Source organism: Serratia silvae, from assembly GCF_023282985.1.
Lineage (GTDB): Bacteria > Pseudomonadota > Gammaproteobacteria > Enterobacterales > Enterobacteriaceae > Chania > Chania silvae.
Map to the genome: position 1 here is coordinate 115,343 of NZ_JAGQDC010000012.1, position 49,696 is coordinate 165,038.

46 protein-coding genes, 1 tRNA gene and 1 riboswitch (1 of these 48 only partly in view) are annotated in these 49,696 nt (G+C 54.1%); of the genes, 24 read left to right on the plus strand and 23 right to left on the minus strand.

Annotation, left to right across the window (positions count from 1 at the left end; translation table 11 throughout):
- From KAJ71_RS15360 to KAJ71_RS15410, 11 genes are all read left to right on the plus strand, one after another.
- Nucleotides 1–184 carry the final stretch of a tagatose bisphosphate family class II aldolase gene (locus KAJ71_RS15360; RefSeq protein WP_248946543.1) on the plus strand. 671 nt of this gene lie to the left of the window's left edge, so the window shows 184 of its 855 coding nt (coding positions 672–855); its start codon lies off the left edge, out of view; the stop codon is at nt 182–184.
- 317 nt (nt 185–501) lie between these two features.
- Nucleotides 502–1,803 (plus strand): tagatose-bisphosphate aldolase subunit GatZ, encoded by a 1,302-nt coding sequence (gatZ, locus tag KAJ71_RS15365; protein WP_248946544.1) that lies wholly within the window; start codon nt 502–504, stop codon nt 1,801–1,803.
- A complete protein-coding gene (gatA, locus tag KAJ71_RS15370) occupies nt 1,796–2,278 on the plus strand; it encodes a PTS galactitol transporter subunit IIA (RefSeq protein ID WP_248946545.1) in 483 nt (160 codons plus the stop codon). Before gatZ ends, gatA begins: the two co-directional genes overlap by 8 nt.
- A 12-nt stretch (nt 2,279–2,290) precedes the next feature.
- On the plus strand, nt 2,291–2,575 hold the full coding sequence (gatB, locus tag KAJ71_RS15375) for a PTS galactitol transporter subunit IIB (RefSeq protein WP_021181786.1): 285 nt from the start codon (nt 2,291–2,293) through the stop codon (nt 2,573–2,575).
- Nucleotides 2,576–2,578: 3 nt separating this feature from the next.
- Nucleotides 2,579–3,952 (plus strand): galactitol-specific PTS transporter subunit IIC, encoded by a 1,374-nt coding sequence (locus KAJ71_RS15380; protein WP_248946546.1) that lies wholly within the window; start codon nt 2,579–2,581, stop codon nt 3,950–3,952.
- A 51-nt stretch (nt 3,953–4,003) separates the two neighbouring features.
- Nucleotides 4,004–5,053 carry a galactitol-1-phosphate 5-dehydrogenase gene (gene gatD / locus KAJ71_RS15385; RefSeq protein ID WP_248946547.1) on the plus strand — a complete coding sequence of 350 codons (1,050 nt, stop codon included), beginning with the start codon at nt 4,004–4,006 and terminating at the stop codon, nt 5,051–5,053.
- A gap of 128 nt (nt 5,054–5,181) precedes the next feature.
- Complete coding sequence (locus tag KAJ71_RS15390; protein ID WP_059199417.1) at nt 5,182–5,970, plus strand: DeoR/GlpR family DNA-binding transcription regulator; 789 nt, start codon at nt 5,182–5,184, stop codon at nt 5,968–5,970.
- 123 nt (nt 5,971–6,093) lie between these two features.
- On the plus strand, nt 6,094–7,446 hold the full coding sequence (gene gorA / locus KAJ71_RS15395) for a glutathione-disulfide reductase (RefSeq protein ID WP_248946548.1): 1,353 nt from the start codon (nt 6,094–6,096) through the stop codon (nt 7,444–7,446).
- A 239-nt stretch (nt 7,447–7,685) separates the two neighbouring features.
- A riboswitch (M-box (ykoK) riboswitch) is annotated at nt 7,686–7,872 on the plus strand.
- Between the two features lie 277 nt (nt 7,873–8,149).
- Nucleotides 8,150–8,230 (plus strand): protein MgtS, encoded by an 81-nt coding sequence (gene mgtS / locus KAJ71_RS15400; protein ID WP_223501571.1) that lies wholly within the window; start codon nt 8,150–8,152, stop codon nt 8,228–8,230.
- Nucleotides 8,230–8,397 (plus strand): hypothetical protein, encoded by a 168-nt coding sequence (locus KAJ71_RS15405; RefSeq protein WP_248946549.1) that lies wholly within the window; start codon nt 8,230–8,232, stop codon nt 8,395–8,397. The genes mgtS and KAJ71_RS15405 overlap by 1 nt, the downstream gene beginning before the upstream one ends.
- A 149-nt stretch (nt 8,398–8,546) precedes the next feature.
- Nucleotides 8,547–9,911 (plus strand): cation-efflux pump, encoded by a 1,365-nt coding sequence (locus KAJ71_RS15410; RefSeq protein ID WP_248946550.1) that lies wholly within the window; start codon nt 8,547–8,549, stop codon nt 9,909–9,911.
- A 131-nt stretch (nt 9,912–10,042) separates the two neighbouring features.
- On the opposite strand, the gene KAJ71_RS15415 is transcribed toward KAJ71_RS15410, so the two are convergent.
- Entirely contained in the window at nt 10,043–10,585 is a 543-nt protein-coding gene (locus KAJ71_RS15415; RefSeq protein WP_248946551.1) for a hypothetical protein, read from the minus strand.
- A gap of 237 nt (nt 10,586–10,822) precedes the next feature.
- Here KAJ71_RS15415 and KAJ71_RS15420 point away from each other — a divergent pair, with 237 nt between their 5' ends.
- From KAJ71_RS15420 to KAJ71_RS15430, 3 genes are read left to right on the plus strand one after another with little or no spacing between them, the layout of a single operon-like run.
- Nucleotides 10,823–11,857, plus strand: a complete 1,035-nt coding sequence (locus tag KAJ71_RS15420) for a glycosyltransferase family 9 protein (protein ID WP_248946552.1) — start codon at nt 10,823–10,825, stop codon at nt 11,855–11,857.
- 22 nt (nt 11,858–11,879) lie between these two features.
- Nucleotides 11,880–12,374 carry a putative pterin-binding protein gene (locus KAJ71_RS15425; RefSeq protein ID WP_248946553.1) on the plus strand — a complete coding sequence of 165 codons (495 nt, stop codon included), beginning with the start codon at nt 11,880–11,882 and terminating at the stop codon, nt 12,372–12,374.
- Nucleotides 12,371–14,158 carry an ATP-binding response regulator gene (locus KAJ71_RS15430; protein WP_248946554.1) on the plus strand — a complete coding sequence of 596 codons (1,788 nt, stop codon included), beginning with the start codon at nt 12,371–12,373 and terminating at the stop codon, nt 14,156–14,158. The genes KAJ71_RS15425 and KAJ71_RS15430 overlap by 4 nt, the downstream gene beginning before the upstream one ends.
- Here KAJ71_RS15430 and KAJ71_RS15435 read toward each other — a convergent pair.
- Both KAJ71_RS15435 and KAJ71_RS15440 read right to left on the minus strand, forming a co-directional pair.
- Complete coding sequence (locus tag KAJ71_RS15435; RefSeq protein WP_248946555.1) at nt 14,148–14,999, minus strand: helix-turn-helix domain-containing protein; 852 nt, start codon at nt 14,997–14,999, stop codon at nt 14,148–14,150. The genes KAJ71_RS15430 and KAJ71_RS15435 overlap by 11 nt on opposite strands.
- Nucleotides 15,000–15,389: 390 nt before the next feature.
- On the minus strand, nt 15,390–15,926 hold the full coding sequence (locus tag KAJ71_RS15440) for a TetR/AcrR family transcriptional regulator (protein ID WP_248946581.1): 537 nt from the start codon (nt 15,924–15,926) through the stop codon (nt 15,390–15,392).
- A 385-nt stretch (nt 15,927–16,311) separates the two neighbouring features.
- Between KAJ71_RS15440 and KAJ71_RS15445 the strand changes: the two genes are divergently transcribed.
- Nucleotides 16,312–17,532 carry a Tm-1-like ATP-binding domain-containing protein gene (locus KAJ71_RS15445; protein WP_248946582.1) on the plus strand — a complete coding sequence of 407 codons (1,221 nt, stop codon included), beginning with the start codon at nt 16,312–16,314 and terminating at the stop codon, nt 17,530–17,532.
- Between the two features lie 80 nt (nt 17,533–17,612).
- Here KAJ71_RS15445 and spy read toward each other — a convergent pair whose 3' ends face one another.
- The gene (gene spy, locus KAJ71_RS15450; protein WP_248946556.1) at nt 17,613–18,110 is read right to left on the minus strand and encodes an ATP-independent periplasmic protein-refolding chaperone Spy; all 498 of its coding nucleotides are present in this window, start codon (nt 18,108–18,110) and stop codon (nt 17,613–17,615) included.
- Nucleotides 18,111–18,522: 412 nt separating this feature from the next.
- On the opposite strand from spy, the gene pdeR reads away from it, so the two are divergent.
- Nucleotides 18,523–20,514, plus strand: a complete 1,992-nt coding sequence (gene pdeR, locus KAJ71_RS15455) for a cyclic di-GMP phosphodiesterase (protein ID WP_248946557.1) — start codon at nt 18,523–18,525, stop codon at nt 20,512–20,514.
- A 19-nt stretch (nt 20,515–20,533) separates the two neighbouring features.
- Here pdeR and KAJ71_RS15460 read toward each other — a convergent pair whose 3' ends face one another.
- On the minus strand, nt 20,534–21,400 hold the full coding sequence (locus KAJ71_RS15460) for a crotonase/enoyl-CoA hydratase family protein (protein WP_248946558.1): 867 nt from the start codon (nt 21,398–21,400) through the stop codon (nt 20,534–20,536).
- A 309-nt stretch (nt 21,401–21,709) separates the two neighbouring features.
- Here KAJ71_RS15460 and yhjD point away from each other — a divergent pair, with 309 nt between their 5' ends.
- The 3 genes from yhjD to KAJ71_RS15475 all read left to right on the plus strand — a co-directional run bounded on the left by yhjD (nt 21,710) and on the right by KAJ71_RS15475 (nt 25,210).
- Nucleotides 21,710–22,705, plus strand: coding sequence for an inner membrane protein YhjD (yhjD, locus tag KAJ71_RS15465; protein ID WP_248946559.1), 996 nt, complete (start codon nt 21,710–21,712; stop codon nt 22,703–22,705).
- A gap of 341 nt (nt 22,706–23,046) precedes the next feature.
- Nucleotides 23,047–24,369, plus strand: a complete 1,323-nt coding sequence (locus KAJ71_RS15470; RefSeq protein WP_248946560.1) for an MFS transporter — start codon at nt 23,047–23,049, stop codon at nt 24,367–24,369.
- Between the two features lie 91 nt (nt 24,370–24,460).
- Complete coding sequence (locus KAJ71_RS15475; RefSeq protein ID WP_248946561.1) at nt 24,461–25,210, plus strand: CDP-diacylglycerol diphosphatase; 750 nt, start codon at nt 24,461–24,463, stop codon at nt 25,208–25,210.
- A gap of 177 nt (nt 25,211–25,387) precedes the next feature.
- On the opposite strand, the gene pdeH is transcribed toward KAJ71_RS15475, so the two are convergent.
- Nucleotides 25,388–26,188, minus strand: a complete 801-nt coding sequence (gene pdeH / locus KAJ71_RS15480) for a cyclic-guanylate-specific phosphodiesterase (protein WP_248946562.1) — start codon at nt 26,186–26,188, stop codon at nt 25,388–25,390.
- A gap of 270 nt (nt 26,189–26,458) precedes the next feature.
- Between pdeH and KAJ71_RS15485 the strand changes: the two genes are divergently transcribed.
- Complete coding sequence (locus KAJ71_RS15485; RefSeq protein WP_021181815.1) at nt 26,459–26,662, plus strand: 2-hydroxymuconate tautomerase family protein; 204 nt, start codon at nt 26,459–26,461, stop codon at nt 26,660–26,662.
- 153 nt (nt 26,663–26,815) lie between these two features.
- Nucleotides 26,816–27,748 (plus strand): 2-dehydro-3-deoxygluconokinase, encoded by a 933-nt coding sequence (gene kdgK / locus KAJ71_RS15490; RefSeq protein ID WP_248946563.1) that lies wholly within the window; start codon nt 26,816–26,818, stop codon nt 27,746–27,748.
- 145 nt (nt 27,749–27,893) lie between these two features.
- On the opposite strand, the gene KAJ71_RS15495 is transcribed toward kdgK, so the two are convergent.
- From KAJ71_RS15495 to ilvC, 3 genes are all read right to left on the minus strand, one after another.
- Nucleotides 27,894–28,457, minus strand: a complete 564-nt coding sequence (locus KAJ71_RS15495) for a hypothetical protein (protein WP_248946564.1) — start codon at nt 28,455–28,457, stop codon at nt 27,894–27,896.
- A gap of 88 nt (nt 28,458–28,545) precedes the next feature.
- The gene (locus tag KAJ71_RS15500) at nt 28,546–29,490 is read right to left on the minus strand and encodes a colicin-like pore-forming protein (RefSeq protein ID WP_248946565.1); all 945 of its coding nucleotides are present in this window, start codon (nt 29,488–29,490) and stop codon (nt 28,546–28,548) included.
- A 454-nt stretch (nt 29,491–29,944) separates the two neighbouring features.
- A complete protein-coding gene (ilvC, locus tag KAJ71_RS15505; protein WP_021181818.1) occupies nt 29,945–31,420 on the minus strand; it encodes a ketol-acid reductoisomerase in 1,476 nt (491 codons plus the stop codon).
- 167 nt (nt 31,421–31,587) lie between these two features.
- On the opposite strand from ilvC, the gene ilvY reads away from it, so the two are divergent.
- Complete coding sequence (ilvY, locus tag KAJ71_RS15510) at nt 31,588–32,469, plus strand: HTH-type transcriptional activator IlvY (RefSeq protein ID WP_248946566.1); 882 nt, start codon at nt 31,588–31,590, stop codon at nt 32,467–32,469.
- A gap of 258 nt (nt 32,470–32,727) precedes the next feature.
- Here ilvY and KAJ71_RS15515 read toward each other — a convergent pair whose 3' ends face one another.
- From KAJ71_RS15515 to KAJ71_RS15550, 8 genes are all read right to left on the minus strand, one after another.
- Nucleotides 32,728–33,429, minus strand: a complete 702-nt coding sequence (locus tag KAJ71_RS15515; RefSeq protein ID WP_248946567.1) for a DUF2461 domain-containing protein — start codon at nt 33,427–33,429, stop codon at nt 32,728–32,730.
- A gap of 21 nt (nt 33,430–33,450) precedes the next feature.
- Nucleotides 33,451–34,995: a threonine ammonia-lyase, biosynthetic gene (gene ilvA / locus KAJ71_RS15520; protein WP_248946568.1), complete on the minus strand. Its 1,545-nt coding sequence runs from the start codon at nt 34,993–34,995 to the stop codon at nt 33,451–33,453.
- A 5-nt stretch (nt 34,996–35,000) separates the two neighbouring features.
- The gene (gene ilvD, locus KAJ71_RS15525; protein WP_248946569.1) at nt 35,001–36,851 is read right to left on the minus strand and encodes a dihydroxy-acid dehydratase; all 1,851 of its coding nucleotides are present in this window, start codon (nt 36,849–36,851) and stop codon (nt 35,001–35,003) included.
- A 203-nt stretch (nt 36,852–37,054) separates the two neighbouring features.
- A complete protein-coding gene (gene ilvE, locus KAJ71_RS15530) occupies nt 37,055–37,981 on the minus strand; it encodes a branched-chain-amino-acid transaminase (RefSeq protein WP_021181823.1) in 927 nt (308 codons plus the stop codon).
- A 21-nt stretch (nt 37,982–38,002) separates the two neighbouring features.
- Entirely contained in the window at nt 38,003–38,260 is a 258-nt protein-coding gene (ilvM, locus tag KAJ71_RS15535) for an acetolactate synthase 2 small subunit (protein WP_248946570.1), read from the minus strand.
- Nucleotides 38,257–39,903, minus strand: coding sequence for an acetolactate synthase 2 catalytic subunit (ilvG, locus tag KAJ71_RS15540; RefSeq protein ID WP_248946583.1), 1,647 nt, complete (start codon nt 39,901–39,903; stop codon nt 38,257–38,259). Before ilvG ends, ilvM begins: the two co-directional genes overlap by 4 nt.
- Nucleotides 39,904–40,044: 141 nt before the next feature.
- The gene (ilvL, locus tag KAJ71_RS15545; RefSeq protein ID WP_071681478.1) at nt 40,045–40,143 is read right to left on the minus strand and encodes an ilv operon leader peptide; all 99 of its coding nucleotides are present in this window, start codon (nt 40,141–40,143) and stop codon (nt 40,045–40,047) included.
- A 132-nt stretch (nt 40,144–40,275) separates the two neighbouring features.
- Entirely contained in the window at nt 40,276–41,508 is a 1,233-nt protein-coding gene (locus KAJ71_RS15550) for an MFS transporter (protein WP_248946571.1), read from the minus strand.
- A 343-nt stretch (nt 41,509–41,851) separates the two neighbouring features.
- On the opposite strand from KAJ71_RS15550, the gene KAJ71_RS15555 reads away from it, so the two are divergent.
- Nucleotides 41,852–43,375 carry a YifB family Mg chelatase-like AAA ATPase gene (locus tag KAJ71_RS15555; protein ID WP_248946572.1) on the plus strand — a complete coding sequence of 508 codons (1,524 nt, stop codon included), beginning with the start codon at nt 41,852–41,854 and terminating at the stop codon, nt 43,373–43,375.
- Between the two features lie 28 nt (nt 43,376–43,403).
- Here the strand turns inward: KAJ71_RS15555 and KAJ71_RS15560 are convergent, their stop codons facing one another.
- Nucleotides 43,404–43,742, minus strand: a complete 339-nt coding sequence (locus KAJ71_RS15560; protein ID WP_021181829.1) for a MaoP family protein — start codon at nt 43,740–43,742, stop codon at nt 43,404–43,406.
- A gap of 119 nt (nt 43,743–43,861) precedes the next feature.
- Between KAJ71_RS15560 and hdfR the strand changes: the two genes are divergently transcribed.
- Nucleotides 43,862–44,692 carry an HTH-type transcriptional regulator HdfR gene (gene hdfR / locus KAJ71_RS15565; RefSeq protein WP_248946573.1) on the plus strand — a complete coding sequence of 277 codons (831 nt, stop codon included), beginning with the start codon at nt 43,862–43,864 and terminating at the stop codon, nt 44,690–44,692.
- A gap of 4 nt (nt 44,693–44,696) precedes the next feature.
- Here the strand turns inward: hdfR and yjfF are convergent, their stop codons facing one another.
- The 5 genes from yjfF to KAJ71_RS15590 form a co-directional block, all read right to left on the minus strand.
- The gene (gene yjfF / locus KAJ71_RS15570; RefSeq protein ID WP_248946574.1) at nt 44,697–45,689 is read right to left on the minus strand and encodes a galactofuranose ABC transporter, permease protein YjfF; all 993 of its coding nucleotides are present in this window, start codon (nt 45,687–45,689) and stop codon (nt 44,697–44,699) included.
- Nucleotides 45,686–46,708, minus strand: a complete 1,023-nt coding sequence (gene ytfT, locus KAJ71_RS15575) for a galactofuranose ABC transporter, ATP-binding protein YtfT (protein ID WP_311295014.1) — start codon at nt 46,706–46,708, stop codon at nt 45,686–45,688. The genes yjfF and ytfT overlap by 4 nt, the downstream gene beginning before the upstream one ends.
- The gene (gene ytfR, locus KAJ71_RS15580; protein ID WP_248946576.1) at nt 46,705–48,219 is read right to left on the minus strand and encodes a galactofuranose ABC transporter, ATP-binding protein YtfR; all 1,515 of its coding nucleotides are present in this window, start codon (nt 48,217–48,219) and stop codon (nt 46,705–46,707) included. The genes ytfT and ytfR overlap by 4 nt, the downstream gene beginning before the upstream one ends.
- Before the next feature lie 22 nt (nt 48,220–48,241).
- Nucleotides 48,242–49,198 (minus strand): galactofuranose ABC transporter, galactofuranose-binding protein YtfQ, encoded by a 957-nt coding sequence (gene ytfQ, locus KAJ71_RS15585; RefSeq protein WP_021807362.1) that lies wholly within the window; start codon nt 49,196–49,198, stop codon nt 48,242–48,244.
- A gap of 296 nt (nt 49,199–49,494) precedes the next feature.
- Nucleotides 49,495–49,570: transfer RNA gene (locus KAJ71_RS15590), tRNA-Trp, on the minus strand.
- Between the last annotated feature and the right edge of the window lie 126 nt (nt 49,571–49,696).

Below are 49,696 nucleotides of genomic sequence, written 5' to 3' on the forward strand. Positions count from 1 at the left end.
GGGGGTCTGCAAGGTGAACGTGGCAACGGAGCTTAAAATCGCTTTTTCAGACGCGCTGAAGCAGCACTTGGCGGAACATCCGCAGGCCAACGATCCGCGCCATTATATGCAGCCCGCCAAGCTGGCGATGCAGCAGGTAGTGCAAAAGGTGATTCAGGTTTGCGGCTGCGAAGGCAGGCAGTGACGTACGCCAACACGGTGATTGCCCCTCACCCTAGCCCTGCGGGAGAGGGTTGGGGTGAGGGGCCAACCTATCTCCCGCGGCAAAATAACCGCTTTCACTTTATTGCGTATGTCGATTCCTCTTTTTACCAAACATCCATAATCAACTGATTTTAAATAACTAAACTCCAGTCATTTGTTAACTTGCCCCGTCACACTGAAAGCACCGGCACGGAAAAATAGCGGTAAAGTTTTCGATCTTGATCACGAATAATAGAAAAGTGCATTGCTAACCTTTCGAAACATTACGATTATATTCGTAAGAAAACGGAGGGTAGAATGAAAAATATAATCGCACGACATAAAGCAGGGGAGCCGATCGGGATCTGCTCTGTCTGTTCGGCACACCCATTAGTGATTGAAGCCGCATTACGCCTGGATCTGCACAGCGATAGTCAGGTGCTGATCGAGGCCACATCCAACCAGGTTAATCAGTTTGGCGGTTACACCGGCATGAAACCGGCGGATTTCCGGCAGTTTGTCTGCGATATTGCGGCAACCGTCGGCTTTCCGCTCTCCCGGCTGCTGTTAGGGGGTGACCATCTAGGCCCTAACTGCTGGCAAAATGAACCCGCCGCCAGCGCGATGGCGAAAGCGGAAGTGTTGATCGCCGACTACGTCACCGCCGGATTCAGTAAGATCCATCTGGATACGTCCATGTCCTGCGCCGACGATCCGATCCCGTTAGATCCCCACGTGGTGGCAGAACGTGCCGCTCGCCTGTGCCAGATCGCCGAACGGGCCGCCACCCCAGAGCAAAAACAACAGCTGACCTATGTGATTGGAACCGAGGTGCCGGTGCCTGGTGGGGAATCCTCCGCCATCGGTAGCGTGCATATTACTCATGCAGTGGATGCCGCCGCCACACTGGAAACTCACGATCAGGCGTTCCGCAAGGCAGGATTGGCAGAGGCGATCCCCAGGATCATCGCTGTGGTGGTGCAGCCAGGGGTGGAGTTCGACCACTCACAGGTGATCGCTTACCAACCACAGCTGGCCCGCGAGCTCTCCCAGTTTATTACCACCACGCCGCTGGTCTATGAGGCGCACTCTACCGATTATCAAACGCGTGAAGCCTATCAGCAGCTGGTGCGCGATCACTTCGCCATTCTCAAGGTTGGCCCGGCCCTGACGTTCGCCCTACGCGAAGCGGTGTTTGCCCTAGCCAATATCGAACAAGCCCTGATTGCCCCGGAAAAACGCAGCCAGATCCTGGCGGTGATTGACGCGGTGATGCTCGACGAACCGGATTACTGGAAAAAATATTACCACCCGACGTTCAGCCGCTCGCTGATCGACCTGCATTTCAGCCTGTCGGACCGTATCCGTTACTACTGGCCTCACCCACGTATCGTCCAGAGTATGACTACGCTGCTCAATAACCTCGACCAGCAAGAGATCCCCGCAGGCCTGCTGAGCCAATACTTCCCGCTGCAATATCAGCGCGTGATGGAACGCAAGCTGGCGAAACAGCCCCACGCACTGATGATCGACAAAATCCAGGATGTGCTGCGCGCTTATCGCTTCGGCTGTGCCCCCGCAGATCAAGCCAAAAACGCCGAGGAGATGGCCCATGCATAACAGCCAACTGTTCGTTCGCACTGGCATCAGCTTTGCCGACGCGCAGCAGGCGCTGGAGCACATTGGCGTCACCATGCTCAACGCCGGGATCGTTCACAGCAGCTACCCGCAGGCGTTGCTGGCGCGTGAGAGTGCTTATCCCACTGGCATCGCCCTTGAGCAGCACGCGGTCGCCATCCCCCATTGTGAAGCGGAGCATGCACGTGCCCCGGCTATTTATCTTATCCGTCCTGACCAGGCCGTGCCCTTCGCTCAGGCGGATGAGGACGGCACGATCGACGTTGCGCTGATTATCGCGCTGATCGTCACCGACCCGGCCGCGCAGTTAGTTTTACTGCGCACGCTGTTTGGCCAGTTGCAGCACCCCGAGTTTATCACTGCGCTACTGACCGCCCCCGAGGACCAATTGGGCGAAATTTTTGCCCAGCGGGTTTTCACTTCGCCCTCCCGACCACAACAAAAAAACAGAATATGAAGGAGCCACATTGTGAAACGTAAAATTATCGTTGCCTGCGGCGGTGCCGTTGCCACCTCGACCATGGCCGCAGAGGAGATCAAAGAGCTGTGCGCGGAGCACAATATCGAGCTGGATTTGGTGCAGTGCCGCGTGACCGAGATTGAAACCTATATGGACGATGCCGACCTGATCTGCACCACCGCCCGCGTCGACCGGCAGTTTGGCGATATCCCGTTGGTTCACGGCATGCCGTTTATTTCCGGCGTCGGCATCGATGCACTGAAACAAAAAATACTGACCATTCTGACGGAGTAGCCCATGTTTACCGACATCATGCGTTACATCCTCGATCTCGGCCCTACGGTGATGCTGCCCATCGTGATCATCATCTTCTCGCTGATTTTAGGGATGAAATTAGGGGATTCATTTAAATCCGGCATTCATATCGGCATCGGCTTCGTTGGGATCGGTCTGGTTATCGGCCTGATGCTGGACTCGATCGGCCCGGCGGCGAAATCGATGGCCGAACAGTTCCAGATCAACCTGCACGTGGTGGATATCGGCTGGCCAGGCTCGTCACCGATGACCTGGGCCTCACAGATTGCCCTGATCGCCATTCCGGTAGCGATTGCGGTCAACATCGTGATGCTGCTGACGCGTATGACCCGCGTGGTTAACGTGGATATCTGGAACATCTGGCACATGACTTTTACCGGCGCCATGGTGCACCTGGCCACCGGTTCATACTGGCTGGGTATGCTGGGCGTGGTGGTACATGCCGCCTTCGTCTACAAACTGGGGGATTGGTTCGCCAAAGACACCCGCGACTTCTTCGGGCTGGAAGGGATTGCCATTCCGCACGGCACCTCCGCCTATATGGGGCCAATCGCCGTACTGGTGGACACCATTATCGAGAAGATCCCCGGCCTGAACCGCATTCACTTCAGCGCAGACGACGTACAGAAACGCTTTGGCCCGTTCGGCGAACCGGTGACCGTCGGCTTTGTGATGGGGCTGATTATCGGTGCGCTGGCCGGTTATGATCTGAAGGGCATTCTGCAACTGGCGGTGAAAACCGCTGCGGTAATGCTGTTGATGCCACGGGTGATCAAACCGATCATGGATGGCCTGACACCCATCGCCAAACACGCCCGTAAGCGCCTGCAAGCACGCTTTGGTGGCCAGGAGTTCCTTATCGGCCTCGACCCGGCGCTACTGCTGGGCCATACCGCCGTGGTCTCCGCCAGCCTGATCTTTATCCCACTGACCATTCTGATCGCCGTGATTGTCCCTGGTAACCAGGTGCTGCCGTTTGGCGATCTGGCAACCATCGGCTTCTTTGTGGCCCTCGCCGTCGCGGTACATCAGGGCAACCTGTTCCGCACGCTGATCTCGGGTTTTATCATCATGAGCATCACGTTGTGGATCGCCACCCAAACCATCGGGCTGCATACCCAACTGGCTGCCAATGCCGGGGCGCTGAAAGCCGGCGGCGTGGTGGCCTCGATGGACCAAGGTGGCTCACCGATCACCTACCTGTTGATCCAACTGCTCACCTGGCAAAACGTGGTAGGTCTGGTGGTTATCGGCGTCATTTACGCCATCGGGGTGTTCCTCACCTGGCGCCGTGCCCGTCAATTTGCCCAGGCTGAAGCCTCCGCCAAACTACAAAACCTCAACGCCATGTCCTAATCCTTCGGGGGAGCCCGCCTCCCCCAATCTATCTTCTACGGAGTTCAAGTTATGCAATCAGTCGTGATCCACACGGAGGGAGAAGTGCGCGTTGAAGAACGCCCCGCTCCTGCCATTGAGGCCGCCGATGAGGTGTTGGTTCGGGTGGCGTATTCCGGGCTATGCGGTTCAGATATCCCCCGCATCTTCGCCAAAGGCGCGCATTTCTACCCGATTACCCTGGGGCATGAGTTCAGTGGCCGGGTCGTGGCCTGCGGCGATCGGGTTACCGATCTGCAACAGCATGACGCCGTGGCCTGTGTCCCTTTGCTGCCGTGCTTTAACTGCCCGGAATGCCAGCGCCATTACTATTCGCTGTGCAAGCATTACCAGTTCGTCGGTTCACGCTGCCACGGTGGCAACGCCGAGTTTATCGTGGTCAAACGCGCCAATCTGGTGAAATTGCCTGCCAACGTCAGCTTGTTGCAGGGGGCGTTTATTGAGCCCATCACCGTCGGCCTACATGCCATTCAGTTGGCTGGGGGCTGCCAAGGCAAAGAGGTGATCATCATTGGTGCCGGCACCATCGGCCAACTGGCGATCCAATGTGCCCGCGCGATGGGCGCACGCAGCGTCACGGCGATCGATCTCAATGACGACCGGCTCAAGCTGGCACGGCAGATCGGTGCAGAAAACGCGTTTAACAGCGCGGAGCTTAGCCCCTCCGAGATAGCCGAACGCTTGCAGGAAAAGCGCTTTGATCAGTTGATTCTGGAAACCGCTGGCACGCCACAAACGGTCGGGCTGGCGCTGGATATCGCTGGGCCACGGGCGCAAATCGCGCTGGTGGGGACGCTTCATAAGGACCTGCATCTGTCTTACAGCACCTTTAGCCAGATCCTGCGTAAGGAGCTGACGCTGCTGGGCAGTTGGATGAACTATTCAGCCCCGTGGCCAGGAGAAGAATGGCAGCAGGCCATGAAGCTGTTCCAATCGGCAGATCTGGCTCTGGAGCCGTTGATTGCCAGCATCGATCGCCCGCAGCAATACGCTGCCAGCGTTGCGGCCCTGGCCGGTAAGCCGATGCAGGGAAAAATCATGCTCAAGCTCGGCGAAGAGTGATATTTAGCCAATGGCTGCACGGGTGCAGCCATTATTTTGCCTCAAATCCCATCTCCTTGATCTTTATGCTCCCCTTTCATATCCCTTTCGCATAAAATAAAAGCAAAACATTTCGATAGGTCAGGATGATGAACTCTTTTGAAAGACGAAACAAAATTGTCGACTTGGTTCAGCAGAACGGCAGCATCTTGGTCAGCGATCTTTCGAATTCCTTCGGAATTTCTGAAGTTACCATCCGCGCTGACCTGCGCCTGCTGGAAGAAAAAGGCCTGCTGATCCGCTTCCACGGCGGTGCTGCCAGGCCGGGCAGCCAGTTGGAGCAGGAGGCCGAGGCACCAAAAACTACTGGTGAAGTCATCCTGGAGGAACGCTACCAGCTGGCTAAAGACCCGAAAAAGCGCATTGCCTTAAAAGCAGCAGCGATGGTCAACCCCGGCGATACGGTGATCCTGGACAGCGGCAGCACCACCATGCTGATCGCCGAAGAGCTGGTGAAGATGGGCAATATCACGGTGATCACCAATAACCTGCCCGCCGCCTTTGCGCTTTCCGACAATAAAGACATCACGCTGGTGCTGTGTGGTGGCACATTGCGCCATAAGACGCGTTCCATGCACGGCTCCATCGCAGAACTCTCCCTACAGGGCATTGCCGGTGACGTGATGTTCGTCGGGGCCGACGGGTTGGACGCCACCAATGGCATCACCACCTTTAATGAAGGCTACTCGATCAGCGGCGTGATGGCTCAGGCAGCCAAGCGCGTGGTCGCGGTGGTCGATTCCACCAAGTTCGGCCGCCGGGGGTTCAACCTGGTGCTGTCGATGAGCCAGATCGACATGATCATTACCGATACCGGCATCAGCAGTGCCGATCGCCAAGCGCTCGATCGGGCAAAACCCGAACTGGTTATCGTGTAAACTCAACCGGGCAGAGGATCAAGCCTCTGCCTATTACAGCCATCGACGCAATCTTTGCGACAACCCCCTATCAGGCGTTAAACTCTTACCCTTCTCGAATCACACAACTCATGGAAACCCCAGATGACGAAACATTACGATTATCTAGCAATTGGCGGCGGCAGCGGCGGTATCGCATCGATCAACCGGGCAGCCATGTATGGCCAGAAATGCGCACTGATTGAAGCCAAAGAACTTGGCGGCACCTGCGTTAACGTGGGTTGTGTCCCGAAAAAAGTCATGTGGCATGCGGCGCAGATCGCCGAGGCCATTCACCAGTACGGCCCGGATTACGGCTTCGATACCACCGTCAACGCCTTTGACTGGAAACGCCTGATCGCCAACCGCACCGCCTACATCGATCGTATTCATACTTCCTACGACAACGTGCTGGGCAAAAACAAGGTCGACGTGATCAAAGGTTTTGCCCGTTTTATTGACGCGCATACCGTGGAAGTCAACGGCGAGAAAATCACCGCCGACCATATTCTGATCGCCACCGGCGGCCGCCCAAGCCATCCGTCGATTCCTGGCGCCGAATACGGCATCGATTCCGACGGCTTCTTTGAGCTGGATGCCATGCCAAAACGCGTGGCAGTAGTGGGCGCTGGCTACATCGCGGTAGAGATTGCCGGTGTGATGAACGCGCTGGGAGCGGAAACGCACCTGTTCGTGCGTAAACACGCCCCGCTGCGTACCTTCGATCCGATGATTGTAGAAACCCTGGTTGAGGTGATGAACACCGAAGGGCCAACCCTGCACACCGAATCCATTCCAAAATCCATCGTCAAAAACGCCGACAGCAGCCTGACGCTGGCGTTGGAAAACGGCAAAGAGTTCACCGTGGACAGCCTGGTCTGGGCCATCGGCCGCGAACCAGCGACCGACAATCTGAACCTGGCAGTCACCGGCGTGAAAACCAATGCCAAAGGTTACATCGAGGTCGACAAATTCCAGAACACCAACGTGAAAGGCATCTACGCTGTAGGTGACAACACCGGTGCGGTGGAGCTGACCCCGGTTGCCGTCGCCGCTGGCCGTCGCCTGTCCGAGCGCCTGTTCAACAATAAGCCGGACGAGCATCTGGATTACAGCAATATCGCCACCGTGGTGTTCAGCCACCCGCCAATCGGCACCATTGGCCTGACCGAACCACAGGCGAAAGAGCAGTTTGGCGAGGATAAGGTGAAGGTTTATAAATCCTCCTTCACCGCTATGTACAGCGCCGTGACTCAGCATCGCCAGCCGTGCCGCATGAAGCTGGTGTGTGTGGGTGAAGAAGAGAAGATTGTTGGCCTGCACGGGATTGGTTTTGGCATGGATGAAATCCTGCAGGGCTTCGCCGTGGCAATCAAGATGGGCGCGACCAAGAAAGACTTCGACAATACCGTGGCGATCCACCCAACCGCAGCGGAAGAGTTTGTGACCATGCGGTAATGGTGCATTCCTAACTGGAAAACCGACTGTAAAAGGTCGGTTTTCTTCTTTTATTCAGCTTATCAATGCTGATTAAGACAATTGAATATCCCCACCATAGTATTTATATCACTGCAAAATTAACGTTCATTAAGATAAATCGTTCGTTTAAATATAACTTCTTAAATATCACCTCAACGAGTTGCCGATTTTCGAGCATTATCGCTCCCAGCACGCCTATAATCACCGCGTAGTTATATGCAGTATCTCGTTTGGCGAGGCTCCTATACAAACACAGGTTACTGATCTGACGACATCGAGAGATGCCCAAGGTTAAGACAGGCTTTATCGGATTAAGGTTCAGCCCAAGGTAACTTCTGAACTGTTCTTCAGATACATTGTTCAGATACGTTGTATAGTGCTAAAACCTGGACGCGGAGATAGGCTTTCTGCACTCCCCCTCTTTGGTTTACTCCCCTATACGAAGCACTGTTGAAGTTTAAACAGCAATAGGGTCAATCACTTCCAGACTCCTCAGCGATGACCGCTACCGCGCCAGCAACACAGGTGGGTCAGCCATTGCTAACTCTTTGAACGCTGACTTTTTCACCGCCGCAGGTACCATGACGGTGAATGAAGCCAGAGACTACGTTGCACACTTACTTTTAACCACAGAGGTCGTTATCGATTACAGTTAACCGAGGATAAAATTATGGGAAATATGATGTTTTTTATGGGATTTTTGTTTTTCGTCAGCTCATTGGGGCTGATCGCAGCCTATCTGAGCACCAAATGGGATGACTAATGAACGAAAAAGATCCGCCTAGCATCATCCTCCCCGTAGCCTCATCAATCATTGCGGGGAGGATGAATAACCGCAATAAACGGACGGTATTTACCGCGCGTGATAATGATGATGATTTTTATTCTTGGATTGCTGTACGCTATTTTTATGATCTCGGTAGGTATTAATGAGATTTATTTGTATTCCACCGGTCAAACTGCATTTCTCTCCTGTTTATTGCTGACAGTTACCGCAAGCTTGCTGCTCGTCGCTTTTGTCTGGCAATGTTCCGTAAAAACCAAACGCTGATTTTTATAATTCAACTATGAGCTGTGCTATGCAAAATAAAAAACAGGTCGTCGCCAGAAACTCGATGATTATCAGCGGATTGTTGGCGTTAGGTAAATTTATCGCAGGTATATTTACCGGCAGTATTGGCCTGATATCCGAAGGTATCCATTCATTTACCGATTTTATTGCCACCAGCATCACCTGGTGGGCGGTGAGCGTCAGCGATAAGCCTGCTGATGATGACCACCACTTCGGTCATGGCAAGGTTGAGAATCTGGCCGCATTGTTTGAAGTACTCCTCCTGTTGGCAGCCGGGGGTTGGATCGTCTTTGAAGCAGTAAGCAGCCTTTTAGGTGAGGCAAACCAGATTGTGGCTGCACCGGTAGTGATTGCGGTACTGCTGGTGTCCATTGTGGTTGACTTCTTCCGTGTCCGGGCCTTAAACCGCGTGGCCAAAGCCACCAACAGCGCGGCTCTGGAAGCCGATGCTCTGCATTTCTTCTCCGATATGTTGTCTTCCGGTGTGGTGCTGTTGGGTATGGTTTTTGTGCTATTTGGTTTTGCCCGTGCGGATGCGCTGGCAGCATTGATCGTTGCCTGCTTTATCCTGACTGCCGCCTTGAAGCTAGGGAAACGCTCCTTTGATTCCCTGATTGATACCGCACCGGCTGGCACGCGGGAAGATATCGCAACCATACTTAATGATTTCCCCGCGGTGCTGTCTACAGAAAATATTCGCCTACGCAGTGGCGGAGCCACGCTGTTTATCGAGGTGAGCATTGGGGTATGCCGGACGCTACCGCTTGAGCGGATCAAGGCATTGAAGCAGGCCATTACCGCCAAACTTGCGCAGCAATACGCCAACTCGGAAGTGCGGGTGATTGCTCTCCCTCAAGCCAGAAGTGATGAAGATCTGGCAACCCGTATTCGCATGCTGGCCGCCAACCATGGGGCCGTGGTGCAAAGCCTTTCACTACAACAATTGGCAGATCGTGTGGCGATCGGTATGGATCTGCTGGTTCCGGCCAATGCCAGCGTAGAGCAGGCGCATGATATTGCCAGCGAGGTGGAGGAATCTCTACGTCAGACGTTGGGCGAAAATACGGAGATCGAAACCCACCTGGAGCCCCAGATGCTGGATTGGCTAACTAGCCAGGATGTGGAACACGGCGAGCTGGCGAAGATTGAACAAGCATTGACGGTTTCGGCGCAAGACAGCGGATTGGTGCAAGACATCCATGATATCCGGGCACGAGAAACGCCGCAGGGCGTGATTGTGAATTTTCACTGCCGAGCCCTTCCGGCCTTGTCGATTTCTGCGGTGCACGATGCGGTGGACCATATTGAACGGCAATTGAGAATGCAATTCCCGATGGTATCGCGGGTGGTGGGGCATGTTGAGCCGCTGTGATCTCTCCCAGCGGACGACAGAAACGACAAATCGCCGCCCCGGTCGTTTTCAGACGGGCGGTAATAGGTCAGGCGGTTACCAGGCCAGGCCGCGATCCAGACTCAATCGATCACGGCCACCAGACGGTTAGCTTACTGATTTGCGACTGCGGGGACCGGGATATCCAATCCGTAAAGGCGCAGCATGGCAGGCGTGTCTTCAACGTCTGCAAACACATACCGCACCCGGACTGCCGCATTTTCCGGAATGGTAATATCCGCATCCCCAGGTACCAATGCGGTTTTCAGTGGAGAAACAAAACCCTCCTTATCTAACAGCATCAATGATTTACTTTCATTCAGATTGCTCAGACGGACGATTTTGTCGGTTTTATTACGTAGGGAAAGGGTTACTTTATATTCTTGGGCCGCAACTTTCTCAATGGCGGAAACTGATGCGGTGACATTTTTAGCCAGATTGTCTTTGTCAGTTACAATGATGGCCCCATCAATGCTACTCCCTGACTGACGGCCATCATCCACACCATCTTTCAGACCGCTGAGTGCATCTTTACCTGAGGCAATGACGCCAGAGACCACGCTTTTCACGCTGTCTTTCACCACAGCAGTCTCTTCAGCCTGAACGGCAGGGGCAGCAATCATCACCAAAACCAAGGCCAGTACACTATTTTTCATATTATTATCCTACTTATCGTTATCCATTGACGACAAAATCACCTCAATCTAGCGGAAAATAACGCGGATGACATCTTATCTCTTGGAGCGGCCTTGCTACTGCTATTCGGGTAAGGCTTAAACTTCAGTCTTTTTAATGCTCTTTCGCTTATTCTCGCCTGCAAAGCGCGGCATTTTCTGCCATTCTTTTGCCTATTATTCTAAACCTTGGCCGTGCCTTCATAGACAGGACAAATCATGGAAGTGTTAACAAAGGATGAAGTGTTATATCACCGGGGAAGTTTGCTGGCATCAGACGGCGTCATGGTCGCCTCATGGGATCTTGAGCAGCAGGAGAGTTTTTCCGGTGATTATTTTAGCCTGGCTGGCTACCGCGGTATCCGCAACGCCGACGCCGCCCCTTTCAGCGTGGATTATCGCAATGAACCTGTCGTGCACATCATTAATGGCATGGGCGTAACGCTGGGAGATTCCATTATTGGCCTGACCGCGCTTGAGGCACTGCGCGAATTTAATCCCAACCTGCGCACTATTATCTACCGGCCAGCCCGCGCGCCCCACTATGTCGATCAGCTTTATCATCTGGCGGCAGGCGTGGTAGCGGATCTACGTTGGTTGCCATGGAAGGCGGAGCATATTCCTGAGCAAGAACTGTGTATTGATGCCGGTAATCAGCTGTTCTGGCCAGCCTTCACCACGTTACCAATGATTGATTTCTTCCTGCAGGCGCTGGGCGTTGAACCTGCCGCTATTCCTGCTACGGCGAAAGCCAACCGCTGGTTGCAAAAACTGTGTCTGCCGCCATTACCTGAACGTTGGCAGGATAAGCCCTACGTGCTGTTTTGCCCCACGGCCAGTACGCCGTTACGCAGCATCCCGATCAGTGCCCATGTGCCATTGGTGGATGCCTTGTGGGAGAAATTTGGCTGCCCGGTACTGGGGGTCGGCGCGGTGGATCATCCACATTATGTGAACATTCAACCGCACTCCACCGCTACCGCTGATTTCCTCGCCTGGGTGAAGCACGCCCGCTATGTTGTGACATCGGATACCGCAGCAGTGCACATTGCCGCAGGCTACGATGTACCGACTACCGCGTTCTTTACCTCAATCGCTCCCGAGTTGCGGGTACGGGACTATCCTTTCTGTCAGCCTGTGTATTTTGCCATCCCTGAGCTGAACAACGTGCAGGCCAGCGCCAGAAAACATGACCTTGAACAGGTCGAACTAGCCTTTACTACCCTGATGCTGAACGAATTGCCGTGGGCGTGATCCACGGTCTGGAGAACTACCGATGCTGTTGACCGCAATGAGAAATACCGCTTTTGCCCTGCTAGCTTTGGTCATTACCCAAACCAGCGTACTCAGCTTTACCCTGGAGGTCGGCGGCAAGATTAAAAACACCACCGACGCCGAGAACAAAAGCTATATCTTTACCGATAAAGAGCTGTTTGCCATGCCGGTTCACAGTATCACGACCACCACCTCATGGACGCCCAGAGTGAAATTCGATGGCGTATTGCTGGCAGATATTTTGGCTAAAGTGGGTGCCGAGGGCACCATGATGACGCTCTACGCGCTGAACGATTATTATATTGATGTGCCCATCTCGGACGTGGCTAAATACAATATGATCCTGGCCTATAAAATGGGCGGGGAAATGTTAAAGGTGCGCGATTTCGGGCCGCTGTTTCTGATCTATCCCCGCGATGCCGGGGGTGCGGAGCTCAACTCTCCGCTGTATAACTCGCGCTTTATCTGGCAGATCAACAGGATCGTCATTAAATGAAGTTAGTCCGGTTCAAAGACAGTGGCAGATTGGCTATTCCGGCCATTTTTGCCGCCTTGTTCCTGCTCGCCTCGACGGTGACGCTGTATTACTACAGCGCCACCTTGTCCAAAAAGGGGCTGTATGCTGTTGCCGGTACGCAGGAGAATTACTCTTGGTCGATCGCCAAATTCGCCATCAAGCTGGCGGAATTTGAAACCCTGGTGGAACAGCAAAAAAGCGCCCACCAGGTGGATATCGATAACCTGCGGCTGAGGTTCGATATCCTCTATTCTCGCTATTCGGTGCTCGCCCGCCCGTCAGAATCGACCCTGCCGCTGTACCACGAACCTGGATATCCCGAACTCGTTGAACGGATGCGCCTTGAAATTACGCAGTTGGATCAGTTGGTCAACAGCCCTCAGGTAGATCTGGGGCTGATTTCGCACGCCATGCAACAGATCAAACCCTCCGCGATTATGATGGCCAACTTGGCGGACCACGCTGAAGTGAAACAGCGCACCGGGGCTTACGAGGATTTTATCGAGAAAAGGCACATCATCTTTTATGGCCTGGTGATCATTATGTTCTCGGTGATCGCGCTGATTGCCATCACGCTGATCGTCATCCGCCAGCAGCGCCAAACCATCAGCCAACAATCGAAGGCTATCCGCGCGGAGCAAAAGGCTATCCGCACTAAAAACGCCTTCCTCGGAGCCATCGGGCATGAACTGCGCACCTCGCTGCAAAGCATTATGTCCGCCATCGATGTACTGACCAATACCCGCGTATCCCATGAACACAAAGATACCTTCCACCGGCTGGAAACCGCTGCCGAACAGATAGAAAGTCAGATGAAGGATCTCACCGATTATGCACGCCTGGATAGCGGCATGATGGAATTGCGCATTGTTCCCTTTAATGCCCAGCAGGTGATCGACGAAACGACGGATGAAATCGCCATGCTGACCCATAAACCTGGGGTCAAACTAGTGCGAGAAATGGAGTTCCCCCATGCGCAGGTCTATTCCGACCCGCAGCGTCTACGGCAAATCGTGGTTAATCTGCTGACCAACGCTTTTAAATATACCGAAAGAGGCACCATCACGCTGCACAGTTGCCTGCGTAGCCAGCCGGCAGGTAGTTCGTTGATCATTGAAGTCACAGATACCGGCATCGGTATCGACACTGCCCTGCTGCCGCAGATTTTTGAGCCATTTACCCAGATCGATCAGTCAAATACTCGTCAATACAGCGGGGTTGGCATGGGGTTGGCGATCGTCCACGGCCTGGTCGACTTGCTCGACGGCACCATCACGGTGTACAGCGAAGTGGGAGAGGGCAGCACCTTTATCGTCAGCATTCCTGTTGAGATCAGTGAAGAACAGTTGCCAGAGCAAGATCCACGACCAGCAGCGACGCTGTTGAAAAAAGAGCAGCAAATCCTGGTGGTAGACGACAATCCCGCAGCAGGCATGGCCTTTATCGCCCTGCTCGACAAGTTGGGCTATCAACATGAGCTGTGTGACTCGTCGGAACGTGCGTTGCAAAAGCTGTTACGGCGGCCTTACGATGCCCTGCTGCTCGATCTGCAAATGCCCGGTATCGATGGTGTGGTAGTGGCGCAACAGTTGCGCGACCAGCGCGGCCCGAACCGTAACATCCCGATTATCGGCATCAGCGCCTTCACGCCGGAGCTACTGCCCTGTGAGCAACGCGCCATGTTTGACGATTATCTGATGAAACCGGTACGCATGGAGGCGCTATCCACCTCACTCACGTCGCTGTTTGTCGCTACAGATTAAAACACCGTTGCAGTGCGGCTTCGATCACATGGAGCCGCACCGGCTTTTCATATGGGCCAAGTACGTCATAGGCACGCATCGCTCTGGCAATCTCTGACTCACGCAAATCGGTGCCCAACTGGCCAGTCAACACCAGGATCGGCGCATCCGCGTGATCGGAATTGCGAATGGTTTCTATGCATTTCTGGGCCGTCTCATGGCCAATTAACCAATCTACCACGTAGCCATCAAACGGGCTTTTGGCCAGCGCCTGGCAGAAACTGCTGACATCATAGAAGGCCACGGCGTTGAACCCCTGGCTATTGAGATACTTGGTCAGCTCATCGGCCGCCTGGTGTGCATCGTCCAATACCGCAATACTCAGGCGATCGTCTTCGATATGGCCAGGGCGGATCTCGATCAGTTCGACAGTAAAACGCTTGCCCAGCGGGGCTTCGGTGGCCCGATAAACGATCCACTGGCCGTCCTGTTGTAAACCAACAAACTCGGCCAGCTTGCCGCCCACCAGTTCGCTGCCAATGTGTGCCACACAAGGTAACGCCACCCCGGCCAGCGAAAAGATGGCATCCTGTGCCACCGTGGCCCCAACAGACTCACTTTCGGGGAGAATATCGACGATAGACGCCGGCGTTCCTCCCAAGGCAAGTGCCACGCTGTTGAGTTGTTCCAACGTCCATGGGCTCTGGCCTTTCAGCTTGCGGTGAGCATGGGAAAAACTCAGCTCCAGAATGCGGCTGAGTTCCTTGGCATGTTGTCGCTTGCCGATCCCATGTTGCAAAAAGAGTTCCCTGACCTTGCCTGCAATCGACTGCGAATCGAATTTTTGATGATTGTTATACATTTTATCCTTCGATATTTTTCGCTGATTTTTCAGTCGCTTTGACACCTACCCGCACAAAAACGTTATCGAAATATCGCATACTATACAATCTTAGCCCAATAGCTTGCTTGACATACCATATTTTATGGTCAAACATGGTACCAGAAGTGATATATTATAAAAACGATAGTAGAACGATAAGTTGGCAATAACCATACCAACATCAGGGAAATTATAAGCCAGCCACAACACCTGTGTAAAATATCGACAAGGAGTTGCAAGCTGAGCAAATTTAACCGCAGAGTTAATTGCTTCACCCCTCGTTAAGCCGGGCCCGCAAGGGTTCCGGTTTTTTATTTGGCGGTCACCCAATGAAAAGGCCCCAGGTCACTCCCCGGCTTGTCGGCTGGATTACCCTCCAGCGCTGGCATCTTCTTCGGCCTGCCGAATGATGGCTTTAGCCATCCACTGGGTCACATCCTGAATATTATCGAGCTCTAAACCCCAGATGTCCTTCAGCACCAGGAACACTTCGGAACCATAAATCAGCGAAAAGGCGTGGATCACGCGTTGCAAGGCTTCAGCGGGAAGTTTGTTCTGCAAGGGTTCCACCGCCAGTTTCAACAGCCGCTTGCGATTGCCACGCACAAACTTTTCGCCCGGCGTCGCATTGGCCCATTGCTGGAGCGACAGCTGTAATGCCGCACGCAGCGCCCCCTCATGCCGTTCCATCTGCGGATAGGCAAACGCCAACAGCTGATGAATTCGCTTGAGCGCATCGTTATCCTGCGGTCGCCATTCAAGGATCGGCCCCAGACTTTTCGCCACAACGGCGGAGATCAGGGCACTTTGGGTGGGAAAATAACGATAGGCAGTAGCACGGGAGACCTGCGCGTGCGCCGCTAGCTCAGTAATCGAAGGGAAGACACCGCCATCGTAAAGCTCCATCGCACAGGACAGCAGCAAGCGGCGGGTTTTGGCCCGGGCATGTGTCAAAGATTCATCCCGCGGAGCGGGAAATGCGGATATTGGCACGTTTTCCTCGAACTTCCTCGTATCTTCCAACCCTGGAATCAATACGATAACCAACTTCACCGACAGATCCTGATCCATCTGTAGCATACAAAATCACAGCTAAGATAGCCAAAAACGCGACACAAGTCTCACTTTAAGCAAATTAATGCTTGCAAAAATGATACGGCAGTCTCATTATGGCCAAGAAATAAACGACAGTATCTTATTGTCCGACACCAGGGTTCCAAACCTACAATAATAAATAGCTTTAAAATCAATTTGTTCAGACATTTGTCTGAACCTTTTTCAGGAACAGATGATGAGCAGTACTCCAAGTTTTGTCTATATTGCTACCACAGCAGATACTAAAGGACAAGAACTGGAATATGTCCGTCATCTGATCGCCACTCTCGATTTACCCGTCATCACTCTCGATCTCTCCACTTCCGGTAAGCCTTCTCTGTATCACGCCAACGTTTCGGCACAGGAGATCGCGGGTTACCATCCGGAAGGTGCACAAACCGTTTTTTGTGCTAATCGCGGACAGGCGATTGCAGCCATGGCTATCGCTTTTGAGCGCTTCATGCTCTCACGTCATGATGTTGCTGCACTGCTAGGTTTGGGCGGGTCTAGTGGCACCGCGATCATCACACCCGCCATGCAACAGTTGCCTATCGGCCTGCCAAAACTGATGGTATCGAGTATGGCTGCAGGTGATGTCGCAGGCTATGTCGGTTCCAGCGATATTGCCATGCTGTATTCCGTCACCGATATCGCCGGGCTTAACCGCATTTCACGCAAGGTTTTGAGCAATGCGGCCAACCAGATAGCCGGGGCCATCCGCTTTCATATCGATGATAATGCCGACAGTAAACCCGCCACCGGCCTGACCATGTTTGGTGTCACTACGCCTTGTATCAAGGCCGTGACCAGTGCCATTGAGCACAACTGGGACTGCCTGGTCTTTCACGCTACCGGCAGCGGTGGCCAGGCAATGGAAAAGCTGATCGACAGCAGCTTGCTCAACGCCGTATTGGATCTGACCACCACCGAGGTGTGCGACTATCTGTTTGATGGCGTGTTGGCCTGCAACGAAGATCGCTTTGGGGCCATTGCCCGCACTGAGATCCCCGGTGTGATGTCATGCGGAGGGCTGGATATGATCAACTTCGGTCATCCAAAAACCATTCCGGCCCGCTATGCCAATCGTCAATTTTATTGCCACAATAGCCAGGTAACGCTAATGCGCACCACGGTGCAGGAGAATACCCAGTTGGGGCGCTGGATTGGCGGCAAGCTAAACGCCTGTGCCGGGGAGGTATGCTTTGTGGTACCGTTGGGCGGCTTTTCGACCTTGGATGCGCCAGGTCAGCCCTTCTGGGATCCGCAAGCGTTGGACGCTTTTGTTCACTCGCTGGAACGGACGTTGATACAGACCGCAAAACGCCGGTTGCTCAAAATACCGTACCATATCAACGATCCCCTGTTCGCCGCAGCCATTATCGAACAATTCAATACTATTGCTGCTACGGTTAAATAAGCCACCTCAAGTATTTTAAGAATATACAATAAAAATGCCGGGAAAATAACCCGGCACTTTTATTATGATAGCAATGTTAATTATTCAGCCGCTGGGACATGATCACGCATTTTCTTCATATGTTCCATCATCTTCTGCTCGCGTTTCTGATAATTCTCATTGTATTGTTTTTTCTGCTCTGGCGTTAGCAGGTTATACATTTTGTTTTCAGCTTTGGCACGTTCCAGCATGTGTTCGGATTGCGCTTTGCTGATCGCATCAATCTGGGCTTTTGCCTTGGCTTCATCGAAGCTTTCCGAAGCGATCATGCTGTGCAGTGCCTGGCGCTCGTCTTTAGCACCCGGGCCGCGTTTTTGATGCGACTCTTTCATGATATCACGCATCTGCTGGCGTTGCTCTTTGGTCAGGTTCAAACCAGCAAAGGGACTTTCTCTTTTTGCGTCTTTATAGGGCATCATTTTCACTGACCCGGCGGTAGTGGCCGTTGCCGGGGCGGTAGTTGCATCGGCAGCAAAGGCAGCAGAAGCAGAACCCAGGGCTAACGTTGAAGCGACAAATAAAGCAGTCAGTTTACGCATAATTATTTCCTTAAAAGTTATTCTTCATCAGGAGCGCTGTACGTTAACAGGCTCACTATCTCGTCGTCGGAAATAATAGTATGCGTATGAATATATAGTAATGCTAGGGAGTGTAAATTTTTTAAAATCAAAGATGGCAATATTCATCAATTATGAATAAATTATGGAGAAGGTGTCTGTTATTTGGAAGATTACATTACCCAAGCGTAATTATTAGTGTGACTTCTTCCCTCTTCTGGCTTTTGGTTAATTTAGCCCCGCTAGCCACAACCCTGGCTCAACAAAACCAAAAACTGATTTTCGCACAGTACGCGGTTCTCTTTTACACTCTATAGCAGACGTCGTTCACACGATCCCCATCGTCTTTTAGGCTACAGCGTAGGGTCCGGCTGTCTCTTTTTGAGGAATGATCATGTTCGCAGAGCAAGGCCCAATGCTTCTTAACTCCCACTTTGGCACCAGCAGCCCTTACTGGCATCTGGCGTTTGACAGCAACGCCCTGGAGTTGACGGCAATCAAAGGTAAAACGCACCTTGCCGTAGCCCTCGATGAAATGCAGGCAGCGAAAATCCGCCGTCTGAGCGGGGTCACCGCCAGCCTGGAGCTGACCATCCAGCTCAGCGGCCAACCCATCCATCTGCATCTGGTCGGCCGCAGGGTCAATAAATTTGAGTGGGCAGGCACCGCTTCTGCCTATACCGATACCGAGGCCGTGGCACGTGATTTAGTGCACGGCCTGTCGTTTGCCGAACAGGTGGTTTCGGAGGCCAACTCCGTCATTGTCATCGTTGACCAACACGGTCGCGTCCAGCGCTTTAACCGCCTGAGCGAAGAGTACACCGGCCTGCAGGAACAGGACGTGATCGGCAAAAACGTCTTCAAGCTGTTTATGAGCCCCGAAGAGGCTGCGGCATCACGGCGCAATATTGCCAGCTTCTTTCGCAACGGGGCTTCCTATGAAGTGGAACGCTGGATCAAAACGGTCAAAGGCGAGCGGTTATTCCTGTTCCGCAACAAGTTCGTACACAGCGGCAGCGGCAAAAAAGAGGTGTTCCTGATCTGTTCCGGTACAGATATTACCGAAGAACGCCGCGCCCAGGAACGCCTGCGGCTACTGGCCAATACCGATACCATCACCGGCCTGCCAAACCGCAACGCCATTCAAGATGATATTAACCGGGCGATTAACGAACGCGGTGACAGCCAGGTTGGGCTGGTCTATCTCGATCTGGATAATTTCAAAAAAGTGAACGACGCCTATGGCCATATGTTGGGTGATCGCTTGCTGATTGAGGTGTCTCACGCCATTCTCAGTTGCCTGGATCATGGGGAAAAGCTTGCCCGTCTGGGGGGCGATGAATTTCTGGTGCTGGTCACCCAGGCCGACCGGATCATGCTACAAGAGCTGGCCCAGCGCATTATCGAGCGCTTGCAAACGCCCTTCCGCATCGGCCTGATCGAGGTCTACACCGGCTGCTCGATCGGCATTGCCCTGTGCCCGCAACATGGCCACGACCTGGACAGCCTGATCCGCTGCGCCGATACCGCCATGTACGTCGCCAAGGAGCATGGCAAACGTACCTTTATCGTCTTCTCGCCGGAAATGAACCGCCGCGTTGCCGAATACATGTGGCTGGATACCAACCTGCGTAAGGGGCTGGAACAGGAGCAACTGGTGGTGTATTACCAACCCAAGGTCGCAACGCTCAACGGAGCCGTGCACAGCGTAGAGGCGCTGGTCCGCTGGGATTCACCTGAGCGCGGGCTGATCCCACCATTACAGTTTATCTCCTACGCCGAAGAGTCCGGGCTGATTGCCCCACTTGGCCGCTGGGTGCTGCAAACCGCCGCTAAACAGGCAGCCATTTGGCAACGACAGGGGCTGAATTTACGCATCGCGGTTAACCTTTCCGCCAGGCAGTTGGTGGATGACAGCGTGGTAAACGATCTGGTTGAGGTACTACGAGAAAACCAGCTTTCTCCCTGCACGCTGGACTTTGAGCTGACCGAGAGCAGCCTGATAGAGGATGAAAACCGGGCGCGTGAGGTGATCGCCCGGCTACGGGCCTTGGGCGCACAGGTACATCTGGATGATTTTGGCACCGGTTACTCCTCTCTGGCCCAGTTGGCACGTATTCCACTGGACGCCATCAAGCTGGATCAGAGCTTTGTACGCGGCGTAAACCTGGCCCCGGTATCACAATCACTAATACGCGCCATCGTCGCGGTCGCCGCAGCGTTACAGTTCAAGGTGATTGCCGAAGGGGTCGAGACAGATAGTGAGAATCGCTTCCTTGACTGCGTAGGAGTCGATGAAAAACAGGGGTTCCTGTTCGCCCGCCCGATGCTTCCTGAGCAATTAGAACAGTGGCTGAAAACCTATAGCCCGCGATCACCAAAGTGATGCGGGCGGGAATTAACGCTTAGCTGGCACGGCGCTGGTTAAGCGCATGCCGATCCTGCAGCATCACCAACCGCTCAATATACAGACGATCCTTCTCCTCAATGGTAAAAGCCGAGTGTACCCAATCCTCGGTAATGTCCATCAGTTCGGAACGAGTTAACTGCAAGACCCGCTGACGCGCGCGCAACATGGCACGCATACCGTTCAGCTTGGGCCTGATGGTGTCAATGAAGGTACGGGTCGCCATATAGGCGTCACCCGGTTGAAACAACCGATCCACCAGCCCGTAGCTTTCGAACCATTCGGCGGTATGAGACTCCCCGCTCCAGATCAGCTCTTCCGCCAGGCGCATACCTGCTTTGCGGGCTACCAGTGAATAACCACCCATACCGGGAAACAGATTGAAGGCGATTTCCGGGAATCCCATCCGCGCATTGTTCTGCGCCAAAACAAAATGGTGCGCCAATGCCGCCTCAAAACCACCCCCTAGCGCGCTGCCCTCTACCATGGCAATGCTAATGGCCCCAGTATCAAAGCCACGGGCCGCCGCATGCACGCAGTCGATACAGGCCCGCGCATACGCCATCATTGCCTCACGCTTGCGGTTTTTGATCGCTTCGGCAAAAAAGCTCAGATCCCCGCCAACGTTAAACATGTTTTGCACCAGCGAACCAGTGACCCAAAAGTCGAACTGCAACGTCGACTCCTTCGCCGCCTGCGCCAGCGTCATGATATCTTCTATCAGCGCCTGATTGAAACAAGGGCGCGGCTCTGCACGCAGCAGCATCCACATGATGTGGCGATCTTCCTCATAATAAGCGCAAAGTTGCGACAGGTTGCCCGCTTCGGTAAATGGGCGACAGGTGGGATGATTGAATAATTTCATAAGACCTTCCATTTTATCTATTGATTCAGGAGATAACCGTTCCAGCCCCTACGGCTGCAGTAGGCGCATGCAGAGTGAAAAAGCGCGCGCCATAAGATGAGTAAAAGCCTTCCTGGCGCTGAGATAGATAAAATTGCAGGGATCCGGCAGAAAATCAGACGTGTGGTGAGTAGGACAAAATCGAACGATCTCGCGGGTAGCGGCCACCATCAGATTTAACCCAATCTCGCTGATAACGGCCAAATCAAGGGCATATTTGGCTATAATCAAGCACATGCCCATTGATTTACTGAAGGATACAGTGACGTAATGCAGAATAAAGCCGCTCCAGAGCAGCCTGATGCCATCGAGAAACCGACGATCGCCATCAAAACCGGCAACCAAAAACTGGATAAAGGCCTTTCGGGATTCGCTCGCCTGATAGAGCGCGTTAAAGCTTGGCCCACCATTGCTCACCTGCTGCGAGCCACCGAACGCTTCAACGACCGTCTTGGCAGCCAGTTTGGCGCCGCCATTACCTACTTCTCGTTTCTCTCTCTGATCCCGATCCTGATGGTGTCGTTTGCCGCCGTGGGCTTTGTGCTGGCATCCAACCCGGATCTGCTGGCCGAATTGATCAATAAGATCGTCAATAGCATCAGCGATCCCACGCTGGCCAGTACCTTGAAGAACACGGTGAACACCGCCATCCAGCAACGTACTACCGTCGGCCTGACCGGTCTGGCGCTGGCGCTGTACTCAGGCATCAGTTGGATGGGGAATCTGCGTGAGGCGATCCGCGCCCAGTCCCGTGACGTTTGGGAACGCAATCCACAGGATCAGGAGAAAATCTATTTTCGCTACACCCGCGATTTTATTTCATTAACCGGCCTGGTGGTGGCGCTGATCGTCACGCTGTCGTTAACCTCGATTGCGGGTTCTGCTCAGGCGGCCATCGTGCATGCGCTGGGGCTGGATGGCATTGAATGGCTGCGGCCGGCGATGACGCTGATCGCGCTGTCGATCTCCATCTTTGCCAACTACCTGCTGTTTTTGTGGATCTTCTGGATGCTGCCGCGCCATAAACCGAAGAAAAAAGCGCTGCTGCGCGGCACGCTGATCGCCGCAATTGGCTTTGAAGCAATCAAGTTTGTGATGACCATGACGCTGCCGCAGGTCGCCAAATCGCCTTCCGGCGCCGCCTTTGGTTCGGTGATCGGGCTGATGGCGTTCTTCTACTTTTTTGCCCGCCTGACGCTGTTTTGCGCCGCCTGGATTGCCACGGCACAGTATAAAGAGGACAAAACCCTGCCGCAGGGCAAGTGAGTCTGCGCTAAACGCATTGCATTAATGCCAGTCGCCAGGTTGCGACTGGTTTTTTATTTCAATAATAAAGCCAAAAAGCAGTCAATAACTCTAAAGCACAGCGAGCCAATCCGCAAAAACCAGCATAACAAACTACCCTATAACTTTTCTTTGCACCTTTTCCAGTCATTATCTCTGCTTATGGCTCACTTCACCACGTTAATGACCATAGAACGCGAACTCGTTAAAACATTAGTCTTTTTAACAGTTTATTTGCCAGATAGTACAAAATCTCCCCGTTGAAAAGCCATTTTGCTATGACTAAGATGAATTTTTCCCTAGTCAAAATATAAGAAATAACTATGCAAGCCACCATCGCACCCCCTTTAGACGCCGAAGCCGCGTCCACACCGGTTAACTCCCGGGGAAAAGTCATCGTCGCCTCTCTGGTCGGTACCGCCATCGAGTTCTTTGATTTCTATATTTATGCCACTGCTGCAGTGATCGTCTTCCCGCATATCTTCTTCCCACAGGGCGATCCTGCGGCCGCCACGCTGCAATCGCTGGCCACCTTCGCCATCGCCTTTGTGGCGCGGCCAATCGGCTCTGCCCTGTTCGGCCACTTCGGCGATCGCGTCGGGCGTAAGGTCACCTTGGTTGCTTCACTGCTGACCATGGGGATTTCCACCGTGCTGATCGGCCTGCTGCCAAGCTATGAAACCATTGGCATCCTTGCACCGATCCTGCTGGCGCTGGCACGCTTTGGCCAAGGCCTGGGTCTGGGTGGCGAATGGGGCGGTGCCGCGTTGCTGGCCACCGAGAATGCACCTGCCAACAAGCGTGCGCTGTACGGCTCTTTCCCACAGTTGGGTGCACCGATCGGTTTCTTCTTCGCCAACGGCACCTTCCTGCTGCTCTCCTGGTTGCTGACCGATGAGCAGTTCATGACCTGGGGCTGGCGCGTGCCGTTTATCCTCTCTGCCGCGCTGGTGCTGGTTGGTCTGTATGTGCGTATTTCGCTGCATGAGACCCCGGTTTTTGCCAAGGTAGCCAAGGCGGGCAAACAGGTGAAGGTTCCGCTCGGGACTCTGCTGAGCAAGCACAAAAAGGCCACCATCCTGGGTACCTTCATCATGCTGGCTACCTATACGCTGTTCTACCTGATGACCGTTTACTCCATGACCTACGGCACGGCCGCAGAGCCGTTGGGGCTGGGCTATTCGCGTAACAGCTTCCTGTGGATGCTGATGGTGGCGGTGATTGGCTTTGGCGTGATGGTGCCGATCGCCGGTTTGCTGGCCGATGCCTTTGGCCGCCGCAAGACCATGATTGTCATCACCCTGTTGATGATCGGCTTTGCCTTCCTGTTCCCGAGCATGCTGGGTTCCGGCAATCAGCTGTTGGTGATGGCTTTCCTGCTGCTTGGGCTGAGCATTATGGGCCTGACCTTTGGCCCGATGGGCGCACTGCTGCCTGAACTGTTCCCAACCGAAGTGCGCTACACCGGAGCCTCGTTCTCGTATAACGTGGCCTCGATCCTGGGGGCTTCGGTTGCACCTTATATTGCTACCTGGCTGGCCAACAACTATGGGCTGTTCTACGTTGGCATGTACCTGGCGGCCATGGCCAGCCTGACGCTGATCGCGCTGCTGCTGATGAAAGAAACCCGCCACACGTCGCTGTAATCCTCTTCCGGCCCCCTGCCTATGGGGGCCGTTTGTCTGCTGTCACAAATCCCGGCTATGCTATCTCTCCCTTTGCTGAGGAAACCTACCTATGTCGTTGCGCCGTTGGCTCTGTTTGTCTGTTGCGTTGCTGGCGATTATCGTTATTGCCGCCTATTTCTGGCTGAAACCGGCCCACCCGGATGCGCTGTGGCATATCGTCAGCCAGCAGTGCCTACCTAATCAGCAGCAAAACCATAATCCGGCCCCCTGTGCACAGGTGGATGAGCAGGCAGGGTTCGTGGTGCTGAAAGACCGCAATGGGCCGTTGCAGTACCTGTTGATGCCAACGGCCAAAATCACTGGCATCGAAAGCCCGCAGGTATTACAGCCCGACACCGCCAACTTCTTCACCTTAGCCTGGCAGGCCAGGCATTTTATGGCGGATAAACTCGGTAAACCGATCGACGATGCCGCTATCTCGCTGGCGATCAACTCCGAATATGGCCGTACGCAAAATCAGCTGCATATTCATATCTCCTGCCTGCAACCAGCGGTAAAAAACCGGCTGGCTCAGCTGCATGGGGATTTCAGCGAAAGTTGGCAACCGCTGCCAGGGGGATTGCTGGGGCATGATTATTTGGCACGGCGCGCCAGTGCCGCAGAGCTGAAGCAGCTTGGAGCATTCCGTTTGTTGGCTCAGGGCGTTGAAGGCGCTGGTGAAAACATGGGTAGCTACGGTATGGCGATGACGGCCTTGCCAGGAGGGGATTTCCTACTGCTGGCCGTGAAACGTAACCTGTGGCAGCTGAATCTGGCCTCAGCCGAGGAGATCCAGGATCACAGCTGCTCATCCTGGTGACGTTCCCAGTTAACGCCCAGATCGCCACGAATAGCAAACGGGCGCTGCAGCTCGTTTGCCTGTTCTTGTCATAACAGCTCCCTTGAGGCGATAGCTCACTGACCCAATTGAGGGACACAGCCTACTTAAAAGCCTAGTCGAGGATAGGCCAGAGTTCACGCCTTGGGAACTAATGGGTTAGTGGGTGGGGGCAATAAACCGCGTAGGCAGCGTTTTCAGCTGGTCAAAATGTGCAGGGCGGCTAAGGTAATAGCCTTGGGCTGCAAACGCGCCAGAGCGCTGTACCAGCCGCCATTCCTGCTCTGTTTCTACCCCTTCGACAATCACCCCGTCGCTGTGCTGACTCATTAGGCGCACCAGGGTAAAAAACAACTGGATACCCTCATCGCTTTGCTTGAGCAGCATAAACAGTTCGCGAGCCACCTTGATATACTGATAGCGCCAACTGCTGACCGCAGAGAAATTCGCCAGCCCGCTGCCAAAATCGTCCAACCACAGGCGCTCCGCCCCGGGGATATGCTGCAGTGGCCCATTCAACGCCCTGTCTGCCTGCTCCACCAGCTCAAAACGCAGGTAAGGCATGAGGCTGATTTGCCGCTGTATCGCCGGGTGCCGCTGTAGGGCCTGCAAGGCCTTGCCGTCGATATTGATGGAGACCATCAGCGCATGGCGGGTAAACATGGCTTGCCATTGCTGTAGTAAATGGAGCTGTTCCTGAATGACCGCCAGACGCTGGCGTAACCCCAGCGCGGCAAAGTAGTCCTCTGGGGACACGGGTTTGCCCGGTGCCGCCGGATGATGCACCGCCGTAAGCAACTCCACCGCCAGCAGTTTGCCGCAGGTGCGGTAAATGGGTTGGAAAGTATACAAACGCCGACACTGCCGCCAGTAGCGGAACACTTTGGCGCGCTGCCAGGCGGCAAACAATGGCGTCAGTAAACCAGAGATCATGTTGGTTATCATCGGTACTATCGCCATTAGGGAATGGAAACGATAATGTTGCCTGAAATTCGTCGATCTTGTTATCGGCAGCGCACAATAAAACTTTAAGCCCCGTTCAAAGCCCTCTACATTAAGCCATTACCCGTCCTAAAATTACCCTATGGATTTCAAGTTGCAGCTAGGCGACAAGCTCGTTCATCCCCAGGAGCTTACTTTTCGTAAGTGACTGGGGTGGGCGAGCGCAGGTAACAACGCTGCAGCTTGAAAGACGACGGGTAAGCGTTTTTATAACAAGAGGAAAGTAGAATGCCCTACGTAAATATCAAAATTACCCGCGAGGGTGCAACCGCGGAGCAGAAAAAACAGCTAATCGCTGGCGTTACCCAGCTGTTGGTCGATACGCTCGGCAAAAACCCCGCCACTACCGTGGTGGTAATCGATGAAGTGGAAACCGATAACTGGGGGATTGGTGGTCAATGCGTCACCGATCTGCGCGCGGCGGCCAAGTAGTTTTCCTTCCTCAGCGGCGGGAAACCACGCGTTTCCCGATCACGATCATAAACTAATTAAAACGCTGTTTTATTCCTATTGACTCGCTTCGCCCTTGCGTTGAGACTGGACGTATTCGCAGCAACCAGACTCATTATCAAGTCAGGGATTATCATGAACAGCAAAAACCTCGCCGTGATCGGCGAATGCATGATCGAACTGTCGCAGAAAGGCGCCGATCTCAGCCGTGGATTCGGTGGCGACACTCTCAACACTGCCGTCTATATCACCCGCCAAGTGCCGCAACAGGCGCTGAACGTGCATTACGTCACCGCACTTGGCACCGACAGCTTCAGCCGGGAAATGCTGCGAGCCTGGCAGCAGGAGCAGGTGAAAACCGATCTGATCCAGCAGTTGGATAACAAGCTACCGGGATTGTACGTGATCGAAACCGACGCTACCGGCGAGCGCACCTTCTATTATTGGCGCAACGATGCTGCCGCCCGCTACTGGCTAGATGGCGCGCAGGCAGAGAGCCTGTGCGCCCAACTGGCGCAGTTTGATTACCTGTATCTGAGCGGTATTAGCGTGGCGATCCTCAACCCTGCCAGCCGGGAAAAACTGCTGACCCTGCTGCGCCGATGCCGGGCCAACGGCGGTAAAGTGATCTTCGATAACAACTATCGGCCACGGCTGTGGCAAAGCCAGCAAGAGACTCAGCAGGCCTATCGCGAGATCCTGGCCTGTACCGACATCGCCTTCCTGACGCTGGATGATGAAGATTTACTATGGGGCAAACAACCAGTTGAGCAGGTGGTAAGCCGTACCCGCGACTTTGGCGTGGGTGAGATAGTGATTAAGCGTGGCGCAGATTCCTGCCTGGTGTTTAGCGCCGATGGGGAAACCCACGACGTACCGGCGGTCAAACTGCCAAAAGAGAAAGTGATTGATACTACCGCCGCCGGGGATTCCTTCAGCGCCGGCTATCTGGCTGTGCGCCTGACCGGCGGTGATGCAGTTAGCGCGGCCAAACGTGGCCACCTGACCGCCAGCACGGTGATCCAGTATCGCGGGGCTATTATCCCACGCGAGGCAATGCCGCAATAATTCCAGTTCCTGAACCGAATAGGAGGCGGGGCCACTCCCGCCGTCCTCTCATTCCACTGTATGTACGGTTTCATATACGGAGATTCAAGTTATTCGGCGAAGTTGGTTTCGCATCTAGTATTGCGAGCAATCCCAGCCAATCCCGTCACTTGGGCGCAAACGGCTTCTTAACCAAGATGATATAAGGAAGCACAAAGAAATAAATGAAATTCAGTACGATGATAAGGTACAGTGCTAACATCCAAATGGCTGAAAAAAGTGCAAAGAAGAACGGCTGGAAGCCGAAAATTCGGTACATTCTGTTGTGCTGCGACAGATCTGTCACAGAAAAGTAGCTCATGTAAATAATGAGAGCCGTCAGTAATATAAAACCTATCGTTGTCATACAAAGATACAGAATTGAAAATGTATTCTTAATTCCAGACTTTGATTTAATTACAGCTTCTTTACCAACGATAACCATAACGTAAACGGACAGGAAAGGGGTAGTGACAGCTACATAATTACTAATCACTTTCGCTGTAAAAGGAAAGAGCTCAGAGGTGAAGCCAACCATCCCTAAAAAAAACTTATCTAGGAATTGGTTCAATGACATATAAAATTCGGAGTTAGGAACCTCCGGAATAACAGTCGAGAATAAAAAAACAGGAATCAGGCTCATGAACATAAATCGATAGGGGATATTAATTGGCTTTGATACACCATCCATTACCTTCTCCTTCTCCAATTTCATTAAATGAAGAAAAGTATAGCACAATGAAAAGCGAGGAGCAGCACTCCCCGCTAATTTATTTAATTTAACGTGTGATCACCCAATTATTAATCTGCTCTGCACGCTCAGGATCAAAGAAAGCCCCCGCCATCGCTGCTATAAGCGCGACACCAATGGTACTCACTGCAACCGGAACTGCGACAAACGCAGCAATGACAGCAAACACTGCGGCAGCGATGGCTCCAGCGGCTGTAGAAGCAGCTGCACTTAACCCAATGGCTTCCAATTGTAACATAAATGGCGACCAATCATTTCGCACGTAACCATCAATTGCTGCATAGATGAGCTTATTGACATTCACCGCCATAGATAAGACACCAAAGGAACGAGCCAGTCGTGACAAGTTATCGCCAAACACCTTGGCATCGGTATAAATCAACGCAAGTTTTAACGCATTTCTATCAGCCGAATTCAGGGCAAACTTGGGATTACTTCGGACTTTTTCAAATATGGCCATTGCCTGCTGATAGTTTTTTATTTTTTTTCCTTTGATATTAGCCTTTAAGCCTTCCAAGGTGGCTTTATATTGTTGTCCATATTTTTCGATAGTTGATTTATTGAAGGCACTAACAAAAAGTAGTAAGTCCTCAACCTGCCCCCTTGCCATATTAACGCGATTCTGTTCGTTATCCATGCGTTCCGTACCGGAAAGAGCACGAACTCCTGTAACCGTTGTATTATTATAATCAACGGCATACATTAAGCCAAAAATGCTAACGTTATAACATGTCGCCCCGGAGTCTAGATACATATTTTGGGCTTTATACGCCACCTTAGAGCTAACGCCAGATGATGAACTGCCATTACCACTATTACCATTACCAGAACCGCCTCCCCAATGAACTCCAGAACCACCACTGCTGCTCGATGAGTCATCCGCGAAGGAAACGGAATATTTTCCATTACCAAAACTTGCATTCACAGCATCTTGTACATGCCCAATATTTGCATTATCGTATGAATTACCCATGATACATCCCCTTATTTAATAATTTGAACCTTAATAATTATTATTAAGGCAGACTTATTATCCTGGGGAAATCAGCTCAAATAAATAAAACTGAGTTTTGTAGAAGATGGCACAACAATTCATACTGACCTATCACACTAGAACTATTTATTCGATTGCACCTCCGTTTAGATATGGTACCTAGTTTAACGCTTCCCGTTAATACAATAGCAATTGTGTGAAATTAAACCCTTAATTTAACGAGAACGTTTATTTTTTACCATTTACTATTCAACCAAAGTTAAAGACAGGCCCATTGAGGCGCAGTGCGCCACACCAGGCCCAAAAATGCGAAAGGCCAGCAACTATGCTGGCCTTTTTAGTTGGTCCGGTAAATCGAGCCGATCTGAATGGGCGCAGCATACAGCTGCCCCTACGGTTTCATACCTCGCATTCGACCCAATTGGTACGGGTTTTAGCCGGCTACCGCGATACGTTTCATATCGGTCATATAACCACGCAGTTTGCGGCCAACGGATTCGATTGGGTGGTTGCGCACCGCTTCGTTCACGTCACGCAGCTGCGCGTTGTCAACGGTGGTACCAGCAACAGATTTACCCAGATCGCCCGCCTGCAGAGTGGTCATGAACTCTTTCAGCAACGGTACCGCCGCATAAGAGAACAGGTAGTTACCGTATTCTGCGGTATCGGAGATCACCACGTTCATTTCATACAGACGCTTACGTGCGATGGTGTTGGCGATCAGCGGCAGCTCATGCAGTGATTCGTAGTAAGCAGATTCTTCGATGATGCCTGAATCCACCATGGTTTCGAAGGCCAGCTCAACGCCCGCTTTCACCATTGCTACCATCAGTACGCCATTGTCGAAGTATTCCTGCTCGCTGATTTTACCTTCAAACTGTGGCGCGGTTTCGAAAGCGGTTTTGCCGGTCTCTTCACGCCAGGTCAGCAGTTTCACATCGTCTGCGGCCCAGTCTGCCATCATACCGCTGGAGAACTCGCCAGAGATGATGTCGTCCATGTGCTTCTGGAACAGCGGAGCCATGATGCCTTTCAATTGCTCAGACAGTGCATAGGCACGCAGTTTCGCTGGGTTGGACAGGCGATCCATCATCAGGGTGATGCCGCCCTGCTTCAGCGCTTCGGTGATGGTTTCCCAGCCGAACTGGATCAGTTTTTCTGCGTAAGCTGGGTCGGTACCTTCAGATACCAGCTTGTCGAAGCACAGCAGAGAACCCGCTTGCAACATACCGCACAGGATGGTCTGCTCGCCCATCAGGTCAGATTTCACTTCTGCCACGAAGGAAGATTCCAGCACGCCTGCACGGTGGCCGCCGGTGGCTGCTGCCCATGCCTTGGCAATCGCCATGCCTTCGCCTTTTGGATCGTTTTCCGGGTGAACCGCGATCAGCGTTGGCACACCAAAGCCACGTTTGTATTCTTCACGCACTTCGGTACCTGGGCACTTAGGTGCAACCATCACGACGGTGATGTCTTTACGAACCTGCTCACCAACTTCAACGATGTTGAAGCCGTGGGAGTAGCCCAGCGCAGCACCGTCTTTCATCAGCGGCTGTACGGCACGAACTACGGAGGTGTGCTGCTTGTCTGGAGTCAGGTTAACTACCAGATCGGCCTGCGGGATCAGATCTTCATAAGTGCCCACCTTGAAGCCGTTCTCGGTGGCTTTGCGCCATGAGGCACGCTTCTCGGCAATCGCTTCTTTACGCAGCGCATAAGCCACGTCCAGGCCGGAATCACGCATGTTCAGACCCTGGTTCAGACCCTGAGCACCACAGCCGACAATCACCACTTTTTTCCCTTTCAGGTAACCGGCTTCATCCGCAAATTCGTCACGCGCCATGAAACGGCACTTACCCAATTGCGCCAACTGCTGACGCAGGTTCAATGTGTTGAAATAGTTAGCCATGGTGATGCTCCAGTTAATGTTGTGTCGTGCAATATTATTCTCATCCCAACCCTGTCGGTACGGGACCCGTTGAAACCAATGTATAACAGGAATTGCGTTGCTTAAATTGATATATTACGAACGTGACGTTGCAATTTCTGCAACACCCCGCTGCGAGCGTACTGATTATGGACTTACGTGATCTCAAGCTGTTCCTTCACTTGGCTGAAAGCCATCACTTTGGCCGCACAGCCAAGGCGATGCACGTCAGCCCCTCCACGCTTTCCCGCCAGATCCAACGGCTGGAAGAAACGCTTGGGCAACCGCTGTTTCTGCGTGATAACCGCACCGTAGAGCTGACCGATGCCGGCGAGCAGCTGAAAGTGTTTGCTCAACAAACGCTGCTGCAGTATCAGCAGTTGAAACATTCGCTTGGCCAGCACGGCCCATCGCTGAGCGGCGAACTGCGTTTGTTCTGCTCGGTCACTGCCGCTTACAGCCATCTGCCGCCGATCCTCGATCGCTTCCGTGCCCAGCATCCTCTGGTTGAAATCAAGCTGACCACGGGTGATGCCGCCGATGCAGTGGACAGAGTGCAGTCCAACGAGGCCGATCTTGGTATCGCCGGGCGGCCTGAAACCCTCCCCACCAGCGTTGCCTTCACCCAAATCGGCGAGATCCCGCTGGTGCTGATTGCTCCCGCTCTACCGTGTGCAGTAAGAACGCAGGCTTTTGCCGAGCAGCCAGACTGGGCCAATATGCCGTTTATCCTGCCGGAGCATGGCCCGTCACGAAAACGCATCGAACTGTGGTTCCGCCGCCAGCACATCACCAATCCGCTGATTTACGCCACCGTCGGTGGGCATGAGGCGATTGTTTCGATGGTGGCATTAGGCTGCGGTATCGCGCTGATCCCCAGCGTGGTGGTAGACAACAGCCCGGAGCCGGTTCGCAACCGCATTTCTCAGTTGGAGAATATCTCGATGGTCGAACCGTTCGAACTGGGGGTCTGCGTGCCGAAAAAACGCCTCAACGAACCGCTGATTGAGGCGTTCTGGCAACTTTTGTGAATAGAAGTGCGATTCCCACTCAAAACTCAATGAGGTTGTTTATCACAACTTAATAATACCCTATGGATTTCAAGTCACAGCTAGGCGGCCAGCTCGCTCATCCCCAGGAGCTTACTTTTGGGTAAGTGACTGGGGTGACAAATCTGTCGGGAACAGATTTGAACGCTGTACACAGCGGCCCCGAAGGGGTGAGGCCCACGGATGGGCCGAATAGCTATGTGCAGCCAACAACGCTGTGGCTTGAAAGACGACGGGTATTCATAGGTCTGCGGGGTCGATCTGCTTCATCGCTTCCACCTGCATCAGCCACTGGTACAGCGGCTCCAACTGCTGGAAACTCTGCGTAAGGGTAGCGACCAGATCGGCGCTGAACAGCTTTTCCACCTGATTATCTGTGGCCATCACCGCAAAGGATTTGCGGTTGTACCAAGTGGCAATCTCCGGTGCCTGCTCCAACACTCGCGGGCGCTTATAGCTTTCCCCCACCAGCTCGAACGGCGCACGGCAGCACGCGGCCACCTCCAAAAACGGCTGTGGTCTGCGCAGCAAGGTATGGCGAAACAGATCCATGGTGGCTTTGTCGGCGCTGTAATAGCCCAGGCCATAACGCAGCATGTCCGGCCCCAGTTCAAAGAAGTATACCGGTGCCTGCTTCCAGTCTTTGCTTGGCCGCTTGAAGGTCAGCCACATACGGCTACGGTAGCGGGATTTATCATGGGAAAAACGCGTGTCGCGATGAATGCGCGACAGCGTTTTGCCAATGGCCGGACGGGTTTCAAACTGCGGGTCAATCATCAGCATCGCAGGACTCAGCGCATCCACCAGCGAACGGAACGGCGTTAACAGCTCACGATCATACACGCCTCGATTGGCGTCAAACCACTCTTTGTCGTTCTCGATCCGCACCTGTTGCAGGAAGTCCAGCCCCTGTTGGCTGAACCCGGTGAACTCATTACTCATACGCTATCCTTGTCGCCGATGTTAGCCCTGCAGGAAGAACCGGAAGGCCGGGTTGTCGGTCTCATCATGGCAGTCGTAACCCAACGCCTGCAGGTGTTGCTCAAACTCTGGCTCGGTCTGCGAAAGCTCAAACCCCGCCAGCACGCGACCAAAATCGGTGCCGTGGCTGCGGTAGTGGAACAGCGAAATATTCCAGTGCGTGCCCAGCGTTTGCAGGAACTTGAGCAATGCGCCCGGTGACTCCGGAAACTCAAAGCTGTACAGACGCTCACGCAACGGTTTCGAAGGCCGCCCGCCGACCATGTAACGTACGTGCAGTTTTGCCATCTCATCGTCCGACAGATCCACCACCTGATAGCCATCACGGTTCAGCTCATCGATGATTTCCAGCCGCTCGGCATGGCCTCTGGTCAGGCGGACACCGACAAAGATGCAGGCGTTGTCAGCATCGGCATAGCGATAGTTGAACTCAGTTACCGAGCGGCCACCCAACAGTTGGCAGAACTTCAGGAAGCTGCCCTTCTGTTCTGGAATGGTCACTGCCAGCAGCGCTTCGCGTTGTTCGCCCAGCTCGCAGCGTTCGGAAACGTAGCGCAGGCCGTGGAAATTCACGTTGGCACCGGAAAGCACATGGGCCAGCCGCTCTCCCTGAAGATTGTGCTGCTGCACGTATTTTTTCAGCCCCGCCAGCGCAAGTGCGCCAGAAGGTTCGGCGATGGCCCGCACGTCTTCGAACAGATCTTTCACCGCTGCGCAGATCGCATCGCTGTCTACGGTGATCACGTCATCCAGGTATTCACGGCACAAGCGGAAGGTTTCATCACCGATGCGCTTGACCGCTACACCTTCGGCAAACAGCCCGACGCGCGCCAAATCGACCGGCTGCCCGGCATCCAGCGCTGCGCGCAGGCAGGCCGAATCCTCAGCTTCCACGCCAATCACTTTGATTTGCGGCATAAGCTGCTTGATCAGCACCGCCACTCCGGCCGCCAGACCGCCACCGCCAACCGGGACAAACACCCGATCCAAGTGCGCGTCCTGCTGCAACAGCTCCATCGCCAAAGTGCCCTGCCCAGCAATCACTGCCGGGTGATCGAACGGAGGCACGAAGGTCATGCCCTGCTGCTGCGAAAGCTCAATCGCCTTGACCTTGGCTTCGTCAAAGTTGGCACCGTGCAGTAACACTTCACCGCCGAAGCCCCGCACCGCATCAACCTTGATATCCGCCGTCGACACCGGCATCACGATCAGGGTTTTGATCCCCAAACGGTTGCCGGAAAAGGCGACGCCCTGGGCATGATTGCCCGCAGAGGCCGTGACCACGCCACGCGCCCTCTGCTCTTCATCCAGGCTGGCGATCATCGCGTAAGCCCCACGCAGCTTGAAGCTGTGCACCGGCTGGCGATCCTCGCGCTTCACCAGAATGGTATTGCCGAGGCGCGCAGAGATCTTGCCCATTGTCTGTAGCGGGGTGACCTGAGCCACCTCGTAAACCGGCGAGCGGAGCACCGCTCGCAAATATTCCGCGCCGCAGGGGGCATCGGATAGGGGTTGTGATACCGCCATGGTGGTTAGCCTCCCAGCTTGCTCTTGTCCCGCACTGCGCCTTTATCGGCACTGGTGGCCAGCGTAGCGTAAGCACGTAACGCATAAGATACCTGGCGCTCACGCGCTTTCGGTGTCCAGGCCGCATCACCGCGTGCCAGTTCCGCCTCACGGCGTGCAGCCAGTACGCTCTCCGGCACATCCAGCACCATGCTACGTTTCGGAATATCGATATCGATCATGTCCCCTTCCTCCACCAGCGCAATCAGGCCACCGCTGGCCGCTTCCGGCGAAACGTGACCAATGGATAAACCGGAGGTGCCGCCAGAGAAGCGGCCATCGGTGATCAGCGCACAGGCTTTACCCAGCCCCATGGATTTCAGATAGGTGGTTGGGTAGAGCATTTCCTGCATGCCCGGCCCGCCTTTTGGCCCTTCGTAGCGGATCACCACTACGTCGCCTGCCACTACTTGGCCACCCAGGATCGCCTCAACGGCCGTATCCTGGCTCTCATAAACTTTGGCTGGCCCACGGAAGGTCAGGTTGTCTTGGTCCACACCTGCGGTTTTAACGATACTGCCGTCTTCCGCCATGTTGCCATACAGTACCGCCAGGCCACCCTCAAGGCTGAATGCGTTTTCCAATGAACGGATACAGCCATCTGCGCGATCGTTGTCCAAGGTGTCCCAACGGCAGTCTTGAGAGAATGCCTGGGTGGTACGGATACCTGCCGGGCCTGCGCGGAACATTTTCTTCACGGCCTCATCCTGGGTGAGCATGATGTCGTACTTTTCCAGAGTCTCTGGCAGCTTCATCCCCAGGATGTTATCCACATCGCGGTTCATCAGCCCAGCGCGATCCAGCTCGCCAAGAATGGCCAGTACGCCACCGGCACGGTGTACGTCTTCCATGTGGTATTTCTGAGTGCTTGGCGCCACCTTGCACAGGTGCGGCACTTTGCGGGACAGGCGATCAATATCCGCCATGGCGAAGTCGATCTCGCCTTCCTGCGCTGCCGCCAACAGGTGCAGCACGGTATTGGTGGAGCCGCCCATCGCAATATCCAGCGTCATGGCGTTTTCGAACGCGGCCTTGTTGGCGATGCTGCGTGGCAGTGCGCTCTCATCGTCCTGCTCGTAGTAACGCTTGGTCAGTTCAACGATGCGCTTACCGGCGTTCAGGAACAGGTCTTTACGATCGGCGTGGGTCGCCAGCAGTGAGCCGTTACCCGGCTGGGACAGGCCCAACGCTTCGGTCAGACAGTTCATGGAGTTGGCGGTAAACATCCCGGAGCACGAACCGCAGGTTGGGCAAGCGGAACGCTCGATCTGCGCGCTGTCGGCGTCGCTGACGTTCGGGTTGGCACCCTGGATCATTGCATCGATCAGATCCAGCTTGATGATTTTGTCGGAAAGCTTGGTTTTACCGGCTTCCATCGGGCCGCCGGAAACGAAGATCACCGGAATATTCAGGCGCAGTGACGCCATCAGCATCCCTGGGGTGATTTTGTCACAGTTGGAGATACACACCATCGCATCAGCACAGTGGGCATTCACCATATATTCCACCGAGTCGGCGATCAGCTCGCGCGACGGCAGAGAATAAAGCATGCCGCCGTGGCCCATGGCGATCCCATCATCCACCGCAATGGTGTTGAACTCTTTGGCAACGCCGCCGGAGGCTTCGATCTGTTCTGCAACCAACTTGCCCAGGTCGCGCAGGTGCACATGGCCCGGCACAAACTGGGTGAAGGAGTTGACCACCGCAATAATCGGTTTGCCGAAATCGGCGTCGGTCATCCCGGTCGCGCGCCATAATGCGCGGGCACCCGCCATGTTGCGGCCGTGGGTGGTGGTGGCGGAACGGTACTTAGGCATGCTCTTCACTCCAAAAAATAGTCATTTTACGGATGGCGAACGAACCACCCGTCTAGTCGTGTCTGATCTGCTATTTTTACCCTATGGATTTCGAACTGCAGCTAGGCGGCAAGCTCACTCATCCCCTGGAGCTTACTTTTAGTAAGCGACAGGGGTGAGTGAGCGCAGATAACAACGCTGCAGTTTGAAAGACGACGGATAAATTATTGGTTAACTGGGTCCAGCCACCCATACTTGTCTTCGGTTTTTCCGCTGAACAGGCCAAAGAACGCCTGCTGGATCTGCTTGGTAATTGGGCCGCACTTGCCGATCCCCACCTGAATGCCATCCACGCTGCGCACCGGCGTGATTTCCGCCGCGGTGCCGGACATAAACACTTCGTCCGCCAGGTACAGAGACTCACGGGAAAGCACCTGCTCGCGCACTTCGAAGCCCATGTCTTTTGCCAGCTTGATAATCGCGTCGCGCGTGATACCAGGCAGAGCGGAAGAGGTGAACGGTGGAGTAAACAGCACACCGTCTTTCACTTCAAACAGGTTTTCGCCTGCACCTTCAGAGATGTAGCCGTGAACGTCCAGCGCGATACCTTCCTGATAGCCGTGGCGGCGTGCTTCGCTGCCCACCAGCAGTGAAGAAAGGTAGTTACCCCCGGCTTTCGCCGCGGTAGGAATGGTGTTCGGTGCCACACGGTGCCAGGAAGAAACCATCGCATCGATACCTTGATCCAGCGCTTCTTCACCCAGATACGCGCCCCAAGGAAACGCCGCGATAATCACGTCGGTTTTATAGCCAGCCGGTGGGTTAACGCCCATACCAACATCACCAACAAACACCAAAGGACGAATATACGCGCTGACCAGATTGTTTTTACGCAGCGTGGCACGGCAGGCTTCCATCAGCTCATCGACGCTTTGCGTTACCGGCATGCGATAAATTTTGGCCGAGTCATGCAGACGTTGCATATGTTCACGGTGGCGGAATACTACCGGGCCTTTATGGGAGTCGTAGCAGCGAACTCCTTCAAATACCGAAGTCCCATAATGCAGCGCATGCGACATTACGTGAACCTTGGCATCGGCCCAGGGAACCATCTCACCATTGAACCAGATATAATCGGCTTTCTTCGTCATTGTTCTGTTCCTTCTGCGCAATCAGGCGCGTATTTGTTGTGATGATTGTTGCTGGATCTCAACGCTGGAGACATCCATCAGTTTGCTTAACTGAGATGACAGTAAATCCACAGGGCGCTGGCTGGCAACGGTCAATTCAATATTAATATCGCCGCTATTACTGCCCGAAGCCATATTCATCGCACAGACCTGGAAGCCACGGTGACGGACAACGCGCAATACGCGCTCTAACATTTCAGGGCGGAAGCGGGCCTGGATCGAGAGTTGATGCTGCATCATGATACTTTCTCCAACATGGTTTCGTTGCCTGCGCCCGGCGGTACCAGCGGCCAGACGTTCTCGAGTTCATCAATGGAAACCTGCAGCAGATAAGGCCCTTCGCTGTTAAGCAAGGTATCGAGCGCGTCTGCGACCTGGTCTTTGCGGGTAATACGTTGGCCGGGGATGCCGAAGGCGCTGGCCAATATCAGGAAATCGGGGTTATCGGAGAGGTTGGTTTCGCTGTAACGCCCATCAAAAAACAGTTGCTGCCACTGGCGAACCATCCCTAAACGCTGGTTATCCAGTAACACGATCTTCAGCGGTAACTGTTTGCGTTTGATGGTGCCAAGCTCCTGCACATTCATCATGAAGGAACCATCCCCAGACACGCAGATCACCATGTCCTCCGGGCGCGCCATCTGCGCACCTACCGCTGCGGGGATACCGAAGCCCATCGTCCCCAGCCCGCTGGAAGTAATGAAGTTCTCTGGGCGTTCAAAGCTCATGTGCTGCGCGGTCCACATCTGGTGCTGGCCCACGTCGGTGGTCACCACGGTATTGGCCGGTTTACGTTCAGACAGTTGCTTGAGCAGCAACGGAGCATAGATCGGTTGGCCCGGATGGTCGTAACGCCAAGGGTGGGTTTCTTTCAGCTCCACCACCCGTTGCAGCCAAGGGGCGATCTGCATTGGCTGTTGCAGCGCTGGCAGCAACGTTTTCAGATCCCCTTGCAGGGCTACATGCGCCTGACGCAGCTTGCTCATTTCCGCCGGATCGATATCCATGTGGATCACCTTGGCCTGCGGCGCAAAGGCGTTCAACTTGCCGGTCACCCGGTCGTCAAAACGTGCGCCCACGGCGATCAGCAAATCACACTCCTGCACGGCAAAGTTGGCAGCTTTGGTGCCATGCATACCCAACATGCCGAGATAATACGGATGGTTGGCATCCGGCGCGCCCAGGCCTTTCAAGGTCGCCACGGTTGGGATTTGCGTCAGCTCGACAAATTCCCGTAATGCCGGGACTGCCTGCGCCATCCCCACGCCACCGCCCACATACAGCATCGGCTTCTGCGCCTGTGCCAGCAGCTGCGTGGCCATAGCCAGCTCCGCCGTAGGATGTTCAAACGGGTCTTCTACCGGCATCAGATGAGGAGGCAAATCGCCCAGCGCCAGTTGGATGTCTTTCGGGATGTCGATCAGTACCGGGCCTGGGCGGCCGCTGGTGGCGATGGCAAAAGCCTCTGCCATGATCCCTGGCAGCGCTTCCAGCGACTCCACCAGGAAACTGTGTTTGGTACAGGCCAGAGACAGGCCCAGAACATCGATCTCCTGAAAAGCATCGGTACCGATAAGCGCAGAGCCTACCTGACCGGTGATCGCAACCACTGGCACCGAGTCCAGCAGCGCATCCGCCAACCCGGTGATCAGGTTGGTCGCGCCAGGGCCAGAGGTGGCGATACAGACGCCAACTTTGCCGCTGGAACGGGCATAGCCAATAGCCGCAATCGCCGCACCCTGCTCATGACGACACAGCAGATGTTCAACCCCGCCGTCATACAACGCATCGTAGACCGGCATGATCGCACCACCGGGATAGCCGAATACCTTGTCTACCCCCTGTGCACGCAACGCTTGAACTACCCACTGAGCACCATTCATGGTTATTTCCCCGCCTTGCTGCGGGAAATGCAGGATTTTATTCTGTTGGTCATTCTCTGCTCCTTGTTCACATTTTCTTGGCATAAAAAAACCCCCGAACCTTTTGGGTGCGGGGGTTATCTTGCGATTCCGGCTTGTTTTCTAAGCCTTTCTTCGTCCAAGTGCAGCCCCGCACGGTGGGATAATAATCACCACCACGCTAATCACGACTAGGCTAATCACTTGGGCTAGGGCTTTCATAATCGGGTTTTTCACTGTGCTCGTTTCGAACTAATACCTACAGAGTTACCATAGCAGCCGGTAACATGACAACACTTTTTTGCGTTATTATTCGGCACCGCCTGGTCAACGCTGCAACAAAGTGCATTAAATTCAAACGTTAACACCGGCACCAGGCGCTTTACTTTCCACCGCGATCGCTTTACCGCGCGTATCCTTACCAAAATACACCAGCACCGCGATCACGATCGCCACCGTCCCGGCGATCATCGCCATCGCCAGACCGTAGTTTTGCCCATGATGTTCCGCAATCGTGGCCTGCAAGGTGGCATTCACCGAAGCAATCAGGTTACCCAGTTGGTAAACAAACCCCGGCAGCACCGCGCGAGTATTCGCTGGCACCAGTTCGTTGAGGTAGGTTGGGATAACCCCCCACGCGCCCTGCACCATAAATTGCATCATGAATGCCCCCAGCCCCAGCATCAGCGAACCGCTGGCGAATGCCCACAGCGGGATCACCGGTAACGCCAGCAGGGCCGCAATAATAATGGCTTTCTTACGACCAATTCTTTCCGACAGGGCACCAAAGAAAATACCGCCGATAATGGAGGCAATATTGTAGCTAATGGCGATGATACTGACGGTTTTAGGATCGAAACCGTGTTGAATTTTCAAGAAAGCCGGATACATATCCTGGGTGCCGTGAGAGAAGAAATTAAACGCCGCCATCAGCAGTACCAGATAGAGACACAGCTTCCAATGGCTCTTCAGCACTGGCAGTAAGGCAGTGCTTTCTTTGCGTGCCCGCGCCGCCAACCACACCGGCGACTCTTCCACACAGAAGTAGATAAAGGGCAGCAACAGGATAGGTGCGGCCCCGATCACGAACATGCCGCGCCAGCCGACCACTTCAAACAGCAGCCCGTAGGCCACCGCCGCCAGCAAATAGCCAAACGGATACCCTGCCTGGAAGATACCGGACATCAGTCCACGCGAACGGTCTGGGATGCTTTCCATCGCCAGCGAAGAAGCCACGCCCCAGATGCCCCCCATCGCCACGCCGTAAAGCACGCGCAGCAACAGAAAAACGGTCAAAGAAGGAGCGGCCGCCGACAACAGCTCAAATACCGAGAAAAACACGATATTCAACATCAGGATCGGTTTACGGCCATACTTTTCCGCCGCACGGCCAAAGATAAGCGCACCAATCGGGCGCACCGCCAGCGTCAGCAGGATCGCCAGGGTGACTTCTTCCATCCCTACCTGAAAAGCCTGAGCAATATCGCTGAGCAGGAAGACCAGCACAAAGAAATCGAAAGCATCGAGCGTCCAGCTTGCAAAGCTGGCAATTGCCGCGTTGCGTTGCTGCGGAGTCCAACCAAACATAGTGTTATCCCTACCGTAGAGTACGAGGTCATAAGGTTTAGCGGCGGCCGCAGCGTGTGCGGTAGCGGTCGGGGCTTTGTTAATGAGGTGATTTTTTATTTTAAACAATTGTTAAATACACCCATTAGCCCTGCTGTTGCAACTTGGTTAGCTTGCTAATGTGTTTCAGCTTTCCCGTAATTGTTAATGGGTATTACAGTGAAATGCGTACCGGCTCGAAAAATAGCAATAACATGATGAAATAAATTACTTTTAATTTTGTAGCACTACGCAGTTTGATGATTATCAGTGCGCGGCCATCCGGCAGTTCCCGCATCATGTTGCCTTCAGCGAGGAGAGCAATATGTCACTGGCGGTAATCTATACCCGTGCCACGATCGGCGTGCAGGCGCCTTCGGTCATGGTTGAAGTCCATATCAGCAACGGATTACCCGGCCTTACACTGGTCGGCCTGCCGGAAACCACGGTGAAAGAAGCCCGTGACCGGGTACGCAGCGCACTGATCAACAACGGCTTCACCTTTCCGGCCAAACGCATCACCGTCAATCTGGCACCGGCCGATTTGCCGAAGGAAGGGGGGCGCTATGATTTACCCATTGCGCTGGCCATTCTGGCGGCCTCAGAGCAGCTGCCCGCAGATAAGTTGGCGCACTATGAGTTCCTGGGTGAATTGGCGCTTTCTGGCGCATTGAGGGCGGTGCACGGCGCCATTCCGGCGGCAATAGCGGCAGCCGAGGCTAAGCGTGAGCTGATCCTCGCAGCGGCCAACGGCAAAGAGGCGGGGTTGCTTCCCAACAGCACGACCCGAGTTGCGGAACATTTGCTGGAGGTTTGCGCTTTTTTGCAGGGTAAGGGGGATCTGCCGATCGCCGTAGCGCCTCCTGCGGCTGCCACGTCAACGGAAACTGCCGACCTGCAGGAAGTCATTGGCCAAGAGCAGGCAAAGCGAGCGTTGGAAATTGCCGCAGCCGGGGGCCACAACCTATTGCTGCTTGGCCCCCCGGGTACCGGCAAAACCATGCTGGCCAGCCGCCTCAACGGCTTGCTGCCGCCGTTAAGCGACCAGGAGGCGCTGGAAAGCGTCGCCGTTGCCAGCTTACTGCATCACCCAGATGAAACCCTGCCATGGCGCCAGCGGCCGTTTCGCGCCCCGCACCACAGCGCTTCGATGGCTGCCCTGGTTGGGGGCGGCTCCTTGCCGCGGCCAGGGGAAATCTCCATGGCGCACAACGGCGTGCTGTTTCTGGATGAGTTACCCGAATTTGAACGGCGAGTATTGGATGCGCTGCGTGAGCCACTGGAATCCGGTGAAATCGTCATCTCCCGCGCCAGCGCCAAGGTACGCTTCCCTGCCAGGGTGCAGCTGATTGCGGCGATGAACCCCAGCCCAACCGGGCACTATCAGGGCATACACAACCGCACGCCACCACAGCAAATCTTGCGCTACCTCGGCAGGCTTTCCGGCCCCTTCCTCGATCGATTTGATTTATCGATTGAGGTGCCACTGCTGCCTCCAGGCGTACTGGCCAAGCAGCACCATGCGGGGGAAAGCAGCCAACAGGTTCGTCAGCGGGTGCTGGTGGCGCGCGAACGGCAGCTGGCACGGGCTGGTAAGGTGAATGCGCTGTTGAGTAACCGCGAGGTGGATCGGGATTGCCATTTGCCTGCAGCGGAAGCGGAGTTTTTGGAGAAAACGCTGAGCCAACTGGGATTATCGGTTCGAGCCTGGCATCGTATCCTGAAAGTGGCACGCACGCTGGCCGATTTGACGGGGGAACAACAGATTGATAAACGCCATCTCAGCGAAGCGCTCAGCTATCGCAGTATGGATCGCCTGCTGCTGCAGCTACACCGCAGCCTAGAATAAAAAATGGGGCCGAATGACCCCATGATGATCAATCGTCGCTTTCAGTGTAGTCTTCTACCGCATCAGCCTGCGGCTTGCCACCTGACAGCGTATGGAATTTTTTCGGGCGGCGGGTGCGCGCCAGATATTTAGACCATACTTTTTCTTGCTCGGTTACCGGTTCACGCTCACCGCGACACACTGCAACGAACAACTGCTCTTCTTCAGTGGCTGGCTGGCGCTTGCCAGCATCCAACTCGTTGAACGCATACCCGAAACGCTCTAGCAATTGCGCTTCTTTAATGGTGAAATCGCCGTGACGGGAGAACCCGCGAGGATAGTTTTTATTATCAAAAAAACGACTGTTGGTGGTGAAGCTATCCGCCATCTGACACGCTCCTAATTCTCTCATGGCCGTGCTGTTTATGGCGCGGAGTATTAGATAGGCTTGACATCGTGTAAAACAAAACATTTAAATCTTAACGATAAAAAATTTTGGAGATAGGTGTGGACACCGAATTACTGAAAACCTTTTTGGAGGTCAGTAGAACACGACACTTTGGCCGCGCAGCGGAATCCCTGTACTTAACGCAGTCTGCAGTGAGTTTCCGTATCCGCCAGCTTGAAACTCAATTAGGGGCGAATTTATTCACCCGTCACCGCAACAACATCCGCCTGACGCCTGCAGGAGAGCGGCTGTTACCCTATGCCGAGAGCCTGATGAACACCTGGCAACTGGCAAAGAAAGAGGTGGTGCGATCGCTACAGCACAGCGAACTTTCTATCGGTGCCACCGCGTCACTATGGGAGGCTTACCTAACGCCTTGGCTACAATCGCTCTACCAGCAGCGGGAGGCCTTGCAGCTGGAAGCCAGAGTGGCATTGCGCCATTCTTTGGTGAAGCAGCTACATGAAAGACAGCTCGATTTGCTAATCACTACCGAACCGCCAAAGATGGATGAACTGGCCAGCCAGCTGTTGGGTAACTTCTCGCTACGGCTGTTTTCCTCGTCGCTTCGCGACAGGCCAACCCCAATGCCTTACATCAAACTGGAATGGGGTGCCGATTTTCACCAGCAGGAAGCCCGCATGCTTGAGGGCGATAACGTGCCCGTTCTGACCACCACTTCGGCACATCTGACGCGCCAATTGCTGGAGACGACCGGCGGCTGCGCATTTCTCCCCAGCCAGTGGGAAAAAGAGTACCCTCAGTTGATCGCTGTTGCTGACACCCAGCCGATCATTCGCCCGCTTTATGCCGTCTGGCTGCAAAACAGCGACCAGCAGCCGTTAATCCGCCAACTGCTGAAAATAATACCTTTAAATACCGCAACCTGAGCCGCTATGACGGCTTCAGGCGTGGATGGCGGGGTTTCTCCCGTCTGGTCTGCCAAAAGGCGCTCATCGCCTTCTGGAGACCGATAAAGCAGAAAAGCAGGATGCCGATGACGATTTTTGTCCACCAGGAGCTGAGTGAGCCATCGAAAGTGATGTAACTCTGGATTAAGCCCTGGATCAACACGCCAAACAAGGTGCCCAAAATGGTGCCGACGCCGCCGGTCAGCAACGTTCCCCCAATGACGACCGCCGCAATGGCATCCAGTTCGACACCACTGGCAGCCAGCGCGTAACCGGCGGACGTGTATAGCGAGAAGACAATGCCGGAAAGAGCCGCCAGCGTGCTGGAAAGCATGTAAATCTGGATGGTGGTACGCCGCACTGGCACTCCCATCAGCGCAGCAGAGACCGGATTACCACCGATGGCATAGACGTTATGGCCAAAACGGGTGCGATGCGCCAAGATCATACCCATCGCCACGACCAGCAACATCACCAACGCCAATAAGGTAAATCGGCCACCACCGGGGACTTTCCAGGCATAGTTTGCCAGCGTGGCATACAGCGGGTGATCAATTGGCAAAGACTCTTCCGAAACGATAAAACTCATGCCGCGTACGAAGAACATTCCCGCCAGCGTGATGATAAATGCAGGTAATTTCAGCACGTCAATGATCCAGCCCATCAGCGCACCAAATGAGGCTCCCATCAGCAAGGCAATGACAAATGCATAACCTGGAGCAATACCATAAGTGCCTATCAGCTTGGCCAACAGTACACCGGTAAAGGCGATCACTGACCCCACCGAAAGATCGATTCCACCTGAAAGGATCACAAAAGTCATGCCCACGGCCACAATGCCGAGAAAGGCGTTGTCGGTCAGCAGATCGCACCAGACGCGGCTGGAAGCAAAGCTGGGGAATTGGCTAAGGCAAAAGGCATAGCCCAGCAGGAAAACCGCGATAGTGATCAATAGGGGAAGGTTACGTTTCATCATGATTTACGTCTCCGCCACAGCCGCTGTAATGACACACTTGGGGATTGCACCAGCAGTACGGCTAATACCACCACCGCTTTCAACACCAGGTTAAACTCCGGTTTATAGCCCGAAAGCAGAATGCCAGTATTCATACCTTGAATGATTAATGCCCCCACTACCGAAAGCAGCAGATTAAAACGGCCACCCAGTAGTGACCCACCGCCAATCACCACGGCCAGGATCGCATCCAGTTCAAGCCACAGGCCCGCATTGTTGGCATCCGCACCGCGGATATCCGCCGTAACGATAACCCCTGCCACCGCCGCGCACAGGCCGCAAATGATATATACCGCAATGATCACCCAGCGAGTACTGACGCCAGCATTACGTGCTGAGCGCAAATTGATACCGACAGCCTCAATAAACAGCCCCAAAGCGGTTTTGCGTGTCAGTAACCAAATCAGCAACAGCATGACGGCAGCAATGATCACCGGCATCGGCAGATACATCAGCGCACCGCTGCCAAGCTTGGCTAATCCTTCACTCTCAAAGGTGACGATTTGCCCTTCGGTAATCAACTGCGCGATACCGCGCCCGGCCACCATCAACATCAAAGTAGCGACGATCGGCTGAATTTGCAGCACCGCGACCAAGAAGCCGTTCCACAGACCACATAACGCCCCCACCGCTAATGCGGCCCCCAGGATGTAAGCTAATGGGTAGCCAGCGCTGGTCATGGTAGCGGCGGTTGCCCCGGCAATCGCCATCACCGCACCGACGGAGAGATCAATACCACCGGTGGCGATCACTAGCGTCATACCCAAGGCAAGCAGCGCAACGGGGGCACCGCGATTAAAAATATCAATCAAGCTGCCGAACAGGCGGCCATCCTGAATATGGATTGAAAAGAAATGGGGAGCGACCAGGCTATCGATAAGCAAAATTACCGCCAGCGCCCCCAACTGCGTCGCTCCCGCGGGCATTACCCACCTTACTTTGCGCGGTCCACCGGTCATGGGAAAACTCCTGTGGTTCATGCTGCCCCCTGTTGCACAGCAATGGCCTGCATAATAGCGGGAACCGTAATGGCATCATGCTCAAGCTGCGCCACATGTTTTCTATCGCGTAATACCACGATGCGATCGGCATAACCTGCCAGCTCTTCCAACTCGGAGGAGATAACCAGCAGTGCCAACCCTTCTTCACAAAGCCGCTCAATGAGGCGGATAATTTCCGCATGGGCCCCTACGTCAATGCCACGCGTTGGCTCATCCAGGATCAGGAAACGGGGTTTAGTCGCCAGCCAGCGGGAAAGCAGCACCTTCTGCTGGTTACCGCCGGAAAGGTACTGGATTTGCTGCTCCGGCCCCGGTGTGCGGATCCCCAGCAGTTTGATGAAATCCTCCGCAATTCGGGTTTGCTCGCGTAGCGGGATAGGCCGTAACCAGCCACGTTGCGCCTGCAATGCCAGAATAATGTTTTCCCTCACCGTGGCCGCGCCGACAATGCCGTCGGTCTTACGATCTTCTGGGCAATAACCAAATCCCAGGCTAGCCGCTTTACGGGGCGTCGGGATCGCTACCGTTTTGCCCTCAACCTTCGCTATACCTTTATCCCGAGCCTTAATACCGAAGATCAGTTGTGCCGTCTCGGTACGTCCCGATCCCAATAAACCAGCCAGGCCGACTATTTCCCCAGGCCGGATCGCCAGATCAAAAGGTTCAACCATGCCGCGTCGGCCATAGCCGCTAAACTCTACTAACGGCGGGGCCTGCACGACCTGATGTTCGCTGCGTTTGAGCAGCGTCTCATCAAAACTGTGGCCAAGCATCATCTGCACCAATTCGAGCCGTGGTAGCTCGGCGGTGACACGGGTCCCGACCAGCTTGCCATTACGCAACACCGTAATACGATCACTGATGCGGTAAACCTGTTCGAGAAAATGGGTGACGAAGATCATCCCCATTCCCTGAGTTCGCAGTTGGCTGAGAATATCCAGCAGCATGGTGACTTCCTTGGCATCCAGGCTGGCGGTGGGTTCATCCAGGATCAGCACCTTGGCGGAGAGATCGACGGCGCGAGCAATTGCGACAATTTGCTGAATAGCGATAGAGTAGTTACCCAGCGGCTGGCTGACATCCAGCGGTAAGCCATAGCCTTCCAGCAGCTTACAGGCATTACGCAACATGGTTTTTTGATCGATCAGGCCAAAACGGGTAGGTTCGCGGCCGATAAACAGATTGGCGGCCACCGAGATATTAGGCAACAGGTTAACTTCCTGATAGACGGTACCAATCCCCAAAGATTGCGCCTGGGCCGTATTCTGTGGCGCAATCGCGGTGCCTTCTAGCCAGATCTCACCGGCGGAGCGTTGGTAAACACCGGTCAATGCCTTAATCAACGTGGACTTGCCCGCGCCGTTTTCCCCCAGAAGCGCCACCACCTCACCGCGCTGGAGTGTGAAATCAACCTGCTCTAGCGCTTTGACTCCTGGAAACTCCACGGATAACCCGCTTATCGCCAATAATGCTGCCTGAGGTGTGACCATTATCTGCTCCGCCTGTTAACGATCAATATCCCATGCTTTTCTTCATATCATATTCCTGCCTGGCCGTTTCAGGCTGCAGCAGTTTCGACTCGGTCTGGATAAATTTCTGTGGCTGTGTACCGTCTTTTTTCAATGCAATCAGGGCATCAAACGCAGGCCCTGCCATATTTGGCGTCAGTTCAACCGTGGCGTTAGCTTCCCCTTCCATCATCGCTTTAAAGATATCTGGTACGCCGTCGATGGAAACTACCTTGATCTGCGAACCCGGCTTGAGGCCAGCTTCTTTGATCGCCTGGATGGCACCAATGGCCATATCGTCGTTATGTGCATAAACGGCACAGATATTTTTGCCGTTCTGTTCAGCCTTGATAAAACTTTCCATCACTTCTTTACCCTTGCTGCGAGTAAAGTCACCGGACTGCGAACGGATGATTTTGACGTTGTCGGCAGAGGCAATACCATCCGCAAAGCCTTTCTTGCGGTTAATGGCCACGCTGGCCCCGACGGTGCCTTGTAGTTCCACCACGTTACAGGGCTTGCCCGCAACGGCTTTCACTAGCCATTCGCCTGCGACCTTCCCTTCATGGACGCTGTCAGAAGCGACGGCTGCGGTATACAGCGAGGGATCGTTCACTTCGATCATGCGATCAAGCAGGAAGACCGGAATTTTGGCCTCTTTTGCTTCTTGCAATACCGGAGTCCAACCGGTGGCCACCACTGGCGCAATGAAAATGGCGTCAACGCCCTGAGCAATAAAGGATCTCACCGCCTTGATCTGGTTTTCCTGCTTTTGCTGTGCATCGGCGATTTTCAGCGTAATACCCCGTTTTTCCGCCTCCTGTTTCGCCACTTTGGTTTCTGCCGAACGCCATCCTGATTCAGAACCAATCTGAGAAAAGCCGACAACCAAGGGGGCAGCCTGTGCCGCTCCCATCAACACACCGCTTACGGCGGCCGCTAACAGTAAACGCTTAACCATGTTTTTCTCCTCGCTCTGCCTGAATCGGTCAGACAGAGATGGCTGTGGGTGTATTCGCTTTCATCGAGTGAGCCCAAAAACTCGTGGGGCTTATAAGGTGTAGTTGAAATACAGGGAGGAATGATGAGCGATATCACAGCGCGGGATTACAACCATTTTGTGCATAGATACAGCTAGAAATGTCTAAATTGGGAACGATTTCGGCGGGAATTTTGTACGCGTTAGCGGGAGGACGGTCAATTTTAGGTACGTAGAAAGCAAAAAAAACCCTTCGCTTTCGCAAAGGGTTTCTAATATGGCAGGGGCGGAGAGACTCGAACTCGCGACACCCGGTTTTGGAGACCGGTGCTCTACCAACTGAGCTACGCCCCTAAATTACGCTTAACATTATGCCTGCTAAGAGTAGCAGGCATAATTTAAATAAGTGGCGGAACGGACGGGGCTCGAACCCGCGACCCCCTGCGTGACAGGCAGGTATTCTAACCAACTGAACTACCG

Bases quoted from the DNA above. Each gene is read 5' to 3' on its own strand.
- gatZ (WP_248946544.1), top strand. From the start codon at position 502: ATGAAAAATATAATCGCACGACATAAAGCAGGGGAGCCGATCGGGATC.
- gatA (WP_248946545.1), top strand. From the start codon at position 1,796: ATGCATAACAGCCAACTGTTCGTTCGCACTGGCATCAGCTTTGCCGAC.
- KAJ71_RS15380 (WP_248946546.1), top strand. From the start codon at position 2,579: ATGTTTACCGACATCATGCGTTACATCCTCGATCTCGGCCCTACGGTG.
- gatD (WP_248946547.1), top strand. From the start codon at position 4,004: ATGCAATCAGTCGTGATCCACACGGAGGGAGAAGTGCGCGTTGAAGAA.
- KAJ71_RS15390 (WP_059199417.1), top strand. From the start codon at position 5,182: ATGAACTCTTTTGAAAGACGAAACAAAATTGTCGACTTGGTTCAGCAG.
- gorA (WP_248946548.1), top strand. From the start codon at position 6,094: ATGACGAAACATTACGATTATCTAGCAATTGGCGGCGGCAGCGGCGGT.
- mgtS (WP_223501571.1), top strand. From the start codon at position 8,150: ATGTTTTTTATGGGATTTTTGTTTTTCGTCAGCTCATTGGGGCTGATC.
- KAJ71_RS15405 (WP_248946549.1), top strand. From the start codon at position 8,230: ATGAACGAAAAAGATCCGCCTAGCATCATCCTCCCCGTAGCCTCATCA.
- KAJ71_RS15410 (WP_248946550.1), top strand. From the start codon at position 8,547: ATGCAAAATAAAAAACAGGTCGTCGCCAGAAACTCGATGATTATCAGC.
- KAJ71_RS15415 (WP_248946551.1), bottom strand. From the start codon at position 10,585: ATGAAAAATAGTGTACTGGCCTTGGTTTTGGTGATGATTGCTGCCCCT.
- KAJ71_RS15420 (WP_248946552.1), top strand. From the start codon at position 10,823: ATGGAAGTGTTAACAAAGGATGAAGTGTTATATCACCGGGGAAGTTTG.
- KAJ71_RS15425 (WP_248946553.1), top strand. From the start codon at position 11,880: ATGCTGTTGACCGCAATGAGAAATACCGCTTTTGCCCTGCTAGCTTTG.
- KAJ71_RS15430 (WP_248946554.1), top strand. From the start codon at position 12,371: ATGAAGTTAGTCCGGTTCAAAGACAGTGGCAGATTGGCTATTCCGGCC.
- KAJ71_RS15435 (WP_248946555.1), bottom strand. From the start codon at position 14,999: ATGTATAACAATCATCAAAAATTCGATTCGCAGTCGATTGCAGGCAAG.
- KAJ71_RS15440 (WP_248946581.1), bottom strand. From the start codon at position 15,926: ATGGAGCTTTACGATGGCGGTGTCTTCCCTTCGATTACTGAGCTAGCG.
- KAJ71_RS15445 (WP_248946582.1), top strand. From the start codon at position 16,312: ATGAGCAGTACTCCAAGTTTTGTCTATATTGCTACCACAGCAGATACT.
- spy (WP_248946556.1), bottom strand. From the start codon at position 18,110: ATGCGTAAACTGACTGCTTTATTTGTCGCTTCAACGTTAGCCCTGGGT.
- pdeR (WP_248946557.1), top strand. From the start codon at position 18,523: ATGTTCGCAGAGCAAGGCCCAATGCTTCTTAACTCCCACTTTGGCACC.
- KAJ71_RS15460 (WP_248946558.1), bottom strand. From the start codon at position 21,400: ATGAAATTATTCAATCATCCCACCTGTCGCCCATTTACCGAAGCGGGC.
- yhjD (WP_248946559.1), top strand. From the start codon at position 21,710: ATGCAGAATAAAGCCGCTCCAGAGCAGCCTGATGCCATCGAGAAACCG.
- KAJ71_RS15470 (WP_248946560.1), top strand. From the start codon at position 23,047: ATGCAAGCCACCATCGCACCCCCTTTAGACGCCGAAGCCGCGTCCACA.
- KAJ71_RS15475 (WP_248946561.1), top strand. From the start codon at position 24,461: ATGTCGTTGCGCCGTTGGCTCTGTTTGTCTGTTGCGTTGCTGGCGATT.
- pdeH (WP_248946562.1), bottom strand. From the start codon at position 26,188: ATGGCGATAGTACCGATGATAACCAACATGATCTCTGGTTTACTGACG.
- KAJ71_RS15485 (WP_021181815.1), top strand. From the start codon at position 26,459: ATGCCCTACGTAAATATCAAAATTACCCGCGAGGGTGCAACCGCGGAG.
- kdgK (WP_248946563.1), top strand. From the start codon at position 26,816: ATGAACAGCAAAAACCTCGCCGTGATCGGCGAATGCATGATCGAACTG.
- KAJ71_RS15495 (WP_248946564.1), bottom strand. From the start codon at position 28,457: ATGGATGGTGTATCAAAGCCAATTAATATCCCCTATCGATTTATGTTC.
- KAJ71_RS15500 (WP_248946565.1), bottom strand. From the start codon at position 29,490: ATGGGTAATTCATACGATAATGCAAATATTGGGCATGTACAAGATGCT.
- ilvC (WP_021181818.1), bottom strand. From the start codon at position 31,420: ATGGCTAACTATTTCAACACATTGAACCTGCGTCAGCAGTTGGCGCAA.
- ilvY (WP_248946566.1), top strand. From the start codon at position 31,588: ATGGACTTACGTGATCTCAAGCTGTTCCTTCACTTGGCTGAAAGCCAT.
- KAJ71_RS15515 (WP_248946567.1), bottom strand. From the start codon at position 33,429: ATGAGTAATGAGTTCACCGGGTTCAGCCAACAGGGGCTGGACTTCCTG.
- ilvA (WP_248946568.1), bottom strand. From the start codon at position 34,995: ATGGCGGTATCACAACCCCTATCCGATGCCCCCTGCGGCGCGGAATAT.
- ilvD (WP_248946569.1), bottom strand. From the start codon at position 36,851: ATGCCTAAGTACCGTTCCGCCACCACCACCCACGGCCGCAACATGGCG.
- ilvE (WP_021181823.1), bottom strand. From the start codon at position 37,981: ATGACGAAGAAAGCCGATTATATCTGGTTCAATGGTGAGATGGTTCCC.
- ilvM (WP_248946570.1), bottom strand. From the start codon at position 38,260: ATGATGCAGCATCAACTCTCGATCCAGGCCCGCTTCCGCCCTGAAATG.
- ilvG (WP_248946583.1), bottom strand. From the start codon at position 39,903: ATGAATGGTGCTCAGTGGGTAGTTCAAGCGTTGCGTGCACAGGGGGTA.
- ilvL (WP_071681478.1), bottom strand. From the start codon at position 40,143: ATGAAAGCCCTAGCCCAAGTGATTAGCCTAGTCGTGATTAGCGTGGTG.
- KAJ71_RS15550 (WP_248946571.1), bottom strand. From the start codon at position 41,508: ATGTTTGGTTGGACTCCGCAGCAACGCAACGCGGCAATTGCCAGCTTT.
- KAJ71_RS15555 (WP_248946572.1), top strand. From the start codon at position 41,852: ATGTCACTGGCGGTAATCTATACCCGTGCCACGATCGGCGTGCAGGCG.
- KAJ71_RS15560 (WP_021181829.1), bottom strand. From the start codon at position 43,742: ATGGCGGATAGCTTCACCACCAACAGTCGTTTTTTTGATAATAAAAAC.
- yjfF (WP_248946574.1), bottom strand. From the start codon at position 45,689: ATGATGAAACGTAACCTTCCCCTATTGATCACTATCGCGGTTTTCCTG.
- ytfT (WP_311295014.1), bottom strand. From the start codon at position 46,708: ATGAACCACAGGAGTTTTCCCATGACCGGTGGACCGCGCAAAGTAAGG.
- ytfR (WP_248946576.1), bottom strand. From the start codon at position 48,219: ATGGTCACACCTCAGGCAGCATTATTGGCGATAAGCGGGTTATCCGTG.
- ytfQ (WP_021807362.1), bottom strand. From the start codon at position 49,198: ATGGTTAAGCGTTTACTGTTAGCGGCCGCCGTAAGCGGTGTGTTGATG.